Source organism: Rahnella sp. PD12R (assembly GCF_019200965.1).
Classification (GTDB): domain Bacteria; phylum Pseudomonadota; class Gammaproteobacteria; order Enterobacterales; family Enterobacteriaceae; genus Rahnella; species Rahnella laticis.
Genome location: NZ_JAHTMS010000004.1, coordinates 230687 through 288155, shown reverse-complemented (window position 1 = coordinate 288155; position 57469 = coordinate 230687). Strand labels below are relative to the sequence as shown.

Genomic DNA, 57469 nt, shown 5'->3' with positions numbered 1-57469 from the left:
GAAGTCTACCACTTCATGGAAAGCAGTAGCAAAATCTGCAAATTCAGGCAGGAGGCTTATCAGCAGGTCGCGTGGCGCATTGCCGCGCTTACCCGGCCAGCAAAGCTCCACCGGCGCACCAAATCTCGGGCCTTCGCCCGCCAGATTGTGTGGCACAAAGTGGTTTGGATCGCGCTTCCACAGCGCTTCATCCAGACGCTCGGCCTGTTTTTGATCTTCACAGGCCAGCAGAACACGTTTGCCCATCCGGTAACGTTCAGCGGCGACCTGACAGGCCAGCGCTTCGTGTGAGCTGAGCTCGCCACTTGCATCCGGCGCATCGAGAAGAAAGAAGGTTGCCTGTTTCATGATGAGTTCACTGTGCTGCTGAGAAAAAACAGGGGCGCAACTGGGTGCGCCCGCCTGTGAAGGGTCTGAGGATGTGTCCAGACCCTGATTGGGGAATTATACCTTATTTAGCGAATGAATCATTCATCGCCATCAAGGCCAGCGCGGTTCAGCAGGAACTGCGCCAGAAGTGCGACCGGACGACCGGTTGCGCCTTTGTTTTTACCTGAACGCCATGCGGTACCGGCGATGTCCAGATGCGCCCAGCTGTATTTACGGGTGAAGCGCGACAGGAAGCAACCCGCAGTGATTGCGCCACCCGGACGGCCACCGATGTTCGCCATATCCGCAAAATTGGAATCCAGCTGTTCCTGGTATTCATCCGCCAGTGGCAGACGCCACGCGCGGTCACCGGCCTGTTCAGACGCGCCGATCAGTTCGTGTGCCAGCGGATTGTGGTTCGACAGCAGACCGGTGATGTGATGGCCAAGGGCAATCACGCAGGCGCCGGTCAGCGTGGCGACGTCAATCACCAGCTCAGGATCAAAACGTTCAACGTAAGTCAGTGCATCGCACAGCACCAGACGGCCTTCGGCGTCGGTATTGAGCACTTCAACGGTCTGGCCGGACATGGTCGTCAGAATATCGCCCGGGCGGAACGCCTGTCCGCCTGGCATGTTTTCACAGCCTGCGAGCACGCCAATCACGTTGAGCGGCAGATTCAGTTCAGCCACCACACGCATCGCGCCGTAAACCGCTGCGGCACCGCACATGTCGTACTTCATTTCATCCATATCAGCGGCGGGTTTAATGGAAATACCGCCTGAATCGAAGGTCAGACCTTTACCGACGAGCACAATAGGCTTAGCGTCCGGATTAGGATTGCCCTTATATTCCATCACTGACATCAATGATTCGTTCTTCGAACCCTGACCGACGGCCAGATACGCATTCATCCCCAGCTCTTTCATCTGCTGCTCACCGATAACGCGCGTGGTGATATTGGTGCTGAATGCATCGGCCAGCTGGCGTGCCTGCGACGCCAGATACGCGGCGTTACAGATGTTCGGTGGCATATTGCCGAGATCTTTTGCGGCTTTGATACCGGCAGAAACCGCCAGACCATGGGAAATTGCGCGCTCACCGCTGGTCAGTTCACGGCGGGTGGGCACGTTGAAGACCATTTTACGCAGCGGGCGGCGGGGTTCTGTTTTATTGCTTTTCAGCTGATCGAAGGTGTAAAGCGATTCTTTGGAGGTCTCGACCGCCTGACGCACTTTCCAGTAAGTATTGCGCCCTTTAACGTGCAGCTCGGTGAGGAAGCAAACGGCTTCCATAGAACCGGTGTCGTTCAGGGTGTTGATCGTTTTCTGGATCACCTGTTTGTACTGGCGCTCATCCAGCTCACGCTCTTTGCCGCAACCAATCAGCAAGATACGTTCGGAAAGGATATTCGGTACATGATGCAGCAACAGGGTCTGGCCCACTTTGCCTTCAAGTTCGCCACGGCGGAGCAGGGCGCTGATGTAGCCATCACTGATTTTATCGAGTTGTTCGGCAATCGGTGACAGGCGGCGAGGTTCGAAAACGCCGACTACAATACAGGCACTGCGTTGTTTTTCCGGGCTACCGCTTTTTACGCTGAACTCCATGCACTCTCCTGAATCTTAAAGACAAGGGCGGGAGGTACGGCTAGAATGAGTCGCCGGAGACACTCTCCCGTCATTGTGTTAACGACCTGTGTTAACCTTAAACGGCGTTAGTTTTTATTTTGGCGGCTATAAGCAAGTTCCTATAGGACACCCCAAATCTCGGTGTTGTAATACTATTTTAGCTGCGAAGGTTGCCATATGATGAGAATAAATGACGGATTAGCGATGAAACTAGCGATTTTCCTTCAAAAAGACAAGTTTTCACAGGCGTATTAAGCGTGATCATCATTAGATATCTGGTTAGGGAAACCTTCAAGAGCCAATTTGCCATTCTGTTCATTTTACTTCTTATCTTCTTCTGTCAGAAGCTGGTCAGAGTGCTTGGAGCAGCGGTCGATGGCGATATCCCAACAAATTTAGTTCTGTCACTTCTGGGGTTAGGTATTCCGGAAATGGCGCAGCTTATTCTTCCACTCAGCCTGTTCCTCGGTCTGCTGATGACGTTCGGCCGGTTATATACCGACAGCGAAATTACCGTCATGCATGCGTGCGGCCTTGGAAAACGCTCACTGGTTATCGCAGCGCTGGTTTTGGCGCTGTTTACGTCATTTTTCGCCGGGATCAACGCCATCTGGCTGAGCCCCTGGTCGTCAAAACATCAGGACGCGGTTCTGGCGGAAGCGAAAGCTAACCCGAGCATGGCGGCGATGGTTGAAGGCCAGTTCCAGCAGGCACAGAACGGCAATGCGGTTCTGTTTGTCGGCAGTGTGAAAGGCAAAGAATTCCATAACGTTTTCCTCGCGCAGTTGCGCCCGAACGGCAACCAGCGACCTTCCGTCGTGGTGGCAGATAAAGGCCATATGTTGCAACGTGCGGACGGTTCTCAGCAGGTGATGCTCGACAAAGGCACGCGCTATGAAGGCACCGCGCTGCTGCGTGACTTCCGCGTTACAGACTTCACCGATTATCTGGCCGTTATCGGGCATCAGGCGGTTCAGCTTGATCCGAATGAGTCTGATCAGATGACGATGACCCAGCTCTGGCAATCTTCAGAACCCGATGCCCGCGCAGAGCTGAACTGGCGTTTAACGTTAATTGTTTCGGTCTTCATCATGGCATTGCTGGTGGTGCCGCTCAGCGTGGTGAACCCGCGTCAGGGCCGCGTTCTCAGTATGCTGCCGGCCATTTTGCTGTACCTGATTTTCTTCCTGCTGCAAACCTCGCTGCGCTCTAACGGTGCGAAAGGTAAGCTGGATCCGATGATCTGGATGTGGGGGACGAACCTGCTCTACTTCGGGCTGGCATTGATTCTGAATGCATGGGATACCTTGCCGGTTCGTAAGGTCCGCGCGCGTCTGAGAGGAGCTGCCTGATGTTTGGCGTATTAGACCGGTATATTGGTCGCACTATCTTTAACACCATCATGATGACGCTCTTCATGCTGGTGTCGCTCTCGGGCATCATCAAATTTGTCGATCAGTTGCGTAAAGTCGGGCAGGGCGGATATTCCGCTGCGGGCGCCGGGTTGTACACCCTGCTGAGCGTGCCGAAGGATGTCGAAATCTTCTTCCCGATGGCCGCATTGCTCGGTGCATTGCTGGGTCTTGGCACGCTGGCCACGCGCAGTGAACTGGTGGTTATGCAGGCTTCCGGTTTTACCCGTATGCAGATTGCAGCGTCGGTGATGAAAACCGCGATCCCGCTGGTGTTGCTTACCATGGCGATCGGCGAATGGGTTGCGCCGCAGGGCGAACAGATGGCGCGTAACTACCGTGCGCAGCAGATGTACGGCGGTTCGCTGCTTTCCACCCAGAACGGTCTCTGGGCGAAAGATGGACACGATTTTATCTATATCGAACGTGTTGCGGGTGAAAATGAGCTCACCGGCGTCAACATCTATCACTTCGATAAAGAGAATAAGCTTCAGTCGGTGCGTTATGCGTCTTCAGCCACCTTCGATAAAGGCGTGTGGAATCTTTCTCAGGTGGATGAATCAGACCTGACGGATAATCTGCAAATCACCGGTTCCCAGACGCTGACCGGCGTGTGGAAAACGAACCTGACGCCGGACAAACTGGGCGTTGTGGCACTCGATCCGGACGCGTTATCGATAAGCGGCCTGCATAATTACGTGAAGTATCTGAAGCAAAGCGGGCAGGAAGCTAAACGGTATCAGCTGAACATGTGGAGCAAGATTTTCTCGCCACTGTCGGTTGCCGTGATGATGCTGATGGCGCTCTCGTTCATCTTTGGGCCGCTGCGCAGTGTACCGATGGGTGTACGTGTGGTGACCGGTATTTGCTTCGGTTTCCTGTTCTACGTGCTCGACCAGATTTTCGGGCCGTTAAGTCTGGTTTATAACATTCCGCCAATCCTTGGCGCATTGTTACCGAGCGGATTGTTCTTCGTCATCAGCATGTTCTTACTGCTGAAAAAGCGCTAAATCTGACAATCCGGATAAACAAAAAGCAGGCAATGCCTGCTTTTTTTACGTCTGCAATCCGGGCTAATCTCGCCATCAGATCTCGTTATTACGCACCAGATCGGCCACCAGATCGTTCACGCCATCGCTCATATTTTTGAACTTGGTCAGCTCGCTGCGGGTAACCACCACGAACACGCCGACGCCACGCTGCGGAACCATCGCGACATACGTGATAAAGCCACCACCGCCACCGGTTTTCTGGATAATGCGCGGCAGCAACGGCGTTGGCGCCATCGTTACCCAGCCCATTCCCAGTGAATCCGCCATGCCCGGCACATCCATCCCTTTCAGCGACACCAGATCGGTACGCTTGTAATACATCTTCTGCGCCATTTCAGCTGTGGCAGTGCGCTGCCCGAGGAACTGACGCATCCAGCGGCCCATATCGGCAGGCGTGGAGTAAATGCCACCGCTGCCCGCGGCTGCAATGGTGTTAATGCAAGGGCTTGGGCGCAGACCTTCCATCAGGCGCGAACACTGGCTGGCGTTCGGCGTCAGGGTCGTATCCACCATACCTAACGGCTGCGTTATCTGATCGCGCAACAGTTGCGTATACGGCTGATTGGCGGCTTTGGATAACGCATCGGAAAGCAGGTCAAAGGCCAGATTAGAGTAAGACGCGCGCGCGCCAGGCGGAGTGGTCATTTTGGCCACGCTCAGCCAGCTCCAGCGATCGCTTTTTGTCGGCCAGGTAAAGACCGCGCGATTCGCCGCACCGCCTGGCTGCTCACGCGGCAGGCCACTGGTGTGCGTCGCCAGGTTCAGCAGGGTAATCGGATTTGTGCCGCTGTAAGAAGGCACCCGCGCACCGGCTGGCGCGTATTTACGCAACGGATCGTTAATGCTGACTTTGCCCTGCTGCGCCATTTTGACCAGCACTTCGCTGGTAATCAGCTTGGTCAGGGAAGCAATGCGAACGACTGAGTCTTCACGCGGACGCAGGTCAGAGCCGGGACGCGTCTCCCCGAAACTGCGGAAAACCTGCTGATTGTTATCCACCACCACCAGCGCCATTCCCATCGCGCCGCTGCCGTAAAAGATGTGTTCTGCATGGTCATCCACGACCTGCGACGCCAGACGCGCATTTTGCTGCGCGTGGCTCCATAAAGGCGTACTGGCAAACGCCAGCGCGAGGAGCGAAAGGGAGAGTTTTTTCAACAAGCGGGTATCCATCAACAGGCCATAAACTATTCGTGATTTGTATACTAATGCGAAGTTTAAAAATCGGCATTGGAAAAACGAGCACAAACGGAAGATTTTTGTCAGCAAAATCCCGCCGCCCTGCGGCTGATGTCTGTTTTTTCAACACTTAAACCGAACAACGCCGGATAACTATTGCGTGACCGGCTGGGCTGGGTATAATGCCCACGTTTTCCGCATACTACTTTCAGTGCCGAAGTGGCGAAATCGGTAGACGCAGTTGATTCAAAATCAACCATCGAAAGATGTGCCGGTTCGATTCCGGCCTTCGGCACCAATAGTATGAAAATCAAGTCACCCACGGGTGGCTTTTTTTATGCCAAAACTTCCTTTTCCCCGCTTTCACCTCTCCTTTCCTCTTTCCGATAACCGGATTACACTCCTAAATTCCCCCACACTCAGGATGATCCCCCATGCCTCTGGAACCCGAAATCGCCTCCCTGGTTAATGATTTTATCGGCGCAGGTCGTCCGTCATCTCGCAGTCAGACTTATGAGGCACGTCGTGCCGGGTATGTTGCCAGCACGGTTTTAGCAGGGGATATCGAGCAGCGTGTAAATGTTGAAGATGTGGTTATCGATGGCATTTCTTTGCGCGTGATGTCGCCTTTAAATGCGGCTCAAATACTGCCTGCAGTGATCTATTTTCATGGCGGCTGTTTTGTGAGTGGGGGTTTTACGACGCATGATAATCAGCTGCGTCAGTTGGCCTTTTTCAGCGGTTGTCGGGTGATTGCGGTGCAATACCGTCTGGCACCTGAGCATGCTTATCCGGCAGCGCACGATGATGCGGAACGTGCTGCAAATCTGATCAGGGAACATGCCGGGAGGTTGGGTGTTGATCGCCGCCGCATTGCTTTTGCGGGGGACAGCGCGGGCGCACATATTGCCCTGATAACAGCGCTTCGTCTGCGCGATGCGGGGCAGTGGTTGCCTCAGCAATTGGTTCTGATTTACCCGATGATTGACGCCACTGCGTCATCTGCCAGCCATCAGCGTAATGGTTTTGATTACGTCCTCACCAGCGACACGTTGCTCAGCGGTTTTGAAGCTTATTATCCTGACACAGATTTTATGCATCCCGAAGTCAGCCCGTTATGGCGTGATGATTTCTCAGGGTTGCCGCCGGTGCATATTATTACAGCCGAATACGATCCGTTATGCGATGAAGGTGAAATGTTGTTTACCCGCCTGACGGAGCAGGGCGTTAGCTGCACAGCGCAGCGTTATCCGGGCGTTATCCACGGTTTTTTCCAGCTTGGCGGAATCAGCCAGATGGCGCGAAATGCCATGCGCGATATCGCAACCCGCCTCAGCACCCTGTAAGCCATGAATTTTCAGACAAAAAAAAGCGGCCTATCAGGCCGCTGAAGACACAGGGAAATCAAACCCTCCTTCATACTTCGAATTGCAGATGCGTTGGCTGCACTCGCTCACCCGAATCACTGACTTATTGTCAGCTCATCGGGATTCACTCACTTGCCGCCTTTCTGCACCTCGAATTATTTTGGAGGTAAGCGCATTAGATTTTAAAACAGTTAACCTTTCACACCGCCTGCCGTGAGGCCGCCGACCAGCCAGCGTTGGGCTATCAGGAACACTGCCGTAATCGGGATTGCCGACAGAATTGCGGCAGCCGCGAAGTCGCCCCACAGGTAGTTTTGCGGGTTGAGATATTGCTGCATACCCACCGCCAGGGTGTAGCTGTTCACGTCACGCAGTAACAGCGATGCCACCGGCACTTCGGTAATCGCGGCGATGAACGACAGAATAAAGACTACTGCCAGAATCGGGACGGACAGCGGCAAAAGCACCAGCCGGAAGGCCTGCCACGGGCTTGCACCGTCGAGCGCGGCGGCTTCTTCCAGCGAGCCGTCGATGGTTTCGAAATACCCTTTGATGGTCCAGACGTGCAACGCGATGCCGCCCATGTACGCAAAGATCACGCCGCCGTGGGTGTTCAGCCCGAGGAACGGCACGTAAATGCCGAGGCGGTCGAAGAGGGCGTATAACGCCACCAGCGACAGCACCGCCGGGAACATCTGGAAGATCAGCATCCCTTTGAGCAGCGAACTTTTGCCACGGAATTTCATGCGGGCAAAGGCGTAGGCGCACGTAGTTGAAAGCGCCACGATCCCGACGGCGGTGATCCCGGCTATCTTGATCGAGTTCCACAACCACAGCATCACCGGGAACGGTGGCGGCGTAATGCTGCCGTCGCTGTTGGTCACTGCAATCCCCAGAGCCAGTTTCCAGTGATCCCACGAGACCTGATCGGGGATCAGGCTGCCCGTCGCGAAATTACCCGGCCGCAGCGAGATGGCGAATACCATTAGCAGCGGGAACAGGATCAGCGCAAGAAAGCACAGCAGCAAAAGGTGCGTCACCAGTAATCTGACTTTTTGCGACTTAGGTTTAACCATTGGCATTTTGTGTTTCTCCTCAGTCGAATTTCATGCGTGAAGCTTTCAGGTTCACGATAGCCAGCGCGCCAACCAGCAGGAAGATCAGCGTGGCAATCGCCGCCGCCAGCCCGAAGTCCTGCCCGCCGCCGCCTTCGAAGGCGATGCGGTAGGTATAGCTGACCAGTAAATCGGTGTGTCCGGCCGGTGTGGTGGTGCCGAGCATGTCCGGGCCGCCGTTGGTCAGCAGCTGGATCAGCACGAAGTTATTAAAGTTAAACGCGAAGCTGGCGATCATCAGCGGCGTCAGCGGTTTGATCAGCAGCGGCAGCGTGATGCGGAAGAAGTTCTGCATCGGCGTCGCGCCGTCCATTGCGGAAGCTTCGTAGAGATCGTCGGGGATGGCTTTCAGCAGGCCCATGCACAGGATCATCATGTACGGATAACCCAGCCAGGTGTTGACGATAATGATCATGCTTTTGGCGGTCATCGGATCGCTGAACCACGCCGGTTTGATGCCAAACAGGGCGCTCAGCATCAGGTTGATTTCCCCGAAGCTCTGGTTGAATAACCCTTTGAAAATCAGTATCGAGATAAACGCCGGCACCGCATACGGCAGGATCAGCAGGATGCGGTACGCCGCTTTGCCTTTCAGCTCTTCCCACTGCACGACGCAGGCCAGCACCATGCCGACGGCCACGGTCAGCACTACGGTCAGCAGCGCAAAAACAATCGTCCAGACGAAAATGGACAGGAAGGGTTTTTGAATGCCTTCGTCGTGCAGAACGCGCAGGAAGTTACCCCAGCCGATCCCCACGGTAAATCCGGGGCTGAGTTTTTCAGCCTGCCATTCGCCCTGAGCGTTCACGGCCTGATAGAAACCGGTGTCCATGTTCGGGCGGTAAATCGTGCCGGTCTGTACGTTAGTCAGCTGTTTATGATCTTCGCCCAGCTTGTACAGCGGCTGCGTGCCGGAGAACTGGCGCAGGGAACTCATGCGCAGGATCTCGCCGTCAGGCAATTTTGCAGATAACTGGCCGAGCGCCAGACGATTTTGCGTCACCACGCGCAGCCCGGCTTTATCAGCAGACGGCGGGGTTTGCGGGAGCATTTCCAGCGTTTTGGGTGCGGAAGCATCGAACGCAAAAGGCGGAGAAACCAGCGTCTCGCTGTCATCGGCCGACGTCAGCGCCAGCTGCCATTTGTCACCGGCTGGCTCTTTACCAGCAGGGAATAGGGCAAAGTTGAGCGCTTTTCCGCCCTGAAACTCACGTCCCATCAGAACGGATTGCGCACGTTCGAACGTCAGCTGGTTGGTGCTGCTGTAGTTGGTGAAGGCAATAGCGATGGTACAAATCAGCGGAAACAGGACGAAAAGCCCCATTCCGGCAAGACCGGGGTAAACGTAGCGCCATGAATACGCGTGACGGTTACCGTAAATGTATAAACCGAGGCTGGACAAAATCAGCGTCAGAACGGCAAAAAGGTATTCACCCTGCGCATACATCAGCACGATCAGATAACCGGTAAAGCAGGCGAGCAGGCTGATCACCAGCCATTTTAACGCAGTGCTGAACGGCCGTTTTTTTCGAGCATTCATAGGGAAATCCTTTTATTCACGGCGCGGAACCCGAGAGTTCCGCGCCGGTGTTTGCCTTGAAAAGTGCTTACTTGGTAATGCGGGTTTCGACGTCTTTCAGCGCCTGTGGAACGGTCTGACGGCCATTCACTGCGTTGATGATCGCGCTACGTTCTGCGTACCAGAAGGCGCTCATCTGCGGAATGTTTGGCATGATTTCGCCATTTTTGGAGTTCGCCATGGTGGCCGCAATGCGCGGGTCTTTTTCCAGCTGTTCCTGATAGGTTTTCAGCGCCACGGCGCCCAGTGGTTTGTCTTTGTTGACCAGAGCCAGACCGTCGTTGGTGATCAGATAGTTTTCCAAGAACTCTTTCGCCAGTTCTTTGTTCGGGCTGGCGGCGTTGATCCCGGCTGTCAGCACGCCGACGAACGGTTTAGACGGTTTGCCATGGAAGGTTGGCAGCAGCGTCACGCCGTAATTGATTTTGCTCTTGTCGAGGTTTGACCACGCCCACGGGCCGTCGATGGTCATCGCGGTCTGGCCTTTGTTGAAGGCGGCTTCGGCAATGGAATAGTCGGTGTCGGCGTTGATGTGTTTGTTTTTCACCAGATCGATGATGAATTGCAGACCGGCCTGAGAACCTGCGTTATTTACGCCGGTGTCTTTGATGTTGTATTTGCCGTTTTCATACTTGAACGCGTAACCGCCGTCAGCGGCAATGATTGGCCAGGTGAAGTACGGTTCCTGCAAGTTCCACATGATGGCGCTCTTGCCTTTGGCGCGCAGTTCTTTGTCCAGCGCCGGGATTTCTTCCCAGGTTTTTGGCGCTTCTTTGATGATGTCTTTGTTGTAAATCAGCGACAGCGCTTCGACTGCAACCGGGTAGCCGATCAGCTTGCCGTTAAAGGTCACGGCGTCCCAGGTGAACGGGAACAGCTTGTCTTTGAAGGTCTGGTCCGGGCTGATTTCAGCCAGCAGGCCCGATTGTGCATAGCCGCCAAAACGGTCGTGCGCCCAGAAGATGATGTCAGGGCCACCGCCGGTCGCCGCGACTTGCGGGTATTTCTCTTCCAGTTTGTCCGGATGTTCGACCGTGACTTTAATACCGGTGTCTTTTTCAAACTTCTTACCGACTTCCGCCAGGCCGTTATAGCCTTTGTCACCGTTGATCCAGATGACCAGCTTTCCTTCTTCTATTTTGGCAAAAGCGGAAGATGACAGCACCAGGGTAGCCAGCGCCGAAAGTGCCAGTGTATGTTTCACGATCTTCTTAATGCTGAGGGTCATAATCCAGTCCTTTTATTCCTGTTAGGAGTCGGTTTGCTTCCCGTCTTAGACGGAAAAGGCAGGGTACGACGCCAGTGTGGATTTAACCCGTCAGGGCTTCATCATCCCCCCCTCTACGCCCCCGTCCCTCAGAATGTGATCCCGCCGACACTCTCAGGCGTTATGTGGCTTATCACTCAAAAAAATGGTTCGTTTTTTGCCATTCAGATCACGAATTTGATTTTTGACGTGAACTTTCATCCGGTTGCATGAATTCGTCATCCTCCCTGCTCCTCCCCCATGAAAAACTTTGTTACGGATGATTACGCTTAACCGCTAATCCTTCACTCTTCGTTGCATTGAGTTTTCCCGCTGGCAGCAAGTACAGGAGTTCAGGATGGCGAGCGTTTCCCTTAACAGCGTGTACAAAGCCTTTGGCGAAACCGTGATTTCCAGCGACATCAATCTGGAAATCGAAGAGGGCGAATTTGTAGTGTTTGTCGGGCCATCCGGCTGCGGTAAATCGACGCTGCTGCGCATGATTGCCGGCCTGGAAGATATCACCTCAGGCGAGCTGAAAATTGGCGATAAACGTATGAATGAAGTGCCGCCTGCGGAACGCGGGATCGGCATGGTGTTCCAGTCGTATGCGCTGTATCCGCATTTGTCCGTCGCTGAAAACATGTCTTTTGGCCTGAAACTGGCGGGCGCGAAAAAAGCTGAAATCAACCAGCGGGTGAATCAGGTCTCCGAAGTGTTGCAGCTGGCGCATCTGCTCGACCGTCGCCCGAAAGCGCTTTCCGGCGGACAACGTCAGCGCGTGGCGATTGGCCGTACGCTGGTCGCCGAACCGACCGTTTTCCTGCTCGATGAACCGCTTTCCAACTTAGACGCCGCGCTGCGTGTGCAGATGCGTATCGAGATTTCCCGTCTTCATAAGCGCCTGAAACGCACCATGATTTACGTGACGCACGATCAGGTCGAAGCGATGACGCTGGCCGACAAAATCGTGGTGCTCGACGCCGGGCATATCGCGCAGGTCGGTAAGCCGCTTGAGCTTTATCACTATCCCGCTAACCGCTTTGTCGCCGGATTTATCGGCTCTCCGAAAATGAATTTCCTGCCGGTGAAAGTCACCGGTGCTGAGCCTGCGCGCGTGCAGGTCGAATTGCCCAACCGCCAGCAAGTCTGGCTGCCGGTGGAAGGCACCGACGTCAAAGTCGGCAGCAACCTTTCACTGGGGATCCGCCCTGAACATCTTCTGCCAAGCGACGTCGCCGAAGTGACGCTTTCCGGCGAAGTGCAGGTGGTTGAGCAACTGGGTAACGAAACACAGATCCACATCCAAATTCCGGCAATTCGTCAGAACCTGGTGTACCGCCAGAACGACGTGGTGCTGGTAGAAGAAGGTGCAACATTCGCCATCGGTTTGCCGCCACACCGCTGCCATCTGTTCCGCGAGGACGGAACTGCATGTCGCCGGTTACACCCCGAACCTGGTGTTTGAAAGCACGCGATCCCCTACAGGAGAAAATGATGATTACAATGCGTAGTTCTTCCCTGGCGCTGGCAGTGGCTGCTGGCATCCTTTCTACACAAGCAATGGCGGTTGATTTTACAGGTTATGCCCGTTCGGGTATTGGCTGGACCGGCAGCGGTGGTGAGCAACAGTGTTTCAAAGCGACAGGCGCAGACAGCAAATACCGTCTCGGTAACGAATGTGAGACGTACGCAGAGTTAAAACTGGGTCAGGAAGTGTGGAAAGAAGGGGATAAAAGCTTCTACTTCGACACCAACGTGGCGTATTCCGTATCCCAACAGAACGACTGGGAGTCAACCGATCCGGCTTTCCGCGAAGCAAACGTGAAGGGTAAGAACCTGATCGAATGGCTGCCGGGCTCCACCATCTGGGCCGGTAAGCGTTTCTACCAACGTCATGACGTTCACATGATCGACTTCTACTACTGGGATATTTCCGGCCCGGGTGCAGGTCTGGAAGATATCGATGTGGGCTTCGGTAAATTGTCTCTGGCCGCGACCCGTAACACCGAAAGCGGTGGCTCTTACGGTTACATCGCCGACCAGCGTAATGAAGTACCGACTTCCAACGACGTGTTCGACGTTCGTCTGGCCGGTCTGAACCTGAACCCGGGCGGCGTGCTGGAACTGGGTGTGGATTACGGTCGTGCCAATGCGCGTGACGGTTATTCTCTGGATAAAGATTCTGCAAAAGACGGCGTATTGCTGACCGCAGAACACACGCAAAGCATCTATAACGGCTACAACAAATTTGTCCTGCAATACGCGACAGATTCCATGACTGACCCGAACACAGGCGCAGCCACCGGTCACTCCAACGGCGGTAACATCAACAGCAACGGCCACATGGTTCGCGTGCTTGACCACGGTGCGATTGACTTCAACGACACCTGGAGCCTGATGTACGTGGCGATGTATCAGGACGTTGACCGCGACAACAACAACGGCGCGACCTGGTACACCGTGGGTGTCCGTCCGATGTACAAATGGACCCCAATCATGAGCACCTTGCTGGAAGTCGGTTACGACAACGTGAAATCTCAGCGTACCAGCGAGAAAAACGGTCAGTACAAAGTCACCCTGGCGCAACAGTGGCAGGCAGGTGACAGCATCTGGTCGCGTCCGGCCATCCGTGTCTTCGCCACCTACGCGAACTGGGATGAAAAATGGGGTTATGACACCGACAGCGGCGCAAACAATGGCTTAGCGATGAATGACACCAGCACAAGAACCTTCAGCCGCGGTAACGACGATGAAGTAACGTTCGGTGCACAGATGGAAATCTGGTGGTAAACCTCGTCATCCTTCATGCCACTGGTGCGTTGGCTGCGCATCCTCGCCCCGGTCACGTAGTTGGCTACGCTCCCGGGGACTTGGAGGCTTGCCGCCTTCCTGTGACGCGAATGATTTAGAGGTTCGGCTCCTCATTGCATAAACGAAAGCTTTAAAAAAATCGCAGTAAAGAAGATGTGCTGGCTGGCGGATTATCGGTGATGACCGCCAGCCTTCATGGTGATTTCAAAGGAAACAATAATGAAAAAAAATCTGCTGTCACTGTGTCTGTCGCTGAGCCTGATGGCTGCTGCCCCTGCGGTCGGGCACGCTGCGCAAAATGATGCCAATACGGCACCGGCGATTTCCAGCCAGACCTTACGCAACCTTTCATGGACGCCGCTGGTTCCGCCAGTGACGCAGGATGTGACGCTCGGAACCTCCAGCGTTCAGATTAATCAGGGTGAAATTCAGGGCGCTGTGGGCGCGTTTGCGCTGCCTGCCGATCGCGGTTCGCTTGAAATCACGCTGACCAGCATTGCCACCGGCAAAACACTTTATGCGCCGAACGTCTTAGTGCTCGATGAGCAGATGCGTCCGGCAGCGTTTTATCCTTCCAGCTATTTCCCGTACCAGAAGCCGGGCATTGTCTCCAGCGATCGTCTGGAAGGCACGCTGAAACTGACGCCTGCACTGGGTCAGAAACAAATTTACCTGCTGGTTTACACCACACGTCAGGATCTGGCAGGCACCACGCAGATGACCAACCCGGCGAAAGCCTTTGCGGCAGGCGTGGGTAACGCTGTGCCGGATATCCCGGATCCGATTGCGCGTCATACGCCAACCGGCACGCTGAGCCTGAAAGTCAGCGCCGAGCAGAAAACCGGTAACGTGATGATTGGTCAGATCTTCCCGTCTTCCGCACCGGCTGCGGCAACGCCGGTTGTTGTCGGCAATACCCAGCCTGCCGCTGCGCCCGCTACCACGCCTGCGAAACCAGCCGAACCAATGCTCAGCGATTCTGAAAGCTATTTCAACGACGCGATTAAGAAAGCCGTGAAAGCCGGTGACGTTGATAAAGCCCTGAAACTGCTGGATGAAGCCGAACGTCTGGGCTCGAAAACCGCCCGCAAAACCTTTATCGAAAGCGTTAAACGGTAAGTTTTCTTAGCTCCCCCTGCAAGTGCAGGAGATAAAGCAGACAGTTTTTAACTCCTCCCCCTGCGAAGGGGGAGGTTGGGAGGGGGTTTAGCAGAAGAAATTTTTGCTTAAGCGCATTTCAACTTTAGTTTTTGACCTTTATACCCCACCCCAACCCTCCCCTTCGCAGGGGAGGGAGCCGATCGAGTTTTCTTCATATCTCCTATTTGTTACTCTGCTGTGAATACGTTCAGTGAGGTATTTATGGCGTCTGCAAACTGGGTTGATTTGTCGAAAGATAAAGACAGCGGGATCGAAACGATCCACGCCCATTTCGAAGGCCATGCTTACGATCCGCACTGGCACGACAGCTATTTAGTCGGCGTTACGCAGCAGGGGTTGCAGCAGTTCAGCTGCCGTCGTCAGAAACACCAGAGCCTGCCGGGCAAAGTTTTTATGCTCGAACCGGGCGAAATTCATGACGGTGACGCCGTGCAGCCCGGCGGTTTCACCTATCACATGTTGTATCTTGACCCGCAATGGCTCAGCCGTGAACTGACGGCGCGACGCGACTCCCTTTCTTCTGCCGGTGATCCGAGTTTCGAAAAAACCTTAGCGCACGATCCGCGTCTGGCGCAGGCCACATCGCTGGCGTTTCAGGCGCTGCATGGCAAAGAGCTGCGCATTGTCCGCCAGACGGCGCTCGACGGTTTGCTGAGCGCGCTGAGCGGGCATCTCACCTGGCAGCCGCCGCAGCCGCAACAATTCTCGCCGTGGTCACGCATCGCGCACCGGGCGCGGGAATATCTGCATGCGCATCTGCACGAAGATATGGGGCTGGAACAGCTGGCCGCCGCCACCGGCGAAAGCCGTTTTGTGGTCAGCCGCGCGTTTAAAGCTGAATTCGGATTGCCGCCGCATGCGTATTTTATTCAGCTAAAACTCACCTGTGCCCGCGACGGACTGGCGTCAGGCCGGACTCCGGCGGCGGTTGCCGCAGATTTAGGTTTTGCCGATCAGAGCCATCTCGGGCGCTGGTTCCGCCGCGCTTATCAGCTCACGCCCGCGAATTACCGGCGCTTGTGCACAAATCTTCCAGATTGAAAAAAACCGGCAGGCTAAGCTCGGGGTTCAACCAGACCGGAGCCTAATAATGAATACGCCTGCAACACTTCTTTCTTCTTCGCCTGAACGCTGCGTGATCGTCATCAATCAGCAACTGACCGCCGGACACGCCGCCAATGCCGCCGCCGTGCTGGCGCTGACGCTCGGCCAGCGCCATCCGTCGCTGGTCGGTGCGCCGCTGATTGATGCCGATCACCGCGAGCATCCGGGGCTGATCCCGATTGGTATCAGTGTGCTGGTTGCCGACAGCAAACAGCTCACACAGCTTCATCAGCATGTGCTGAATGATGATGAAATGGACGGCATTATTTTTCCGGCAGAAGGGCAGCAAACCACGGATTACGCGGCCTTTCGTGAAGCGGTTGCCATCGTGCCAACGGGTAACTTAGCACTGCTGGGCATCGCGCTGGCGGGGAAAAAGAAAGTCGTCAGAAAGCTGACCGGAAAACTCGGCCTGCTGGGCTGAATTTGTCATTTAACCGTCATATTCCTTCTCTATTCTCCTGATATTCAAAAAATATCAGGAGATTCACCGTGCGTAAGTCACTTGTCGCTTTACTGCTTTTCACTCTGGGTTCGACGTTTGTTGTTCAGGCCGCTGACGAAGCGAAGCCGTTCATCACTTCTGAACAGCTTGATCTGACCAAATATTTGCCTGCGCCACCGGCTGATGATTCCGCTCAGACCAAAGCCGAGCTGAAAGAATTACTGGAAATCCAGGCGACACGTACGCCGGAACAGGAAAAAGCGGCGATTGCCGATGCCGAAGAAAACGTCTGGCGTTATGCCGATGTGATGGGCCCGGATTTTACAGCTGAAAAATTGCCGAAAACTGCCGCGCTGTTTGACCGCGTGGTCGCGACGGAAGACGTGGTGGACGATCACGCCAAGAAAGCATTTAACCGCCCGCGCCCGTACATGCTGGATGAGCAGATTCATCCGCTGCTGAAAAAATCCAAATCCGGTTCATGGCCTTCCGGGCACTCCACCATCGGTTACCTGATGGCGACCGTGCTGGGCGAAATGGTGCCGGAAAAACGTAATGCGCTGTTCACCCGCGCCGCCGGTTATGCCGAAAATCGCCTGGTGGCCGGTTTCCATTACCGTTCTGATACCGTGATGAGCCGTACCGGTGCCGCGCTGATTGCGCAGAGAATTTCTGAAGAGCCTGAATTCAAAGCAGAATTTGACGCCGCAAAAGCCGAGCTGCGCGCACAGATGGGCCTGAAATAACCGCTTTTCTCCCCTGCAATATACCTACCCCTGAAGCGTTACATTCAACAATGTAACGCTTTCATTTTTCGAAGATTCTCTGGAAGACATCCCGCAAATCCCTGTTTTGCCTCTTGGTCTGTTTCGCGCCTTTCCGGTAAAGTGGTCAGCGCATAACAGGCTGAGGAAAGCACAAATGGAATACAGATTTAAGCGGGTAGAATCACCGGTCGGATTACTCACACTGGCGGCAAAAGGCGACAAGCTGACGGCTATTTTGTGGGAATGCGAAATTGATGGCCGGGTGAAACTGGGCGAAATGATGGAAGACCCGACGTTTCCCATTTTGCTGAAAACCGAACAACAGTTGAATGAATATTTTGCGGGCAAGCGCACGCGCTTTGAGCTGGATCTTGATTTCACCGGCACCGAGTTTCAGAAAGAAGTCTGGGCGGCGCTGCTGGAAATTCCGTTTGGTGAAACGCGTAGCTACGGCGATATCGCCCGACGAATTGGTCGCCCGAAAGCCGTCCGCGCCGTGGGGGCCGCCAATGGCCGCAACCCGATTTCCATTGTCGCGCCGTGCCATCGCGTGATTGGTGCGTCCGGAAAACTCACCGGTTTTGCTGGCGGGCTGGACAATAAAGCGCTGCTGCTCAAACTGGAAGGCCGTAAATCCTGAGGGGATTTTTGCTGTTTTTCACTGAGCATAAAGGGCGAGAAATTGCTTGATGTCCGTTCGTAAGTCGATGCATAGTCAAAAAATAAGCAGCAAATAACAAAGACAACATCACTTACGAAACGGAGTTTTACCCTCATGGATCAAATTCAATCCCTCGAACAGTTCTTATCCTCAGTCCAGCAACGCGACCCGCATCAGGTCGAATTTTCTCAGGCCGTTCGTGAAGTCATGACCACGCTCTGGCCGTTCCTCGAACAAAACCCGCAATACCGTCGTTCTTCTTTATTAGAACGTCTGGTGGAGCCGGAGCGCGTGATTCAGTTCCGCATTGCGTGGGTGGATGACAAAAATCAGGTACAGGTAAACCGCGGCTGGCGCGTGCAGTTCAGCTCGGCCATCGGCCCGTATAAAGGCGGCATGCGTTTCCACCCGTCGGTCAATTTATCAATTCTGAAATTCCTCGGTTTTGAACAGACGTTTAAAAACGCGCTGACCACGCTGCCAATGGGCGGCGGGAAGGGCGGGAGTGATTTCAATCCAAAAGGCAAAAGCGAAGGCGAGATCATGCGCTTCTGTCAGGCGCTGATGCTGGAACTTTACCGCCATCTGGGCCCGGACACGGACGTACCGGCGGGCGATATCGGCGTCGGCGGGCGTGAAGTCGGTTATATGGCGGGGATGATGAAAAAACTCTCCAACAACACCGCGAGCGTGTTCACCGGTAAAGGCCTGTCGTTTGGCGGCAGCCTGATCCGTCCGGAAGCCACCGGTTATGGCCTGATTTACTTCACGCAGTCCATGCTGCGCCGTCACGGGCTGGATTTCGAAGGCATGCGCGTGGCGGTGTCTGGCTCGGGTAACGTGGCGCAATACGCCATCGAAAAAGCCATGTCGCTGGGCGCACGCGTGATTACAGCGTCGGATTCAAACGGCACCGTGGTTGATGAAGTCGGTTTCACGCCGGAAAAACTGGCATTGCTGACAGAAATCAAAGCCAGCCGCGACGGCCGCGTATCTGATTACGCGCAAAAACTGGGGCTGACGTATCTCGAAGGCCAGCAGCCGTGGAACGTGCCTGCAGACATCGCGCTGCCGTGCGCTACCCAAAATGAGCTGGGCGTGGAAGCGGCACGGGTGCTGATCGCCAACGGCGTAAAAGCCGTGGCGGAAGGCGCAAATATGCCGACGACCATTGAAGCCACCGACCTGTTTGTTGAAGCGGGCGTGCTGTTCGCGCCGGGTAAAGCGGCCAATGCCGGTGGTGTAGCGACGTCCGGGCTGGAGATGGCGCAGAACGCTGCGCGTCTGAGCTGGAAAGCCGAAGAAGTGGACGCACGCTTACGCCACATCATGCTCGATATTCATCATTCATGCGTGGAGTACGGCGGTGAAGGCAAACAAACGCAGTATGTGCGCGGTGCCAATATCGCTGGTTTCGTGAAAGTCGCGGATGCCATGCAGGCGCAGGGCGTGCTGTAACCTGAATGTCCGTTGGAGAAACAAAAAAGCCACCTTTGCAGGTGGCTTTTTTACAGGTCAGAGGCTGAGCTTAGAAGTGCGTGTTCAGGCTCATGTAGAAAGTCCGGCCCGGTTCGTTGTAGGTTGCTGCACCCGCGCCGTACATATAGGCGTTAGTGGTTGCGTTACCCACGGTCTGGGCATTGCCCGCGCGGAACTGACGCTTGTCGAACACGTTATCAATACCGGCGGTTACGCTGACATTTTTAGTCGCCACGTACGTGCCACTCAGGCCAACCACTGAATACGGGCTGACTTCGTTCTTCTCACTTCCGGTTACGGCTTCACCCTTGTAGTTGTATTTTTTCGGCTTCTGACGGCCATACCAGGTCAGGGTGGACTGCACGGAGAAATCTTCCGTTGCCTGCCAGCTCAGCGTGGAGTTGATCGTAAATTCAGGGATGATCGACAGATAATCGCCGGTCTCTTTGTTTTTACTTTCAATCATGTAAGTCCCGTTGTTATTCCAGGAAATGGTGCTGGTGACCGGAATATTCAACGTACCTTCCAGCCCCTGAACGACGGCTTTAGGAACGTTTTGCCATTTATAAACGTCAGTGGTGCCCGTCGTTGATGTGCCGGTTGGCAGATAGCCCGCTTCAATTTTGTTGCGGTAGTCATTACGGAAATAGGTTACGCCCGCCTGATAGCCGTTGCGGTGGAACTCAAGTCCGATCTCTTTGTTGATGCTGGTTTCTGCGTCGAGATCTTTATTCCCCACCAGATAACAGCCACCGCCGCTGGCTGCACAACCCTGGCCTTTACTGTAAAGCACGTAGTTTGGATTGGTCTGATACAGGCTTGGCGCTTTGTAGGCACGCGCGATCCCCATTTTCAGCGTGAAATCATCGCCCAGTTCCTGAGACAGGTTCAGGGAAGGACTCCAGTTATTGCCGACAATAGAATGATGATCGAAACGCAGGCCCGGAACCAGCATCGTGCTGTCGGTCAGTTCGATGTTGTCTTCCGCAAACAGCGAGAAGATTTCCGCCTGCGAATACGGGCTGCGACCGGTGCTGTCGATACCGTCAATGGCACCGCCGAGCATAGACTGAATGTTGGAAGACGGGTCTTTCATCTTCTGCTGGTTCCATTCAGTGCCAAATGTTGCTGTTTGCGGAACGCCTAAATCAAACGGAATGCTGACTTCGCTGTGCGCAAGAATGTCGCCCAGCGCGATGGTATTGAAGCTGTCGTCAGAGAAAATCCCCTCGGTGCCGCCCGCCAGACCTTCATCCATGCGTGAGTTACGGGTTTTTTCGTACTGCACATAGTTGGTGGTGGAAACACCGTTGTCCCATGCGCCTTTGTACGTCAGGGCGTAGGACTGGCGGTAAATACGGTTGGTCTCTTTGCCGTACATACTTTTAACCAGCGCGCTGGTATTGGTGTTTTGTGTGTCACCGGCGTACAGGTTGCCCTGACGGCTGTTGGACACCTCAAACTCCAGTGACTGCATGCGGGCGAAATCCCAGTGCAGCATGGCGTCGATATTTTTATTGATGACGCCTTCGCGACCGGCCGGAACGGTGTCGGTATAGGTGCCGGTGCGTTCGGACTGATGGCCGTCGTTGATATACTGCGAATCAGCCTGCGTTTTGCTGTAGCCGCCAAACAGACGGAAACTGAACTGGTCGCTGAGCGGGCCGGACAGGCTGAAATCGGTGCGTTTCGTTGAGCCTTCTTCTTTGTGCTGCGGCGCGTTCATGTAGGTATTCCACGAGCCGTGCCATTCGCTGGTGTCTTTTTTGGTGATGATATTCACCACGCCGCCTGCCGCGCCATTACCATAACGCGCCGCCGCCGGGCCGCGGATCACTTCGATGCGGTCAATCATATCTGGCGGAACCCAGCTGGTATCGCCGCGGGTATCACGCTCGCCGCGCCAGCCCTGACGCACGGAGTTGCGGCTGTTCACCGGTAAACCGTCGATCAGGATCAGGGTGTTTTCCGGGCCCATGCCACGGATATCAATCTGGCGGTTGTTGCCGCGCTGGCCGCTGGTGGAGTTGCCGGTCAGGTTTACGCCGGGCATGGTGCGGATCAGTTCGTTGATGTCGCGTGCCGGTGGGCGTTTTTGGATTTCATCAGACGTAATGGTGGAAACACCCGGAGCCTGAAGGTTTTGCTGTGCAGCGGTGACGACCAGAGTGTCTTCGGTTTTTTTCGGCGTTTCAGTGGCCGTAGTCCCGGTTTCTGTTGCGGTTGTTGCGGAGGTTTCTGCTGCGCTGACGGGGAAAGTAAGCGCTGATCCCAGCCCGATTAAGGTTGCCAGCGAATAGTGTGGTAGCCTGCTTTTCATGTCGGATTCTGCCCTGAAATTCCATCCTTTCCTGAAAAATAGCGAGATTGAACAGGAGGATGGCCTGTTGTGTGTGTAGTTTTTATTGACCCGCGTTACGGGCGGTAACACACTATTGCAAATAAAAACAATTATCAATTAGATTCCCATTCCTAATTTGTAGGGAAAGTGTAAAGCGCCATACCGGGAATGTTTTTTCTTGTCTGCCAGAAGGCTGTAAAGCGTAAAAAATGATGAAATATCAGCATCCGCAAAAAACTGCGGCTCAGGCCATGTTGTTGGAACCTCTGGCCGGAAGTGCCGCGTGGTGGAATGAAATTGCTGCGCGGGGAACGCCGTGGACAGAACCTTCGCGCGAGGGTTTTTGTCGTGTGACGTTCTTCTGGCGGGATCCGCAGGGCGACGAAACGACGTCGGAGACCCGGCGTGTCTGGATCAACATCAACGGCATCACCGATCACCATCAGTCGTCGCCGCCGCAGAGTTTGCAGCGGCTGGCAGGAACGGATGTCTGGCACTGGCAGACCGAATTGCGTGCAGACTGGCGCGGAAGCTACAGCCTGATCCCACGTACCGAATCCGGCGCTGAATTTCCGCAAAATAACGATGATTATCAGAGCATGCTTGCCGCGCGTGAATGGTGGAAAAACCTCTTCCGCCACGCGACGCACGATCCGCTGAATCCGCATCGGCCGTGGCCCGGTGCAAAATCCCATGCGTTGTCCGGCCTGCATATGCCGGAAGCGTTGCCACAGCCCGCCTGGGAAAAGTTTGATCTTGATGGCCCGAAAGCGCCGCAAGCTCCGGCTGCGTTACAAACATTCCGCTGGAAAAGTGCGCGTCTGGGGAATATGCGAAACGTCTGGGTGTTTACCCCCGGCGAAAGCCAGGAGCCTGCCTCGCGCCCGCTGGCGATCCTGCTCGACGGCCAGTTTTGGGCGAAACAGATGCCCGTCTGGCAGCCACTGACGCAGCTCACGCGCGAAGGGGCGCTGCCCGACGCGGTCTATGTGCTGATCGATGTTATTGATATACAAACCCGCAGCCGCGAGCTGACCTGCAATCCGGAGTTCTGGCTGGCGGTGCAGGACGAGTTATTGCCTCAGGTAAGAAAACTGGCCGCGCACAGCGATAACGCGCAAAAAACGGTAGTCGCGGGGCAGAGTTTTGGTGGCCTTTCTTCGCTTTACGCCGGTTTGCACTGGCCCGAACGTTTCGGCTGCGTGCTGAGTCAGTCAGGGTCTTTCTGGTGGCCGCGCCGCCATCGTCAGCAAGCCAGTGATGATCAGCAAGAAGCGGAAAGCATCCTGTCGCAGGTTGAAAAAGGGCTGGGGGAACGCAGCCATTTGAAAATCTTTATGGAAGCCGGCAGAAACGAAAAGCTGATTTATGACGTGAATAATCAGATGGAGGCACTGCTGAAACCGACCCCCAATCAGGTGCATTACCGTGTGCTGGAAGGCGGGCACGACGCGCTGTGGTGGCGCGGCGGTTTGCTCGACGGCCTGTGCAGTCTGTGGGATGAGACGCAGTGGGCCGCCGGAGATCCTCCGTCAGACGGCTAAATTGCCGAGCGGAATAATTAATGGCGTATGTGACACCGGGCAGTCGATGATTGAGCAACGCAATCCGAAAACCTGCTCAATCAGTTCCGGCGTCACGATATCGGCAGGCGCGCCTTCTGCGAGGATTTTTCCGTCGCGCATGGCGATAAGATGCCCGGCGTAGCGGCAGGCCTGATTCAGATCGTGCAGCACGACGACCAGCGTCCGGCCATTTTCCTGATTCAGGCGACACATCAGCTCCATCAAATCAATCTGATGCGCGATATCCAGCCAGGTCGTCGGCTCGTCCAGAAGCAGCAGCGGCGTTTGCTGCGCCAACACCATGGCAATCCACACCCGCTGCCGCTGCCCGCCGGACAGTGAATTCACTGTGCTTTCCGCCAGTTCATAAACACCGGTTGCCCGCATCGCGTCATCGACAGCCTGCGTGTCCTGCGCATTCCAGCGGCTGAACAGATTCTGGTGCGGATAGCGCCCGCGACCGACCAGATCGGCCACCGTGATATCACCCGGCGCGGTCGAACTTTGCGGCAATAAGCCCAGCTTTTTTGCCACGTCTTTCGTTCCGTAATCGCCAATCAGTTTTCCGTCGAGAAAAACCGTGCCGGACTGCGGCTGCATCAGGCGGCTCAGCGTACGTAACAACGTCGATTTTCCGCAGGCGTTAGGCCCGATAATCACCGTCAGTTTTCCTTCCGGAATCGACACTGATAAATCCCGTGCGATGACTTTTTTGTCGTAACCGAGCGTCAGGTTCTGGGCATATAGCGGTGAAAAATGTTCAGTCTTCATGAGCGGCGGGACTCCCGGATGAGCAAACCAATCAGATAAATACCGCCGAGACTGACGGTGAGCACGCCGACGGGCAGTTGATAAGGCAGGAAGAGACGCTGCGCCGCGACGTCTGCGGCGAGCAGCAGCAGTGCGCCGGTCAGTGCGGCAAAAAATAACGCGTGCTGCTGGCTGGCGCACAGGCGGCGGGAAATCTGCGGTGCCACCAGCGCGATAAAGGAAATGGGCCCGGCCAGCGCCGTCGCAGCGGCGGTTAATGCCACGCCCGCCAGCATCAGCAGCAGACGCGAACGTTCCACCGGCACACCCAGCGCGCACGCGGTATCGTCACCCATTTCCAGCAAACGCATTCGCGAGGACAGCAGCCGGGCGAGGAACAGCGCCGTGACAATCAGGGCGATCACCGGCAGGCTTTTCTCCCACGTAATCCCGTTGAGCGAACCCGCATGCCATAACCCGGCGGTGAGCGCAGATTCCAGCGACGCGTTGATAATCAGCCAGGTATTGCCCGCAATCAGCAGCGCCCGCACGCCGATACCGACAATAATCAGGCGGAAGGTTTCGACGCCCTGACGCCACGCCAGCGCATAAACCAGCAGCACACTGACGATGCCTCCGGCCATGGCACCGATCATGGTTTCACCCGCGCTGGCGTTGAATAACACGATGGCCAGTAAAACGCCGCTGTAGGCGCCGGTGTTAAAACCGATGACGTCCGGGCTGCCCAGCGGATTGCGCAGCAGTGACTGGAAAATCGCACCGCTGACGCCCAGCGCCGCGCCGATGATCAGCGCCATCACCACACGCGGCAGACGCCACTGCGTCACAATGATGTGCAGATTTTTCGGGCCATCGCCGAGCAGGGCGCTGACGACCTGAGCCGGTTTCAGCGCCAGCGCGCCGCTGCCCAGCGCAAATATCGCCAGTAAGAGTGCGCATAAAGCTAACGCCACCGCCGTCAGAAATGGCCGAGAAATTAGCGTGTTTCTTTTCAGCGTGCGGGATTCAGATTCTCTCTGGCTCATGGCTAACCTCTGCGCAATCCGCCGGGGCGGCGAACCAGAAAAATAAGCACCGGCGCGCCGATAAAGGCGACGACGACTGAAACCCGCAACTCACCGCTGACCAGAAGCCGCCCGGCGATATCCGCCGCAAGCAACAGCGTCGGCGTGAGAACCAGCGTCCACGGCAACAGCCAGCGGGGATCCGCACGACAAATCCAGCGTGCCATATGCGGCACCATCAGACCCACAAATGCGACGGGGCCGACGGCCGCTGTCGCGCTGCCGCATAACAGCGTGATGGCCAGTAATCCCAGCAGCTGGGTCGTGATGATTTTAGTGCCCAGCGCGGTCGCCAGTTCACTGCCCATCGTCAGATTATTCAGGGAACGGGTCATCAGCAAACTGAGGAAAATGGCGAAAAGGATCGGCGGTGTGACGGTACGGAACACCACCATATTGCGGATATCCAGCGAACCGGCTTGCCAGAAGCGCAGCTGATCGTAAACCTGCGGATTCAGCAGGGAAATTCCCGATGAGAACCCTTCCAGAACGGCCGCCAGCGCAACGCCCGCCAGCGTGAGACGAACGGGATCCAGCCTTCCGCGCCCGAGTGCGCCAATCATGGCGACCAGCATCGTCGCTGATAAGGCTCCGGCAAACGAGAACCACAGATAACCGCTGACATCTGTGGCACCAAAGAAGGCAATCCCGAGAACGACCGCAAACCCGGCACCGGCGTTAACGCCAAGAATACCGGGGTCGGCCAGCGGATTACGGGTCAGGATTTGCATCAGCGCGCCCGATAATCCGAGCGCCATTCCTGCCAGTAAACCTGCCAGCGTTCTCGGCAGACGGGCGTCGGTGACGATCACGCAGTCAGCGCTGGCACAGTGCCCGTTGAGTGCTGAAATCACGGTGCTGAATGGAAGAGATTTCGCGCCCAGCAACAGACTCAGCGCCATCATCAGAACAAGCAGCAGCACGGCAAACAGTATTCCGGTGGCCTGTCGCGAAAACTGCCCCGGCGATGAAACGCGGGGCGCAGGAATTGCACGCATAAGACGAGGCATCAGCGGGCGGCGAACAGGGTTTCAAGCTGCGTCAGCATGTTGCTGGCGCTGTAATAATCCAGCCTGAAAGTGTCATCACCCATCGCATAAACGTGCCTGCCTTCTACGGCAGGTAATTTCGCGAGGAACGGATTGCTCAGCAGGCGCTCCGAGTCGCTTTGACTGGCGGAGAATAGCAGCAGGGTCTGGCCGTTCAGTGCGTCAGGCATTTTCTCGCCGGAAAGCTGAATGATGTCATGACGTTTGCCCTGGCTCAGGCTGGCGGCAATATTCAAAGGCACCAGGGCCAGTTTAAACCCCAACTCTTGCAGCAACTGTCCCTGCGGTGAGGCGGGGGTCCAGAGATTTGCTGTTTTGCCATCGGCACTGTAAACCAGTGCAGAAACAGGCTGTGGCGGCAGTTTCATGGCTTTTTTTAATGCGGTTTCACGTGCCTCGAACCGGGCAATAACGGCAGCAGCATCGGCGTCCTTGCCGGTTGCCTGACCTAATTCCTTCGCCAGATCCTGCCAGTTTTTGTCGTCATAATTAACCACCATGACCGGCGCAATCGCGGAGAGCTGATCATAAAGTTTCAGGGCGGAATCACCGCCGGTGGCAGCAATAATAATTAAGTCGGGAGCATGACCGGCAATGGCTTCGGCATTCGGTTCGCCGACGTACAGACGTTCAACTCCGCGCTGTTTCGCGACATCTCCCCACTGGCGGAAGAAGCCCTGCTGATCGGCAAATCGGCTGTCTGCCCCGGAAGCCCCGCTGGCAATTACGGGCGCGTTGATGGCCAGCAATGTTCCTGTGACCGTCACGCTGGTGGACACAATTCGCTGCGGAGGTTGCTGCAATGTGAGGATGCCATGAGAAGTTTTTATCTCGCGAGGCCAGCCTTCCGCAAAGGCGTGAGTGGTGAAAAACAGTGATAAAAAAAGCCCGGCGATCCCTGCAAAAATGCGAAAACCAGCGCTAATCATTGGATCCATTCCCTAATCTTTAATGTTAATGGTTCTCATTATTATATTTGAGCGAGGCGGGGTCAATCGCGGGTAGGGGAGAATAAGGGTAAAGGTCTGGTTAAGAAGGGGGTTATGGAAACAAAAAAGCCACTTCTTGCGAAGTAGCTTAATCGTCTGAATCTGAAACTAAAATTTGGTGGCCCTTGCTGGACTTGAACCAGCGACCAAGCGATTATGAGTCGCGTGCTCTAACCAACTGAGCTAAAGGGCCGAGGTGCGGGATTATACGGTAAACCTTGCTTACAGGTCTATATGTGTTCGGTTTGTATGCGCGTTTTGTGCACAGTTCTAGTATGTTGTGTTCGCAGACTTTTTTACCCATAACTCGAGCAAATACGTCTCAGGAAAACATTATGCTTACAGATATCCTCGTGGAGGATCTTCAGGTTGTGTTCTGCGGCATTAATCCCGGTCTTTCTTCTGCTCACAAAGGTTATCCTTTTGCTAATGGCAGTAACCGTTTCTGGAAAGTCATTCATCAGGCGGGATTTACCGGGCGTCAGTTAGCGCCGGAAGAGTGGCAGCAGTTGCAGGATTTCGGCTGCGGGATCACGGCGCTTGTAGCGCGCCCGACGGTTGAAGCCAGCGAGTTAAACCGTGATGAATTGCGCGATGGCGGTGAGATGCTCAAAGAGAAAATCTTGCGTTATCAGCCGCGTGCGTTAGCCATTCTGGGTAAGCAGGCCTTCAGCAAGGCGTTTGGCATCAGCAAGGTTAACTGGGGGCATCAGGCGCTGAAAATTGGCCGGACTGATGTCTGGGTTTTGCCGAATCCCAGCGGGCTGAACCGCGCGACGCTCGATGAGCTGGTTGCTTCATATCGTGAGCTGTATACGTCGCTGAATCCCTGAATTTCTGGCGAACCCTGATAAAAAAAGCCCCGCCATTTCCAGAGAAAGGCGGGGCTTTTTAATGGCTGACAGCCTGAGGACGATTAATCGTCCAGGAAGCTGCGCAGCACTTCGGAGCGGCTTGGGTGGCGCAGTTTACGCAACGCTTTCGCTTCAATCTGACGGATACGTTCACGGGTAACGTCGAACTGTTTGCCCACTTCTTCCAGAGTGTGGTCAGTGTTCATGTCGATACCGAAACGCATACGCAGAACTTTCGCTTCACGTGCGGTCAGGCCAGCCAGAACGTCGTGCGTTGCAGAACGCAGGCTTTCAGACGTTGCAGAATCCAGTGGCAGCTCGAGGGTTGTATCCTCGATGAAATCACCCAGATGCGAATCTTCATCGTCGCCGATTGGCGTTTCCATGGAGATTGGCTCTTTCGCGATTTTCAGCACTTTACGGATTTTGTCTTCCGGCATCAGCATACGCTCAGCCAGCTCTTCCGGCGTAGGTTCGCGGCCCATCTCTTGCAGCATCTGACGGGAAATACGGTTGAGTTTGTTAATCGTCTCAATCATATGTACCGGGATACGGATGGTACGCGCCTGGTCGGCGATGGAGCGGGTGATAGCCTGACGGATCCACCAGGTCGCATAAGTTGAGAACTTATAACCACGGCGATATTCAAACTTATCAACGGCTTTCATCAGGCCGATGTTACCTTCCTGGATCAGGTCGAGGAACTGCAGACCACGGTTGGTGTATTTCTTCGCGATAGAAATAACCAGACGTAAGTTTGCTTCAACCATCTCTTTCTTCGCGCGACGGGCTTTCGCTTCGCCGATCGACATGCGACGGTTGATATCTTTAACCTGCTCGATAGTCAGGCCAGTTTCTTCTTCGATCTGACGCAGTTTCATCAGGCCGCGCTGTACGTCTTCAGTGACTTCTTTCAGCTTCTCAGACCACGGTTTACCCATGGCAAGAGCGGCATCAAACCAGGTATCGCTGGTTTCGTTACCGGCGAACAGGTTGACGAAGTTTTTCTTCGGCATTTTGCACTGTTCAACGCACACTTTCATGATCAGACGTTCCTGAGCACGAACGCGATCCATCATGGAACGCATGCTGTTAACCAGGAAATCGAACTGTTTTGGCACCAGACGGAACTGTTTGAACACGTCAGACAGTTTCAGGATTTCTTCTGCTGCGCTCTTGTGACTACGGCCGTTTTTCTTGATGACCAGACGCGTCGCTTCATGCTGTTCACGCAGTTCGGTGAACTTCTGGCGAGCCAGTTCCGGGTCGATGCTGTTGTCGTCTTCAGCGTCGTCGTCTTCATCTTCGTCTTCGTCGTCATCATTCTGCTCTTCAGTGGTCAGTTCAGAACCCACGTGAGTTGCAGTTGGCGCGATTTCTTCTTCGGCGTTAGGGTCAACAAAACCAGTGATCAGGTCAGACAGACGAACTTCGCCTGCTTCAACACGGTCATATTGCTCTAACAAATAAGTGATAGCTTCAGGATATTCAGCAACGGAGCACTGGACCTGATTGATACCGTCTTCGATACGTTTGGCGATGTCGATTTCGCCTTCACGGGTCAGAAGTTCAACGGTACCCATCTCGCGCATATACATACGCACAGGATCGGTGGTACGGCCAATTTCAGATTCAACGCTGGAAAGTACCTGCGCCGCCGCTTCTGCAGCGTCTTCGTCGGTATCAGGGCGGTTTTCGGCCAGCATCAAATCATCGGCGTCAGGTGCTTCTTCAAGAACCTGAATGCCCATGTCGTTAATCATCTGGATGATGTCTTCGATCTGGTCGGAATCGACGATATCTTCCGGCAGATGGTCATTGACCTCAGCATAGGTCAGATAGCCTTGCTCCTTACCACGGGTGACAAGTAGCTTAAGCTGTGACTGCGGGTTTTGCTCCATAAGACGGTATCCACACTTCAGAGTATTTGGGTTGGTGTCGGTCGGGTAACATCGCCAACAATAACGTTAGGGGCGTTTATTGTGCCGCGGCCCACCAGGGCGGCTCTGCGCAGGGCCATGCCCCGCTATATATCGGCACTTAAGCCGTGTTTTCTGTGATAACGCTTCACGCGCTATCATTAATGTTCTTATTTTTTAAGACTTCCTCGCGAGTACCTGGTTCAGGGAACTGACTTCTGTGCGTTCCTCTGGGCTCAGGCCATGCGTCCTGGCTTTTGCTATCAGGGTTTCAAGCCGCTGCTCTAAAATAGAGTCATACAGGCTGGCCAGCGTGGCACGAAATTCCTCTTCGACCATCTCCTCAACGATCATGTGGTTCCATGTCGCCAGAGTTTCAAGTTGCTGGTAGAACTTATTGTCACGATACAGTTCCAGTAATTGGCCTGTTGTCAGCCCCGGCTGGGCTAAGCAAGTGGTAACTAACTCGCTGAACAGATCCAATCCTGGTTGCTTCGCTTGCTCCAAACCTTGCAGCGAGGGTATAAGTGTAGCCAGTTGTGGGTTTTGTACCAGTAACCCTATAAGTATACGCATGGTTGTGCGTTTTAGCTGGGGCGCCTGGTAGACATTGCTCCCTTCTGCCTGTTTAGGCATCAGCTTTTCTAACTGGCTGTCATCTAAAATGCCGAGCTTATTCCCTAACTGCTGACGCAAATACATCCGTAACGTTTCACCGGGAACCTGGCGGATCAGCGGCAATGCCAGCATGCTCAATTTGGTCCGCCCGTCAGGGCTGCTCAAATCAACCTGCGGCATCAGCGAATCAAACAGGAAAGTGGAAAGCGGCATCGCCTGTTCCATCCTTTGTTCGAACGCTTCTTTGCCTTCTTTACGCACCAGCGTGTCCGGATCTTCGCCGTCGGGTAAAAACATAAAACGCAGCTGACGGCCATCGTTGAGATACGGCAATGCCGTTTCCAGTGCGCGCCACGCGGCTTCACGCCCCGCGCGGTCACCGTCATAACAACAAACGATGTTATCCGTGCTGCGGAACATCAGCTGAATGTGGTCCGCCGTCGTTGAGGTTCCCAGCGACGCAACGGCATAATCGATGCCGAACTGCGCCAGTGCGACGACGTCCATATACCCTTCAACGACCAGCAAACGCGCCGGGGAAGGGGCTTTCAGCTGTGCTTCATACAGGCCATACAACTGGCGGCCTTTATGGAAAATCTCGGTTTCCGGTGAGTTCAGGTATTTCGGCGTATCGTTGCCCAAAACTCTGCCACCAAATGCAATCACACGGCCACGTTTGTCGCGTATCGGGAACATCACCCGTTCACGAAAACGATCATAGCTGCGTCCGTTGTCATTGGTGACCAACATACCGGCGTCGATCAGAGACGCTTTATCATCGGCATTCTTACCGAAACGCTTTAAAACGTTGTCCCAGCCCGGTGGGGCGAAACCAATGGCAAAATGATTGATGACGTCTTCACTTAAACCGCGCCGGGCAAGATAGTCTCTGGCCGGTGCACCTGCGGGTTGTTTAAGTGATTGCTGATAGAACTCGCTAAGCGGTGCCATCAGCTGGTAGAGGCTTTGACGCTGATGACGCTCCATCTGAGTCGGGCCAGTGCCTGCTTCGTACGGCACTTCCAGACCCTGCATTGTCGCCAGTTCCTCAATGCTTTCGACAAACTCAAGTCTGTCATAGTTCATCAGGAAATCGACGGCATTGCCGTGGGCACCACAGCCGAAACAGTGATAAAACTGCTTATCGCCATTTACGGTAAATGAGGGTGTTTTCTCATGGTGGAAAGGGCAGCACGCGTGATAATTTTTACCCTGTTTCTTGAGCTTTACACGAGCGTCGATCAAATCGACGATATCGATACGAGCCAGCAAGTCATTGATAAATACGCGCGGAATTCTCCCAGCCATAAGCCCCTTACTCACTAGCCTATAAACGAGAACAAGCCGCGCATTCCTTTCGGAAAGCACGGCCTTCGTATGCTACTACGCAGTCTGCGCGTTCTTAATATTGCAAATCACGCGATTTGGGGTTGCCCCCGAAGATTAATACAGACGAGTGCGGCGTGCGTTTTCGCGAGCCAGTTTCTTGGCGTGGCGTTTTACTGCAGATGCTTTAGCGCGTTTACGTTCGGTAGTCGGTTTTTCATAGAATTCACGACGACGAACTTCTGCCAGAACACCTGCTTTTTCGCAGGAACGCTTGAAGCGACGCAGAGCTACGTCGAACGGCTCGTTTTCACGTACTTTAATTACAGGCATGTGCCTCTCACCTCGATAAAATCGGTTTGTTTGCTGATGTTGTACCAGCACATTTCAAAATGGTGCGGAATTTTACTCCAATTCGCGTCGTCTTGTAAAGCACAACGGCAAATTGAAGCGGGCGCCTTTTGCAACCCTTCTGCAACATAGTGCGCTCGCTTTTGCGTCGGGCGGCGATTATATACCAATCAATCCAAATTGCTCGACATTAATTGCCGGCCGCGTGAGGAATTCCTTCACCAGTGCAGCACTGGTCGGGGCTTGTGTGCTAAACTTCGCGCCGCGAGTTAGCGCGAAACTATGACGGAAAGAGTGATGCGAGTACTGGGTATAGAAACGTCCTGCGATGAAACCGGAATTGCAGTTTATGACAGCGAAGCCGGTCTGTTAGCCAACCAACTGTATAGTCAGGTAAAACTGCATGCAGATTACGGCGGTGTTGTGCCTGAACTGGCCTCGCGTGACCATGTACGTAAAACAGTACCGCTTATTCAGGCTGCGCTGAAAGAGGCCGGGCTGACCGCTCAGGATATCGATGGCGTGGCGTATACCGCCGGTCCGGGCCTTGTCGGTGCGTTGCTGGTCGGCGCAACCATCGGGCGTTCTCTGGCGTTTGCCTGGAATGTGCCGGCGGTGCCTGTTCATCATATGGAAGGCCATTTGCTGGCCCCGATGCTGGAAGATAATCCGCCTGATTTCCCGTTTGTCGCCTTGCTGGTTTCCGGCGGTCACACGCAGTTAATCAGCGTGACCGGCATCGGTAAATATACCCTGCTCGGTGAGTCCATCGACGACGCCGCAGGCGAAGCGTTTGATAAAACAGCCAAATTATTAGGGCTGGATTATCCGGGTGGCCCGTTGCTGTCAAAAATGGCGGCGCAGGGTGTTGCCGGGCGCTTTACGTTCCCGCGCCCGATGACCGATCGTCCTGGGCTGGATTTCAGTTTTTCCGGCCTGAAAACATTCGCTGCCAACACGATCCGTGGCAATGACAGCGATGCACAAACCCATGCCGATATCGCCCGCGCATTCGAAGATGCCGTGGTGGATACGCTGGCAATCAAGTGCAAACGCGCGCTGGATCAGACTGGTTTTAAACGTCTGGTTATGGCTGGTGGTGTCAGTGCAAACCGTACGTTGCGCGCGAAGTTAGCAGAAATGATGACCAAACGTGGGGGCGAAGTATTCTACGCGCGTCCTGAGTTTTGTACCGATAACGGTGCGATGATCGCTTATGCGGGTATGGTGCGCCTGAAAACGGGTGCAACGCCGGACTTAGGCGTGACCGTGCGTCCGCGCTGGCCGTTGGCAGAGTTGCCGCCAGTCTGATCGGGGCTGCGTTGTTAATTAAGTGCGAAAAAAACGACCTTCAATGAGGTCGTTTTTTTATGTCTGAAATCTGACGTTATTCTGCTTTTTCGTCTTTCGCTGCTTTACGTTTTTTCTTCAGCTTATCCCAGATTTTCCCTTCCTGACCGCGCCACAGGCGCTGAATATTGTCGTGGTGACGTAATAAAATCAGGCAGGAAAGCATGGCGACCGGGAATGTGAATTCAGGTTTGAACCACCAGACGTAGAAAGGCGCGATGAGCGCACTGACAATCGCGCCCAGTGAAGAGTATCCGCTGAGCAGCACGGTCAGAAGCCACGTGCCGGTCATCAGGCCGGTTAAGTCCCAGCCGATAGGTGCAATGGCACCGAAAGCGGTGGCCACGCCTTTGCCGCCTTTAAAGCGGAAGAAAACCGGGTAGATATGGCCGACGCATGCCGCAATGGCGGTCAGACCGAGATACATCGGAGGAATGTTCAGACGGTACGCCAGCCAGACGGGCAGCATGCCTTTAAGGACATCGAAAATCAGAACGGCCGCTGCGGCGACACGTCCACCCAGGCGCAAAACGTTCGTAGCACCGGGGTTGCCAGAACCTGCCGTGCGCGGATCCGGTAAGCGGGCGACCCGGCAGACCAGAATCGCACTCGAAATCGAGCCGCAAAGGTAGGCGAAAATAATCATTCCAAGCGCGGTAGCACTCATAAAGCCGTTCCGTCTAATAAGGGTCGTTTTAATCGCAACATCCATGGATAATACGCATTTTCTGCTGGAAGTGGTATCCGGCTGGGCCAAAAACAGAGAATCGCGTGATGGATATCGTATTTATTGAGCAACTAAATGTAATCACCACTATTGGCGCTTACGACTGGGAACAGACCATTAAACAGAAACTGGTGTTCGATATCGAAATGGCGTGGGACAACCGAAAATCGGCCGCCAGTGACGATGTTAATGACTGTTTAAGCTACGCCGATGTCAGTGACGCGGTCATAGAACATGTCTCCTCACAGAATTTTGCGCTGGTTGAACGCGTTGCCGAAGAAGTGGCGGCGCTGCTGCTGGCGCGGTTTAACTCACCGTGGGTTCGCATTAAGCTCAGCAAACCCGGCGCGGTCGCGCAGGCGCTGAACGTTGGCGTGGTGATTGAGCGCGGAAAACGCGGTTAAACCCTGTCCTTAACAAAATTCAGAACCCGGCCATATTTTAATTGTCATAAAAAAGCGTTAAAAGAGCACTCGGGGTAACGGGTCACCCTTTGCAGAAGCGGCGTAGTTGATGCCGCTTTTTTATTGTTTGTTGTTTTAGCTGTTTTTTCCGATAAGCGGATAATTAATAGGGTTGGGTCGATAATGATTGCTGAAAGCCATTCATTGCTTGTAGCGGCTATTTTAGGTGTTGTTGAAGGGCTGACGGAATTCCTGCCTGTCTCCTCGACCGGTCACCTGATTATTGTGGGTAATCTCCTTGGCTTTACCGGAGATACGTCGAAGTCCTTTGAGGTGGTTATCCAGCTGGGGTCGATTCTGGCTGTGGTTGTGATGTTCTGGCGTCGTTTGTTTGGCATGATTGGCCTGCATTTTGGCAAGCCACCGGCTCATGAAGGCACGGGGACGCGCCGTCTGAACCTCGGGCATATTATTCTGGGGATGATCCCGGCGACTGTATTGGGCCTGCTTCTGCATGCACAGATTAAATCCCTTTTTGAGCCGAAATACGTCATGTACTCGCTGGTTGTCGGCGGTGTTTTACTGATTGCTGCTGAATTGCTAAAACCCAAAAAACCGCGCGCGGAAGGGCTGGATGACATTACCTACGTGCAGGCGTTTATGATTGGTGTCTTCCAGTGTCTGGCGCTTTGGCCGGGATTTTCCCGCTCCGGGGCGACCATCAGCGGGGGGATGTTAATGGGGATCAGCCGTTTTGCAGCGTCCGAATTCTCGTTCCTGCTGGCAGTTCCGATGATGATGGGCGCGACGGCTCTGGATTTGTACAAGAGTTACAGCTTCCTGACCCTGGCCGATTTACCGATGTTTGCGACCGGTTTCATTGCCGCTTTCGTTGTGGCGCTGATTGCGATTAAAACCTTCCTGGCTGTGATTAAACGCATTTCGTTTATCCCGTTTGCGATTTATCGCTTCTTCGTCGCTCTTGCGGTGTACTTCGTCTTCATTGCCTGATTCTGCATTCAATCATGCAAGAAAAAGCCCCGCCGTTTTTGGCGTGCGGGGCTTTATTTTTTGTGTTTTTCAACGCTCTCAGGCGCAGAAGATTAAACTGCGGTTTCCTGCGTTTGCTTCCAGTCAGCCAGCGCCAGCGTGCGCCGCTTTTTCAGTTCATCGCGAATCGCCATCCCCTGAAAACCGGCATCCAGCACTTCTTTATTGGAAATGCTGTTCGCCACCCTGAAGGCCTCACGCAAGTAATCGCCCTGCGGATAAGGGTTATTTTCGAACGTTGTACGCCCGCGCGCGTCAGCTTCGCTGGTCATGATCATCTGTTCCAGGCGCTGCGGTTTACGCCAGACGTCGATGGTATCGAACAGTTTCAGCAAGGTTTCCGGGCGCAGCTTGTTCACGGTGTGGATGAGGTCATGGAACTCGGCCACCAGTTTTGCCAGATCGCGGATATGTGTCGGCACTTTCAGGCGCTGGCAAATATTCTCCACCAGTTTTACACCCGCCGGGCCGTGACCGTGATGATGTGGCCAGTATTGCGGTGGCGTCAGGCCTTTCCCCAAATCGTGGCACAGTGCAGAAAAACGCACGTCGACGTCAGGCGTCAGTGTGCTGGCAATTTTCAGTGTCATCAGCGTATGAATGCCGGTATCAATTTCCGGATGCCATTTCTCCGGCGCGGGCACGCCAAACAACGCATCGATTTCAGGGAATAACACTTTCAGCGCGCCGCAATCCCGAAGCACCTGGAAATACACCTGGGGATCCTGCGTTTGCAGCGCCTTTTCGGTTTCTTTCCACACGCGTTCTGCCGTCAGGGCTTCCAGCTCACCGCTTTCGGCCATCTGCTGCATCAGCGCCTGTGTTTCAGGGGCAACGCTAAAACCTAAATGGGCAAACCGCGCCGCGAAACGGGCTACGCGCAGAACGCGTAACGGATCTTCCCCGAACGCATCAGAAACGTGGCGCAACAGGCGCAATTCGATATCACGCTGGCCGTGATAAGGGTCGAAAAGTTCGCCGCTGTCATTTTTGGCGATGGCGTTAATAGTCAGGTCACGCCGCATCAGATCCTGTTCGAGCGTGACATCCGGCGCGGCATAACAGGTAAAACCGTTATAGCCTGAACCCGATTTTCTTTCCGTCCGCGCCAGCGCGTATTCATCATGAGTTTTGGGATGCAGGAACACGGGGAAATCTTTGCCGACCTGCTGATAACCGTTTTCCAGCATATATTCAGGCGTTGCACCGACCACCACCCAATCGTGTTCAGACACAGGCAGGTTTAATAAACTGTCTCGGACTGCGCCGCCGACCAGGTAAATCTCCACGCGATAACTCCTGAAATAAGTCAATTCCAACGCATTATGCTGCAGAAAGCCGAGCAGGGCGCTCTGCTTTTATCATAGCAAAGTTGTGTGGTTGATTTGCGGATTGATGCAAACACGAAAAGGCACCGGAGTGCCTTCACGTTGAACGAAAAGTTGGAGCGGGTTAAGCGATCAGCTCATCCAGCGATCTTTTTTCCGGCGACGCGGAACCAGGTGCGGCAATACCAGGCCCAGCACCAGACCGACACCGGCAACCCCACCGCCGTACATAAACCATTGTAAAATAATGGTACGTTGCTTGTCGTCGAGCTGAACATTCACCGCGTCCACTTTCTTCTGCGCAACGATCAGCTGATTTTTCAGATCCTGATTTTCTTTCTTCAGGTTGTTGATGATGCTGTCGCTGGAGCCGACTTTCGTCTGCATTTCCGCGGTACGCTGGTTCCAGCTGGAATCAATATTCGTCAGCTTGTCGGTCAGCGTTTTAACCTGTTGTTCCAGATCCGGTACGCGGGTACGCAGGCTTGGGACATTACTTAACTGGTCGAGAGGGATCCACGCAGTTTTCCCTTTCGAGTCAACGATTTCGCCGTATTTAGTGCTGTCGTTGACGCTGCGCAGGGTGACTTCATCACCGGCATTCAGGGTTCCAACGATACGATACTGGTTGCCCGGACCACTGTGGATATAGGTGATCAGGTCATCTGAGATATAGCGCTTCTCGTCGGCGTGGGCAGTCCATGTGATGCTTAAACCAAGCAAAGCGAAACCAATTAGGCGTAATTTCTGCATTATTTCATCGTTTCTTTGTGAATTTAGGGAACGTGAAGTGCGGATCCGTTTTATCGGGATACGTCTTCTGGCAACCGCCATTTTCAGGCCATTGCGGCAAATTATCCGGTCAGTGCAATAAAAGTTTGGTTATTGCGAAACTTTGGAAACCGATATTAAGGGCAACAGTGTGACGACGCAATGTATAAACCGGAATGAGAACTATCTTACAATCCCGCAACATGCGGCTTGCGCGCTGTGCTTATGGTAGAATTGGAGCGACGCGTTAATCCCTTATTGGCAGCAAAGAATCGGTGTGAAGACTCCTATGACCGTAGAAATAGAATTAAAATTTATCGCCACCCCGGCCGCAATCGCCGAACTTCCTTCGCAGCTCGCGGTTTTCAACGCTGAGCACACCGCGCCATCGAAACTGACCAACATCTATTTTGAGACCGCGGATAACTATTTACGTTCGCATGATATTGGTCTGCGTATCCGTGGCTTTGACGATCAGTATGAAATGACCATCAAAACCGGCGGCAAAGTGGTGGGCGGGCTGCATCAGCGCCCGGAATATAATGTTGAACTGAAAAAGCCGGTGCTGAAACTCAGCGCGTTCCCGAAAGATATCTGGCCGGACGGGTGTAAACCTGCCGCGTTGCAAAAAGAACTGGCACCGCTGTTCCGCACAGATTTCACCCGTGAGAAGTGGGTGATCACTTACGGCGAAAGCGAGATAGAGCTGGGTCTGGATCAGGGCGAAGTGATCGCCGGTGAGTTGTCTGAGGCGCTGGCCGAAATTGAGCTTGAGCTGAAAAAAGGCAATACCGCGGATTTACTGAAACTGGCGGCAGAAATTGGTGCGCACGGCGGTTTACGCCAGGGCGGTTTCAGCAAAGCGGCTCGCGGTTATCATCTGGCGAAAGGCAATCCTGCGCGCGAAATTAAACCGCTGCCGGTCTTCAAAGCTAAACCTAAAGCCACCGTTGAACAGGCAATGTCGGCGATGTTCGAACTGGCGCTGGATCACTGGCAGTATCATGAAGAACTCTGGGTGCGCGGTGATAAAACGGCGCGCCTGACCGTATTGCAGGCGGTGGAAACCGTGCGCCAGATTCTGGTTCTGTTCGGCGGGCTGGTGCCGCGTAAAGCGTCTTCCGAACTGCGCACGCTGCTCACCGATCTGGTACCAGTGCTGGAACAGAAATCTGCCGATGCGCAGGACATTTGCTACAGCGCGAACTACCTGAAATGTAAGTTAGTGCTCACCTCATGGCTGGCAACCTCCGGCTGGACGCCGTTTATCGATGATAAATCGGCTAAAAAGCTGGAAGGTTCCTTTAAACGTTTCGCAGATATTATGCTGGGCCGTACCGCAGCAGATCTGAAAGAGGCGTTCGCGCAGCCGCTGACCGAAGAAGGGTATCGCGACCAGCTCGCTCGCCTGAAGCGCCAGATTATTACTTTCCATCTGCTGGCCGGCGCGTACCCGGACAAAGACGTTGCCGCGTATATTGCTGGTTGGGTGGAGTTGCAGCAGGCCATCGTTCAGCAACAACATGCGTGGGAGGATTCAGCCCGTTCTCACGCGGTGATGATGGATGCCTTCTGGTTAAATGGACAACCTCGTTAATTGACTGATAAGCCTGGGCAAAAAACCCGGGCTTTTTTTTTGCAAGGAACCCGATTTCATGCTGCCACTCTCTTCTGCTTTACACGACCACGCCCGGAATGTCCTTGAGCGCTGGCGTGAACATCCCGAAAAGCCTTCTCTTCCCGATGACGCCTCGCTTGCGGTACTGACGAGCAGTGAATTCGTGACGGACAGTTTGCTGGCGTTTCCGCAGTGGTGGCATGAAATCGAGCAAAACCCGCCTCAGGCACAGGAGTGGCAGTTTTACCGGCATTGGCTCGATGAATCGCTGGCGCAGGTGACTGACGAAAACGGGTTAATGAAGGCGCTGCGTCTGTTCCGCCGCCGCATTCTGACCCGCATTGCCTGGTCACAGTCGGCGCAAACCAGCGAAGCTAAAGATACCCTGCAACAGCTGAGTGAACTGGCGGAATTGCTGATTGTCAGCGCCCGCGACTGGCTGTATGACGCCTGCTGCCGCGAATTTGGTACACCGGTGAATGCGGCGGGCGAAGCGCAAAGAATGCTGATCCTAGGGATGGGGAAACTGGGCGGCGGCGAGCTGAATTTCTCTTCCGATATCGACCTGATTTTTGCCTATCCGGAAAATGGCCAGACGCAGGGAGGCCGCCGTCAGTTGGATAACGCGCAGTTCTTCACCCGCCTCGGGCAGCGGCTGATTAAAGCGCTGGATCAGCCGACGATCGACGGATTTGTCTATCGCGTGGATATGCGTTTGCGTCCGTTTGGCGACAGCGGTCCGCTGGTCATGAGCTTCCCGGCGCTGGAGGATTATTATCAGGAACAGGGCCGCGACTGGGAGCGTTACGCGATGGTCAAAGCCCGGCTGATGGGCGGTGCGGATGACACCAGCAGTCAGGAACTGCGCAAGATGCTGCTGCCGTTTGTATTTCGCCGGTATATCGATTTCAGCGTGATTCAGTCCTTGCGCAATATGAAAGGGATGATTGCCCGCGAAGTGCGGCGCCGGGGCCTGAAAGACAACATCAAACTCGGCGCGGGCGGTATCCGCGAAATTGAATTTATCGTGCAGGTTTTCCAGCTGATCCGCGGCGGCCGCGAACCGGCATTGCAGCAACGGGCACTGTTACCGACCTTGCAGGCGCTGGAAAATCTGGGCTTATTGCCGGTTGAACAGGTTCTGCAATTGCGCACCAGCTATCTGTTCCTGCGCCGTCTGGAAAATCTTCTGCAAGCCATCGCCGACGAACAGACGCAGACGCTGCCTTCCGATGAACTCAATCAGGCGCGTCTGGCGTGGGGCATGAATTTTGACGGCTGGCCGTCGCTTCTTGATACGCTGAACGCCCACATGCAGGCCGTGCGTTCGGTCTTTAACGATCTGATAGGCGACGAAACGCCGGACGCCGAAGACGATCAGCAGCATTCGCAGTTCAGCAGTTTGTGGATTGATGCGCTTGAGCCTTCCGAACTCGCGCCGCTGGTGCCTCAGCTTGAGGAAAATGCCCAGCGCCATATCCTGCAACAGATTGCGGAATTCCGCCGTGATGTGGATAAACGCACCATCGGGCCGCGCGGTCGCGATCAGCTGGATTTGCTGATGCCGCGTTTACTGGCGCAGGTTTGCACCTATAAAAATGCCGACGTCACCCTGCAACGCCTGATGCAGTTGCTGCTCAACATCGTCACCCGCACGACCTACATCGAGTTGCTGGTGGAATACCCCGGTGCGCTCAAGCAACTGATTCGCCTGTGCGCGGCCTCGCCGATGGTCGCGAATCAGCTGGCACGCCATCCTTTATTGCTCGACGAACTGCTCGACCCGCGCACCCTTTATCAGCCGGTTGAGCTGGGCGCTTACCGTGATGAGTTGCGCCAGTATCTGATGCGCGTGCCGACGGAAGACGAAGAACAGCAGCTGGAAGCCGTGCGCCAGTTCAAGCAGGCGCAGCATTTGCGCATTGCCGCCGGAGATATTTCCGGTGCGCTGCCGGTCATGAAAGTCAGCGACCATTTAACCTATCTGGCCGAAGCGATTCTTGAAGTCGTCGTGCAGCAGGCGTGGGATCAGATGGTCGTAAAATACGGTCAGCCAGCGCATCTTCAGCACCGTGAAGGGCGTGGCTTTGCGGTTATCGGTTATGGAAAATTAGGCGGGTGGGAGCTGGGTTACAGTTCAGATCTGGATCTGGTTTTCCTGCTTGATTGTGCGCCGGAGGTGATGACTGACGGCGAACGCGTGATCGACGGGCGTCAGTTCTATCTGCGTCTGGCGCAGCGAATTATGCACCTCTTCAGCACGCGCACGTCGTCGGGCATTTTGTATGAGGTGGATCCGCGTCTGCGGCCTTCCGGCGCTTCCGGCATGCTGGTCAGCACCATCGAAGCATTTGCTGATTATCAGGCCAACGAAGCCTGGACGTGGGAACATCAGGCGCTGGTGCGCGCGCGCGTCGTCTACGGCGACCCGATTCTCACGCAACAGTTTGATGCCACGCGGCGCGACATACTCTGCCGTCAGCGTGACGATGCGGAGCTGCGCAAAGAAGTCCGCGAAATGCGTGAGAAAATGTACCAGCATCTCGGCAGTAAAAAAGCCGGTGAGTTTGATCTGAAAGCTGATCCCGGCGGCATCACGGATATTGAATTCATTGCACAATATCTGGTCTTACGTTTCGCCCACGATCAGCCAAAGCTGACGCGCTGGTCTGATAACGTCAGGATTTTTGAGCTGATGGCGCAATACGACATCATGCCGGAAGACGAGGCCCGTAATCTGACCCATGCTTACGTGACGCTGCGCGATGAAATTCATCATCTGGCGTTACAGGAGCACAGCGGAAAAGTTGCCGCTGACAGTTTTGCCAGCGAACGTGCGCAAATCCGTGCCAGCTGGGAAAAATGGCTGAGCTGAGGGTTTTTATTCGGGGGACAGGCGCTTGTGATATTATCCGGCGCACTATTTCTATGTTGAGTTTTGCCTGTTTTGGAGTCTTGGGATGAAAGTGACTTTGCCTGATTTTCACCGCGCGGGTGTGCTGGTGGTCGGTGACGTAATGTTAGACCGCTACTGGTATGGCCCGACCAACCGTATTTCACCGGAAGCTCCGGTACCGGTCGTGAAGGTGAATACCATCGAAGAACGCCCTGGCGGCGCGGCTAACGTGGCGATGAACATTTCGTCCCTCGGTGCCTCTTCCCGTCTTATCGGCCTGACCGGTGTGGACGATGCGGCGCGCGCGCTGAGCGAGCGTCTGGCGGAAGTGAAGGTAAACTGCGATTTTGTGGCGCTGCCTTCTCACCCGACCATCACTAAATTGCGTATTCTTTCCCGCAACCAGCAGCTGATCCGCCTCGACTTCGAAGAGGGTTTTGAAGGCGTTGATCTGCAACCGATGCTGACCAAAATTGAACAGGCGTTACCGCAAAGCGGAGCGCTGGTGCTGTCTGATTACGCCAAAGGCGCGCTGACAGAAGTGCAGAAAATGATCCAGCTGGCGAGAAAAGCCGGTGTGCCGGTGCTGGTGGATCCTAAAGGTTCTGACTTTGAACGCTACCGTGGCGCGACGTTGCTGACACCGAATCTTTCCGAGTTTGAAGCGGTGGTGGGCCGTTGTAAAAACGAAGACGAAATCGTGGTTCGCGGCATGCAGCTGATTGAAAACTTCGAGCTTTCTGCGCTGCTGGTGACCCGTTCAGAAAACGGTATGACCTTGTTGCAGCCGGGCAAAGCCCCTTTCCATATGCCAACGCAGGCGCAGGAAGTGTATGACGTGACCGGTGCTGGTGACACGGTGATCGGTACACTGGCCGCGGCGCTGGCTGCCGGGAATACGCTGGAAGAATCCTGTTTCCTGGCAAACGCAGCGGCGGGTGTTGTGGTCGGGAAACTCGGGACATCGACCGTTTCTCCGGTCGAGCTGGAAAATGCCATCGGCGGGCGTTCAGACGTGGGCTTTGGCGTGATGACCGAAGAACAGCTGAAAGCCGCGGTCGCAATGGCGCGTCAGCGCGGCGAGAAAGTCGTCATGACCAATGGCATTTTTGACATCCTGCATGCAGGCCATGTGTCTTATCTGGCGAATGCCCGTAAGCTCGGCGATCGTCTGATTGTCGCGGTGAACAGCGATGCTTCTACCAAACGTCTGAAAGGCGAAACCCGCCCGGTGAATGCGTTGCAAAATCGCATGATCGTGCTGGGTGCGCTCGGCGCGGTGGACTGGGTAGTGTCGTTTGAAGAAGATACGCCACAGCGTCTGATCGCCGGGATCTTGCCAGATCTGCTGGTGAAAGGCGGCGACTACAAACCGGAGCAAATTGCCGGTAGTGTTGAAGTCTGGGCGAACGGCGGCGAAGTGCGCGTGCTGAATTTTGAAGATGGTTTATCTACCACCAAAATCATCAATCAGATCAAAGCGCAGGACTAATCTTCTGCGGTTGAATTTCTGATGTTCGCACCGAAGGGCTTATCTGATAAGCCCTTTTCTTTTTGATTTTTCACTCAAAAAAACCAAACGGAAGTGACTCTGTTGTGAGCGGATTAAAACAGGAATTAAGTCTGGCGCAGGGCGTCGGGCTGCTCTCCACTTCGTTATTGGGAACCGGCGTTTTCGCGGTGCCTGCGCTTGCCGCACAGCTGGCGCAAAACGACAGTCTGTGGGCATGGCCGGTGCTGATCCTGCTGGTGTTCCCGATTGCGATTGGCTTTGCCGCGCTGGGCCGTCATTTCCCGAGTGCAGGCGGTGCCGCGCATTTCGTGGGAAAAGCGTTCGGGCCGCACATGGCGCGCGTGACCGGCTGGCTGTTTTTGTCGGTTATTCCGGTCGGATTGCCAGCAGCGCTGCATATTGCTGCCGGTTTCTGGCAGGCGGCTTTTGGCTGGAGCAGCGAAAATCTGCTGCTGGTTCAGCTGGGAACGCTGTTCGTTATCTGGTTTCTGGGCACGCGCAGCGCGGGATCCAGTGCGAATATCCAGACGTTGATCGCGCTTTTGGTCGTCGCTCTGGTCGTGGCAATCTGGTGGAAAGGAGATATCACGTTGCCGGAAATCCCGCTACCTGCGGTGCGTGATGTTTCGCCCTCCGGTCTGTTTGATGCGCTGGCCGTGATGTTCTGGTGCTTTGTCGGGCTGGAGGCGTTTGCGCATCTGGCGACAGAATTTCGTAATCCGGAACGTGATTTTCCGCGCGCGCTGCTGATCGGTATGCTGGTGGCGGGCGCGGTGTACTGGGGCTGTACGGTCGCGGTATTGAAATTCCATGCGTGGGGCGAAGGGCGGGAAGCGGGCGCGTCATTACCGGGAATTGTGGTGCAGTTGTTCGGACAAAAAGCGCTGTGGGTTGCCTGCATTATTGGATATCTGGCCTGCTTTGCCAGCGTGAATATTTACACGCAAAGCTTCGCCCGGCTGGTGTGGTCGCAGGCGCAGCTGAAACCCGAAAGTAAACTGGCACAACTTTCTGTCCAGCAGGTGCCGGTCGCGGCGCTTAATCTGGTGGTCGGCTGCTGTATGTTATTCACGTTACTGATTTACTGGCTGCATTTGCCGCTCGGCGCGCTGATTACCTACGCCAACGGGATTTTCATTCTGATCTATCTGTTGTGCATGATTTCCGGAGCAAAAATCCTGACGGGCAGGTCAAAATGGATGGCAACGCTTGGGGCAATTTTGTGTTGCGGGCTGCTGGCAATGGTTGGCTGGAAATCGCTGTATGCGCTGGTGGTGTTTGCGGCGCTATGGGGGTTGCTGCCACGGGTAAAAACGGTGCTTCGCTCGCAATAAAACCTGAGAAAAACACATGAAAAAGGCCTGCTTAGCAGGCCTTTTCTGTTTCCGGCGGACTCATGTCTACGGAAAATCAGGCAGGATCTTGCGGTTTTTCCGCTTCGTTCAGTTTGCCTTCCAGCGCGGCCAGACGTTGTTCCAGCACGGCCAGTTTTTCGCGGGTACGCAGCAAAACCTGGGTCTGCACGTCAAACTCTTCGCGATTGACTAAATCCATACGGCTGAACTGCGCCTGCAATACCTGACGGATTTTCTTCTCGGCATCTTCACCAAACTCGCGGATCCCTTTCGGCATCGATTCGTGAACCTGGCGGGCAATTTGTTCAATTTTTTTCGGGTCAATCATGTTATTTCCTTTTCTCGAAGGAGGTGCTTTTCCTTAGTGTAATCGCTGACGCTGTTTCTATAAACCTTCAGAGGCACTAAATGGCCAAACCACAGGATTGCTCTGCTCATTTATTGGCGTTATAGTTGCTTTGCTTATTCTCAGGGCGGGGTGAAAGTCCCCACCGGCGGTAAACCACAGAATACCGGAAGGTGATCATAATCCCTTCCACGTGGAAGCCCGCGAGCGCTCAATCCTTCGGGGTTAGAGGTCAGCAGATCCGGTGTAATTCCGGGGCCGACGGTTAAAGTCCGGATGGGAGAGAGTAACGATTCAAGCCGGGCAAATTTTGTCCGCTGCGTTATTTTTTATAACTGTAGCACGCCTTCCGGCTGCCGCAGCTAGCCTCCTCAAGACGCCCTGATTCTGGTAATCCACATACAGAACATGAGGTTATTTTTACCATGAATCAGACCCTACTTTCCGAATTCGGTACATCCACTGAACGTGTTGAGCGTGCTCTCGACGCGATGCGTAATGGCGTGGGTGTGTTGGTACTGGATGACGAAGATCGTGAAAACGAAGGCGATTTAATCTTTGCCGCCGAAAACATGACCGTTGAACAAATGGCGCTGACGATTCGCCACGGCAGCGGCATCGTCTGCCTGACCATGAACGAAGACAGCCGTAAAAAGCTCGATTTGCCGATGATGGTTGAGAACAACTCCAGCCCGTTCCAGACACCTTTCACCGTGACAATTGAAGCGGTTGAAGGCGTGACGACCGGTGTTTCTGCGGCTGACCGCATTACTACCATTCGTGCAGCCATCAAAGATGGCGCGAAACCTTCTGACCTGAACCGCCCGGGGCATATCTTCCCGCTGCGTGCACAGGCAGGCGGCGTGCTGACCCGCGGTGGTCATACCGAAGCGTCAGTGGATCTGGCCACGCTTGCCGGGCTTAAGCCGTTCGGCGTGTTGTGCGAACTGACCAACGACGACGGCAGCATGGCACATGCGCCGGAAGTCATCGTCTTTGCCCGCGCGCACAATATGCCCGTGGTGACGATTGCCGATCTGGTGGCTTACCGCCAGGCGCAAACCCGTCAGGCAAGCTGACTGGCCGGTTGTGCGCATTAAGAAAGGCCGCTTATGCGGCCTTTTTGCTATCTATTCCTGAATTTTGTCTGGGCCGAAAATTCCCGCCTATTGCCTTTGATTTGCCTCTTCAAATTTATTGAACATCTCCTTCATGGTTATCCGGCTGTAACCGCCACTGAAAAAGAGTACCGTATTTTCATCACGCGGAAGGCGCTTCGCCGCTCCGCTCTTTTTCAGTCTGCGGTAAGGAATTAATGATGACGACTCAACGTATGCCCGCACTCTTCTTAGGCCACGGCAGCCCGATGAATGTGCTGGAAGATAACGTTTATACCCGTGCCTGGCATGCGCTGGGCGAATCTTTGCCACGTCCAAAAGCGATTCTGGCCGTATCTGCCCACTGGTTTACCCGCGGCACGGCGGTGACGGCGATGGAAAACCCGCGCACCATCCATGATTTTGGTGGTTTCCCGCAGGCGCTGTTTGATAAACGCTATCCGGCACCGGGTTCACCGGCACTGGCAAAACGCGTGCAGGAATTACTTAGCCCGGTCAACGTGATTTCCGATACCAGCGAGTGGGGTTTTGACCATGGTACGTGGGGCGTATTGATCAAGATGTATCCGGACGCCGGTATTCCGGTGATCCAGCTGAGCATCGACGGCACGCAACCACCGGAATATCACTATGAACTGGGCAAAAAGCTGGCCACGCTGCGTGACGAAGGCGTGATGATTGTCGCCAGCGGTAACGTGGTGCATAACCTGCGGATGGTGAAGTGGGACGGTAAAGGGGAGCCATATCCGTGGGCGACCTCTTTCGAAACGTTCGTGAAAGATAATCTGGCGTGGAAGGGAGAAGCGAAAGATCACCCGCTGGTCAATTTCATGGAACATGAAGGCGGCGCGTTATCGAATCCGTCTCCGGATCATTACCTGCCATTGCTGTATGTGTTGGGCGCGTGGGATGGTGCGGAACCGATCACTGAACCGACCGACGGGATCGTCATGGGATCGCTTTCAATGCTGTCCGTTCAGGTCGGGTGATCAGAAAGATAAAAGGATAATGAATGTCTTCATTATCCTTTTTTATGCATTTTAGCCGACGATGGTATGCGGATAGAAACGCGACAGATCCTGCGTGATCAGCGCTTTGTCTTCGCGGATGCCAATCCCGCAAGGCTGATCGTTGACCAGCCAGCTGCCGATCAGCGTGTAGCTGCCTTCGAATACCGGCAACGGATGGAACTGTTGCACGATCATGCCTTCTGCACCATACGGGCCGTCAACACGGGCCACTTCCTGGCCTTTTTCGATGACTTTGATGTTTGCGCCTTCGCGGGAGAACAGCGGTTTCACCACGTAATGTTCCAGTTCCGGATGTGCATCTTCAGCGAAATACGCCGGCAAGAGATTCGGGTGATCCGGGAACATTTCCCACAGCAACGGCAGCAGGGCTTTGTTCGACAAAATAGCTTTCCAGGCAGGTTCCAGCCAGCGAACACCGGCGTCTTCCAGCTTGGTGGCGAACACTTCGCGGAACATAAATTCCCACGGATACAGCTTGAACAGGTTGGAAATCACCTGATCCTGCGTATCGGTAAACTGCCCGCGTTCGCCCAGACCGATTTCTTCGATAAACAGGAATTCGCTGGCCAGTTCAGCTTCCAGCGCGCAGTCCTGTAAATACTGAACAGTGCCGCGATCTTCTTCGGTGTCCTGACAACAGGCGATGTGCAGCAACGAAAAACCGTGTTCGTTTTTCAGCTCGCTGAAACGCTCGATCAGCTTTTCCTGCAGACTGTTGTACTGATCGGCATCCGGCGGCAAGTTCCCCGCAGCGATTTGATCTTCGAGCCAGAGCCACTGGAAGAAAGCCGCTTCGTAAAGCGAGGTCGGCGTATCCGCGTTATTTTCCAGAAGCTTAGGCGGGTTAATTCCGTCATAGGCCAGATCCAAACGGGAATACAGCGACGGTTGCTTCGTGCGCCATGAGCTGCGGACAAATTCCCAGACATGTTTCGGGATCTGGAATTTCGCCATCAGTTTGTCGTCATTCACCACGCGCTCAACCACTTTTAAGCAAATCTGATGGATGTCGGCAGTGGCGTCTTCAATCTCTTCAATCTGCGCCAGCGTGAACTGATAATAAGCATCTTCACACCAGTAGGGTTCGCCATACATGGTGTGAAAATTGAAGCCAAACTCCGTGGCTTTCTCGCGCCAGTCCGGGCGCTCATTAATCGCTAAACGTTTCATTTTATCTCTTAGCCACCCATGCTGCGGCCAGGGCTGCGAGGTGCCGCAGAGGAGCTGCGCTGCATTGAGGTTTGTTTGGCTACGCTGTCGCCGAAGCCACCGCGTGTAATGGTGTTTGTGACTGCCGGTTTCGGTGCCATGGCGGTTTTCGGCACGTTCATGGTGCGGCCGCCTGCGGTTGCCGGGCCGTAGTTTTTGCCGGTGGCATCAACGAATTTGCCGTTTGCCGGGCTGGCCGGGTTTTTAGAGCTGAAGAGAGGTTGCTGCGCGTAAGCGCCGCCGCTCATCATCCGGCCCATCATGTAGCCTGCCATCAAAGGCATCCACATGCTGCCACTGCTCTGGCCTTCGGCTGAAGCGACACCAGCCTGCGCGGGAGCCTGAGTACACTGGCCTTCGCCGAACTCAGCAATACAGTCTTCACGGCTGGCGTATTTAGGTGCCGTTTTTGCCGCTTCTGTTTTGGCGGCGTTGTAGGCATCGACGCACTGCGTGCTGCCGGACGGATTGGCTTTCGTACAGTCGTCAGCATTCTGATACAAGGAAACCGTTTCGTCGGTTTTCTCACAGGCAGACAACATAAAGACGGCGCTGACCGCCAGTGCGACAGGTGTGATCCGAGAGCTACGCCATGATTTACGGAAGGTAGCCAGGTTAACGTGTTGTGTCCGTTTCATCGTTCTTATCCCATGTGTAGGGCTTTTTTGCCCTTTCCCAGTAGGGCCTAAGAATAGGGGAAAGTGGGTGATTGTTAAAGCAGCGAAGGCAATTGTTACGAGACTTTACAGAGGGGCGTGACGGAGGCAAAAAAAAGCAGCCTTTTCAGGCTGCCTGGTCTTTACGATGAAATAAGAAACCTGCCAGATTTAGTTCTGGAAAGGGTTGCCGCTTTTCTTCGTTGTGCGCGCTTGGGTGGTTGCGCTGGCTTTTTCAGTACGCGGTGCAGCCGCCGTGCTGTTGCCATAACCGTCCGCCGTGGCGTCCTGCTGCGGGGTTTCAGGTGCAACCTGATCCGGTGCCGTTGGCACAGGTTTACCCAGAGCACCGTTCAGTGCCAGCAGATCGCTTTCGTTCAGTGTACCCAGTGCTGACTTGATGTTCAGCTGGTTGATCAGGTACGTGTAACGGGCGCTGGAAAGCTGTTGTTTGGCGTTATACAGCGTGGTGGTCGCATCCAGAACATCAACGATTGTACGGGTACCGACCTGGTAACCGGCTTCCATCGCATCCAGAGAACTCTGTGCAGAAACAACGGCTTGTTTATACGCGTTGATGCTGCTGATAGAGGCAGAGATGTTGTTGAAGGAAGAACGTACGGTCTGAACAACGCTGCGGTGCGCGCTTTCAAGCTGCTCGCTGGCGCCAACAAAGTTGTACTGAGCCTGTTTCACCTGAGATGTCACGGAACCGCCGCTGTAGAGTGGCAGGGAGAAGCTCAGACCGACTTTGTTCTGGCCCGCATCGGCGTCCTGATAGCTGGACGAACCGCCGGTTTTATCGCCGTGGTATTTGGTGTTGCTGATACCGGTAGACGCGGTCAGATCAAGCGTTGGCATGTGGCCGGTTTCCGCATAACGGATTTGCTCACGTGCCAGATCTTGTGACAGACGTGCAGACAGCAAGCTCAGGTTGCGGCTTTCTGCTTCTTTCAACAGCGTGGCGACCGGTTGCGGACGCGTGGTGTTGAAGTTATCCACGTTCAGGGACGACAGCTGCGGATAGTAAACGCCGGTAACCTGACGCAATGCTTCGAGCGCGTTATCCAGATTATTACGGGCGGTCACTTCGTTCGCCAATACGGTGTCGTATTGTGAACGGGCGTTTTGTACGTCGGTGATGGCAACCAGGCCGACATTAAAACGCTGCGTGGTTTGATCTAACTGACGGTAAATTGCCTGTTTCTGCGCTTCGGTATAGGAGAGTGAATCAATAGCACTCAATACGTTGAAATAAGCCGTCGCAGAATTCAGGATTAAAGATTGCTGGTCAGTCTGGTAAGACACATCCTGAATACCGGCAGTTTTTTCCTGCAAGGTCAGGGCGCGCCATTTTGACATATCAAAAAGGGTCTGCGTTAATTGCAGGCTGGCGCTGCCGACATCACTATTAACGCCATTCGCATCGCGGTAGCCATTGGTATAACCATAATCCGCACCCAAACCGAGTTGCGGTAATAAAGGACTGCGGCTTTCGTTGATTTTTTCGAATGCAGCATCCCGGTCAGCAGCGGATTTGCGCAGGTCCGGGTTACTCGTCCTGGCTTGCTGATAGACCTGCATCAGGTTTTCGGCCTGGCTTATCGTACTGAAGCCGCCCAGGCTGAGTCCGATGAGAAGGGGGAGCAGTTTCTTCATTTGCATTCCTTGTTGTGCAGCAATGTTGTTATGTATGGTGGCGCAGTCAAATAAACCAATAGACGCGGATTCTAGCAGAGTCAGGCTAGCGGGGAGGTTGGCTTAACGTGCCTTCCCCGCTGGATGTGCCTAAATCTATCACAAACAACCTTGATTATTATTAACGCATTTTCATCAAACTGACCTCAAAGGACGATAAATTGCCTTAATGAGGGAAGAGGAAAACAATCCATGTGTGCATTCAAAAGTTCACCGGTTAGTTTCGGTAAAGATGATGTAGAAATTATTGCACGTGAGACGCGATATAAAGGTTTTTTTTCTATTATTGCATATCGGTTTCGTCATCGGCTGTTTAATGGGGAAATGAGCGGCGAAGTTGTGCGTGAAGTTTTCGAAAGGGGCCATGCGGCGGTGCTGCTGCCTTATGATCCGCAACGCGATGAAGTCGTGCTGATTGAACAGATCCGCATCCCATGTATTGATTCCAGTGATACCCCATGGCTTCTGGAGATGGTCGCCGGTATCATTGAAGAGGGCGAGACAGTCGAAGATGTCGCCCGCCGTGAAGCACTCGAAGAAGCGAACATTGTGGTAAAACGCTGTAAACCGGCTCTGAATTACCTGGCCAGCCCGGGCGGAACCAGCGAGCGTCTTTCTATTATGGTCGGCGAAGTCGATGCGACAACGGCAGAAGGAATTCACGGTCTGAAAGCAGAAAATGAAGACATCCGGGTGCATGTGGTCAGCCGCGAACAGGCTTACCGCTGGGTGGAAGAGGGAGCGATAGATAATGCGGCGTCAGTGATTGCCCTGCAATGGCTGCAGCTACACCATGAATCCCTGAGAAAAGAGTGGGCCAACGAATGATTAAGCGCTATACCCCTGATTTCCCTGAAATGATGAGATTGTGCGAAACCAATTTCGCACAATTGCGCCGTTTGATGCCGCGCACCGATGAGCCCGGTGAAACAGTGACATATCAGGTGAGTAGCGCCACATATTGCCTGACGATCCTCGAATCGACGCGCTATACGTCGCTGGTGGAAATCAAACAGACCGCACCGGCCGTCAGTTACTGGAGCCTGCCTTCGCTGACGGTTCGCCTGTATCACGATGCCATGGTGGCCGAAGTGTGTGCGAGTCAGCAGATCTTTCGCTTCAAAGCACGCTATGATTACCCTAATAAAAAGTTGCATCAGCGTGATGAAAAGCATCAAATTAACCAGTTCCTGGCGGACTGGCTGCGTTATTGCCTTGCGCACGGAGCGATGGCAATTCCGGTGTGTTAGACAGACTTCAACAACAAAGGAAACGATTTGGAAAGCCTGTTTAAACTGCCTTTGGTGAATGGGGCCAAAGTCAGAATTCTACAGATTACAGATACCCATCTTTTTGCCGGTGAAGATGAGACACTGCTGGGCGTGAATACGTTTAACAGCTATCGCGCGGTGCTGGACGCTATAAAAGCACAGCAGCGCGAAGTCGATATCATCGCGGCAACAGGTGACCTGGCTCAGGATCAGTCGGTGGAAGCCTACCATCAGTTTGCCCGTGGCATCAGCGAACTGGCGGCACCCTGTGTCTGGTTGCCCGGTAACCACGATTTCCAGCCTGCAATGGTGAATGCTTTGCAGGATGCCGGGATCAGCCCCTCCAAACATGTCCTCCTCGGTGAAGACTGGCAGATAATCCTGCTCGATACGCAGGTTTTCGGCGTGCCGCACGGAGAGCTGAGCGAGTATCAGCTGGAATGGATGGAGCGTTGCCTGAACGCGTATCCCGATCGCTTTACCCTGCTGATGCTTCACCACCACCCGCTGCCTTCTGGCTGTACCTGGCTCGATCAGCACAGCCTGCGTAACGCGCACATGCTGGCGAATGTTCTGGTGAATTACCCGAAAGTGAACACGCTTTTGTGCGGCCACATTCATCAGGAGCTGGATCTCGACTGGTACGGACGTCGCCTGTACGCCACGCCGTCTACCTGTGTTCAGTTCAAACCGCATTGCACCAATTTCACGATTGATACCGTCGCACCAGGCTGGCGTTATCTCGATTTGTATCCTGATGGCCGTGTCGAAACCCAGGTCTTCCGTCTGGAAACCAGCGAGTTTCATCCTGACACCGAGTCGGACGGGTACGAATGAACACCTTACTTTACCTGCACGGTTTCAACAGTTCACCGAACTCGGCTAAAGCCACGTCGCTCAAAAACTGGCTGGCGCAGAACCATCCTGAAATCGACATGGTGGTTCCGCAATTACCGCCGTATCCGGTGGATGCAGCTGAGCAGCTGGAAAACTTAGTGATCCGTCATGCAGGTAAAAAGCTGGGCATTGTCGGTTCCTCGCTGGGCGGGTATTACGCCACCTGGTTGTCGCAATGTTTCGCCGTACCCGCGGTGGTGGTTAACCCCGCCGTGAAACCGTATGAACTGCTGATCGACTTCCTCGGGCAAAACGAGAACCCCTACACCGGCCAGCAATATGTGTTAGAGTCACGCCACGTTTACGATCTGAAAGTCATGCAGATTGAACCGCTGGAGTCGCCGGATTTACTCTGGTTACTGCAACAAACGGGCGATGAAATCCTCGATTACCGTCAGGCTGTGGCGTATTACACTGCCTGTCGCCAGACGGTCGAACCTGAAGGAAATCATGCATTTGTCGGCTTTGAACGCTATTTTTCGCCGATTGTAGATTTTCTTGAGCTCGCGGCAGACTAACATCGTCAGGGTGACGTTTTCCCCGCATGTTTCGCATCTGCTTGCTGCCAGTGCTTCCGCCCGCCCAAATACTGTATCGTTAGCCCACAAACCTATGAGCCACGAATAATCAACGATGAGCCAATCAACTTATAACGCGGATTCCATAGAGGTCCTCAGCGGACTCGAACCGGTGCGCCGCCGTCCGGGCATGTATACCGATACCACCCGGCCAAATCACCTCGGCCAGGAAGTCATAGATAACAGCGTCGATGAGGCATTAGCCGGTCACGCAAAGCGTATCGAAGTGATCCTCCACGAAGATCAGTCTCTCGAAGTCATTGATGATGGCCGCGGCATGCCGGTGGATATCCACCCGGAAGAAGGCGTGCCTGCCGTTGAGCTGATTTTCTGCCGTCTGCACGCAGGCGGTAAATTCTCCAATAAAAACTACCAGTTCTCCGGCGGCCTGCATGGCGTGGGGATTTCGGTGGTGAATGCCTTATCCAAACGTGTCGAAGTGGCGGTAAAACGCGGCGGCGAAGTGTATGAAATGGCGTTTGAAAACGGCGACAAAGTTGAAGATTTGCACGTCACCGGCACCTGCGGTAAACGCACTACCGGTACCAGCGTACATTTCTGGCCTGACGGCAGTTTCTTCGACAGCCCGCGTTTTTCGGTCAGCCGCCTCAGCCATTTGCTGAAAGCGAAAGCCGTCCTGTGCCCTGGCGCTGAAATTATTTTCAAAGACAAAGTGAATAACACCGAGCAACGCTGGTGTTATGAAGACGGCCTGACCGACTACCTGATGGAAGCGGTGAACGGCCTGATCACGCTGCCTGAAAAAGCATTCGTCGGCACATTTGCCGGTGACACCGAAGCGGTTGACTGGGCGCTGTTGTGGCTGCCGGAAGGCGGTGAACTGCTGACGGAAAGCTACGTCAACCTGATCCCGACTATGCAGGGCGGTACGCACGTCAACGGTCTGCGTCAGGGTCTGCTGGACGCCATGCGTGAATTCTGCGAATTCCGCAATATCCTGCCGCGCGGTGTGAAATTGTCGGCGGAAGATATCTGGGAGCGCTGCGCGTATGTGCTTTCGGTGAAAATGCAGGATCCGCAATTCGCCGGCCAGACCAAAGAACGCCTGTCTTCACGCCAGTGCGCCGCTTTTGTTTCCGGCGTGGTGAAAGATGCGTTCAGCCTGTGGCTGAATCAGAACGTACAGGCCGCAGAACAGCTGGCCGAGCTGTGTATTTCCAGCGCTCAGCGACGTCTGCGTGCCGCGAAAAAAGTGGTGCGTAAGAAACTGACCAGCGGCCCGGCGCTGCCGGGTAAACTGGCGGACTGTACGTCGCAAGATCTGAACATGACCGAACTGTTCCTGGTGGAAGGGGATTCCGCAGGCGGTTCTGCCAAGCAAGCGCGTGACCGTGAATATCAGGCGATCATGCCGCTGAAAGGGAAGATCCTGAACACGTGGGAAGTCTCTTCCGATGAAGTGCTGGCCTCGCAGGAAGTGCACGATATTTCCGTGGCGATCGGTATTGATCCGGACAGCGAAGATCTGAGCCAGCTGCGTTACGGCAAAATCTGCATCCTTGCGGATGCGGACTCCGACGGTTTGCACATCGCCACCTTGCTGTGCGCGCTGTTTGTCCGTCACTTCCGTTCGCTGGTTCGCGGTGGTCACGTGTATGTTGCGATGCCGCCTTTATACCGTATCGATCTGGGCAAAGAAGTGTTCTATGCGCTGGACGAGCAGGAAAAAGAAGGCGTGCTGGATCAGCTGAAACGCAAGAAAGGCAAGCCGAACGTTCAGCGCTTTAAAGGTCTGGGTGAAATGAACCCGCTGCAACTGCGCGAAACCACGCTCGATCCGAATACCCGTCGACTGGTGCAGCTGACCATCGACGAAGACGATATCGATCAGACGCTGCGCATGATGGATATGTTGCTGGCGAAGAAACGCTCTGAAGATCGCCGTAACTGGTTGCAGGAAAAAGGCGACACCGCCGAACTGGACGTCTGATCCTTCAGATTGCCGCATAAAAAATGCCGGACGCTTTGCAGCTCCGGCATTTTTTTTAGTCAAGCCCGTCAGACGATCAGGCTTTCTCAATAATATGGATCACCACATCCTGCACATCGGCTTTGATGTTTTCGCGATGCTTGTCCATATGATCGGCCTGCTGATGCGCTTCGAGGTGCGCCAGGCTTTCCCAGTCTTCCAGCATGAATATGGAATCCGGAGCGGTTTTACGCCACGGAACCTGACCGTTGAAATCAACGTAAGGTTCATAGCGATGGCAGCCTTTCTCGGCGAGAACGCTTGGCAGCAGCGCTGTGATTTTTTCCATAACCGAATCGCGACGGCCTGGTTTTACTTTGATTTCAGCAATAACGGTAATCATAAATACCTCTTTCCCGGGTGACTTTTTACCTTAGGCCTGACCGAACACATTTTCAAGGTGAGCGCGGTAGTTGGCGAAATCACGCTCAACATCAGGTTGTTTGATCACGTCATTGCACATGAAGGTTGGCAGGGTATCCAGGCCGATGAACTGGTTGGCCTTGTGCTGCGCCAGATAAACGCCATCAACGCCAACGCCGTGGAAGAACTGCTCTTTATCTTCGAACGCTTCCAGCGGGGCATTCCAGGTGACAGAAAGCATGTAGCTTTTACCCTGCAACAGGCCACCGGAGCCGTATTTTTTGGAATCATCAGAACGGGTCCGGCCATCGCTGGCGTACAGTTTGCCGTGGCCTTCGGTGAAGACTTCATCGACGTATTTTTTCAGTGTCCACGGCATGCCCATCCACCAGCCTGGCTGCTGATAAATGATGGCGTCGGCCCACAGATAACTTTCGATTTCGGTCGGTACGTCATAACCTTCTTCAAGAACGGTCACGCGCACGTCGTGGCCCGCGTCACGCAGGAAGCTGCTGGCGACGTCGGTCAGGCTGTTGTTCAGGGCGCCTTTTGAATGGGCAAAAGTCTTGCCGGCATTGATAATCAGGATGTTGCTCATGGTCTTTTCCTTAAATTGAATTCTGGCTGTCAGGCTGTTATCACGTAGTGTACCCAACTCTGCAGGGCGGAAAAATGTGATATTGCGCACAAGACTATTGACTCAGATGCAATAATGACAAGGAAAGGCTTCATGTTTCGCCATCTGGCGTTCTGAAAACCGCTTAAAAATCCCGCACAAACACAGCAACTGTGACAGCCATGCGGCAGATGATGTACTATCGCGAACATCATTGCCCTGCGGCAGCCGCCTTTGCGCGCCCGCGGGTGCAAGCTTCCTTAATTTCCAAAACGATAACGCCACGGGTCTGAGGATTAAACATCAATGAGCGAAATGACTCATGACGGAACAGAGCGTTTAGCACTGCACACGTTTACCGAGAACGCCTATCTCAACTATTCCATGTACGTCATCATGGACCGCGCGCTGCCGTTTATCGGCGACGGGCTGAAGCCGGTACAGCGCCGTATTATT

General features: G+C 54.4%; 51 protein-coding genes, 2 tRNA genes and 1 riboswitch (2 of these 54 cut by a window edge). Of the genes, 29 read left to right on the top strand and 24 right to left on the bottom strand.

The window, feature by feature from the left end; all coding sequences use genetic code 11:
* Together KWG64_RS10600 and pepA are read right to left on the bottom strand one after the other, a co-directional pair.
* Positions 1-348 carry the 5' portion of a DNA polymerase III subunit chi gene (locus tag KWG64_RS10600; protein ID WP_101075028.1) on the bottom strand. 138 nt of this gene lie to the left of the window's left edge, so the window shows 348 of its 486 coding nt (coding positions 1-348); it begins with the start codon at positions 346-348; its stop codon lies beyond the left edge, outside the window.
* 119 nt (positions 349-467) lie between these two features.
* Complete coding sequence (pepA, locus tag KWG64_RS10595; RefSeq protein ID WP_101075029.1) at positions 468-1979, bottom strand: leucyl aminopeptidase; 1512 nt, start codon at positions 1977-1979, stop codon at positions 468-470.
* A 278-nt stretch (positions 1980-2257) separates the two neighbouring features.
* Here pepA and lptF point away from each other — a divergent pair, with 278 nt between their 5' ends.
* The gene (gene lptF / locus KWG64_RS10590) at positions 2258-3352 is read left to right on the top strand and encodes an LPS export ABC transporter permease LptF (RefSeq protein WP_195825164.1); all 1095 of its coding nucleotides are present in this window, start codon (positions 2258-2260) and stop codon (positions 3350-3352) included.
* On the top strand, positions 3352-4422 hold the full coding sequence (lptG, locus tag KWG64_RS10585; protein WP_195815609.1) for an LPS export ABC transporter permease LptG: 1071 nt from the start codon (positions 3352-3354) through the stop codon (positions 4420-4422). Before lptF ends, lptG begins: the two co-directional genes overlap by 1 nt.
* 75 nt (positions 4423-4497) lie before the next feature.
* Here the strand turns inward: lptG and ampH are convergent, their stop codons facing one another.
* Positions 4498-5637: a D-alanyl-D-alanine-carboxypeptidase/endopeptidase AmpH gene (ampH, locus tag KWG64_RS10580; protein WP_218521865.1), complete on the bottom strand. Its 1140-nt coding sequence runs from the start codon at positions 5635-5637 to the stop codon at positions 4498-4500.
* A gap of 219 nt (positions 5638-5856) precedes the next feature.
* Here ampH and KWG64_RS10575 point away from each other — a divergent pair.
* Positions 5857-5941: transfer RNA gene (locus KWG64_RS10575), tRNA-Leu, on the top strand.
* A gap of 136 nt (positions 5942-6077) precedes the next feature.
* Positions 6078-6989: an alpha/beta hydrolase gene (locus tag KWG64_RS10570; protein WP_218521864.1), complete on the top strand. Its 912-nt coding sequence runs from the start codon at positions 6078-6080 to the stop codon at positions 6987-6989.
* A 212-nt stretch (positions 6990-7201) separates the two neighbouring features.
* On the opposite strand, the gene malG is transcribed toward KWG64_RS10570, so the two are convergent.
* The 3 genes from malG to malE form a co-directional block, all read right to left on the bottom strand.
* Positions 7202-8092 carry a maltose ABC transporter permease MalG gene (gene malG, locus KWG64_RS10565; RefSeq protein ID WP_195815614.1) on the bottom strand — a complete coding sequence of 297 codons (891 nt, stop codon included), beginning with the start codon at positions 8090-8092 and terminating at the stop codon, positions 7202-7204.
* A gap of 13 nt (positions 8093-8105) precedes the next feature.
* Positions 8106-9665: a maltose ABC transporter permease MalF gene (malF, locus tag KWG64_RS10560; RefSeq protein ID WP_218521863.1), complete on the bottom strand. Its 1560-nt coding sequence runs from the start codon at positions 9663-9665 to the stop codon at positions 8106-8108.
* A 67-nt stretch (positions 9666-9732) separates the two neighbouring features.
* Positions 9733-10932 carry a maltose/maltodextrin ABC transporter substrate-binding protein MalE gene (gene malE / locus KWG64_RS10555; protein ID WP_218521862.1) on the bottom strand — a complete coding sequence of 400 codons (1200 nt, stop codon included), beginning with the start codon at positions 10930-10932 and terminating at the stop codon, positions 9733-9735.
* Between the two features lie 376 nt (positions 10933-11308).
* Between malE and malK the strand changes: the two genes are divergently transcribed.
* The 8 genes from malK (at position 11309) to gdhA (ending at position 19360) form a co-directional block, all read left to right on the top strand.
* Positions 11309-12418, top strand: a complete 1110-nt coding sequence (gene malK, locus KWG64_RS10550; RefSeq protein WP_104924367.1) for a maltose/maltodextrin ABC transporter ATP-binding protein MalK — start codon at positions 11309-11311, stop codon at positions 12416-12418.
* A 26-nt stretch (positions 12419-12444) separates the two neighbouring features.
* A complete protein-coding gene (locus KWG64_RS10545; protein ID WP_218521861.1) occupies positions 12445-13743 on the top strand; it encodes a maltoporin in 1299 nt (432 codons plus the stop codon).
* A 240-nt stretch (positions 13744-13983) separates the two neighbouring features.
* Positions 13984-14883 (top strand): maltose operon protein MalM, encoded by a 900-nt coding sequence (gene malM / locus KWG64_RS10540; protein WP_218521860.1) that lies wholly within the window; start codon positions 13984-13986, stop codon positions 14881-14883.
* 243 nt (positions 14884-15126) lie between these two features.
* Positions 15127-15966, top strand: coding sequence for an AraC family transcriptional regulator (locus tag KWG64_RS10535; protein WP_218521859.1), 840 nt, complete (start codon positions 15127-15129; stop codon positions 15964-15966).
* 49 nt (positions 15967-16015) lie between these two features.
* A complete protein-coding gene (locus tag KWG64_RS10530; protein ID WP_218521858.1) occupies positions 16016-16453 on the top strand; it encodes a DUF2000 domain-containing protein in 438 nt (145 codons plus the stop codon).
* A gap of 68 nt (positions 16454-16521) precedes the next feature.
* Positions 16522-17220: a phosphatase PAP2 family protein gene (locus KWG64_RS10525; protein ID WP_152327267.1), complete on the top strand. Its 699-nt coding sequence runs from the start codon at positions 16522-16524 to the stop codon at positions 17218-17220.
* Between the two features lie 175 nt (positions 17221-17395).
* A complete protein-coding gene (locus KWG64_RS10520) occupies positions 17396-17881 on the top strand; it encodes a methylated-DNA--[protein]-cysteine S-methyltransferase (RefSeq protein ID WP_195815622.1) in 486 nt (161 codons plus the stop codon).
* Positions 17882-18016: 135 nt separating this feature from the next.
* Positions 18017-19360: an NADP-specific glutamate dehydrogenase gene (gene gdhA / locus KWG64_RS10515; RefSeq protein ID WP_218521857.1), complete on the top strand. Its 1344-nt coding sequence runs from the start codon at positions 18017-18019 to the stop codon at positions 19358-19360.
* 70 nt (positions 19361-19430) lie between these two features.
* On the opposite strand, the gene KWG64_RS10510 is transcribed toward gdhA, so the two are convergent.
* Positions 19431-21701 carry a TonB-dependent siderophore receptor gene (locus KWG64_RS10510; RefSeq protein ID WP_218521856.1) on the bottom strand — a complete coding sequence of 757 codons (2271 nt, stop codon included), beginning with the start codon at positions 21699-21701 and terminating at the stop codon, positions 19431-19433.
* Between the two features lie 230 nt (positions 21702-21931).
* On the opposite strand from KWG64_RS10510, the gene fes reads away from it, so the two are divergent.
* Positions 21932-23266, top strand: a complete 1335-nt coding sequence (gene fes / locus KWG64_RS10505) for an enterochelin esterase (RefSeq protein WP_218521855.1) — start codon at positions 21932-21934, stop codon at positions 23264-23266.
* Here fes and KWG64_RS10500 read toward each other — a convergent pair.
* The 5 genes from KWG64_RS10500 to KWG64_RS10480 form a co-directional block, all read right to left on the bottom strand.
* The gene (locus KWG64_RS10500; RefSeq protein WP_218521854.1) at positions 23255-24058 is read right to left on the bottom strand and encodes an ATP-binding cassette domain-containing protein; all 804 of its coding nucleotides are present in this window, start codon (positions 24056-24058) and stop codon (positions 23255-23257) included. The genes fes and KWG64_RS10500 overlap by 12 nt on opposite strands.
* Positions 24055-25083, bottom strand: a complete 1029-nt coding sequence (gene fepG, locus KWG64_RS10495; protein WP_218521853.1) for an iron-enterobactin ABC transporter permease — start codon at positions 25081-25083, stop codon at positions 24055-24057. The genes KWG64_RS10500 and fepG overlap by 4 nt, the downstream gene beginning before the upstream one ends.
* Before the next feature lie 2 nt (positions 25084-25085).
* Entirely contained in the window at positions 25086-26120 is a 1035-nt protein-coding gene (gene fepD / locus KWG64_RS10490) for a Fe(3+)-siderophore ABC transporter permease (RefSeq protein WP_370628643.1), read from the bottom strand.
* A gap of 11 nt (positions 26121-26131) precedes the next feature.
* A complete protein-coding gene (fepB, locus tag KWG64_RS10485; RefSeq protein ID WP_218521919.1) occupies positions 26132-27100 on the bottom strand; it encodes a Fe2+-enterobactin ABC transporter substrate-binding protein in 969 nt (322 codons plus the stop codon).
* Between the two features lie 176 nt (positions 27101-27276).
* Positions 27277-27353, bottom strand: a tRNA-Ile gene (locus KWG64_RS10480).
* Positions 27354-27495: 142 nt separating this feature from the next.
* On the opposite strand from KWG64_RS10480, the gene mug reads away from it, so the two are divergent.
* Entirely contained in the window at positions 27496-27993 is a 498-nt protein-coding gene (gene mug / locus KWG64_RS10475; protein ID WP_218521851.1) for a G/U mismatch-specific DNA glycosylase, read from the top strand.
* Between the two features lie 83 nt (positions 27994-28076).
* On the opposite strand, the gene rpoD is transcribed toward mug, so the two are convergent.
* From rpoD to rpsU, 3 genes are all read right to left on the bottom strand, one after another.
* Entirely contained in the window at positions 28077-29915 is a 1839-nt protein-coding gene (gene rpoD / locus KWG64_RS10470; protein WP_095923569.1) for an RNA polymerase sigma factor RpoD, read from the bottom strand.
* Between the two features lie 195 nt (positions 29916-30110).
* Positions 30111-31859 carry a DNA primase gene (gene dnaG / locus KWG64_RS10465; protein WP_195825693.1) on the bottom strand — a complete coding sequence of 583 codons (1749 nt, stop codon included), beginning with the start codon at positions 31857-31859 and terminating at the stop codon, positions 30111-30113.
* A 135-nt stretch (positions 31860-31994) separates the two neighbouring features.
* Positions 31995-32210, bottom strand: coding sequence for a 30S ribosomal protein S21 (gene rpsU / locus KWG64_RS10460; protein ID WP_001144069.1), 216 nt, complete (start codon positions 32208-32210; stop codon positions 31995-31997).
* Between the two features lie 315 nt (positions 32211-32525).
* Between rpsU and tsaD the strand changes: the two genes are divergently transcribed.
* On the top strand, positions 32526-33539 hold the full coding sequence (tsaD, locus tag KWG64_RS10455) for a tRNA (adenosine(37)-N6)-threonylcarbamoyltransferase complex transferase subunit TsaD (protein WP_195825692.1): 1014 nt from the start codon (positions 32526-32528) through the stop codon (positions 33537-33539).
* Positions 33540-33615: 76 nt separating this feature from the next.
* On the opposite strand, the gene plsY is transcribed toward tsaD, so the two are convergent.
* Positions 33616-34245: a glycerol-3-phosphate 1-O-acyltransferase PlsY gene (gene plsY, locus KWG64_RS10450; RefSeq protein ID WP_165061474.1), complete on the bottom strand. Its 630-nt coding sequence runs from the start codon at positions 34243-34245 to the stop codon at positions 33616-33618.
* 107 nt (positions 34246-34352) lie between these two features.
* On the opposite strand from plsY, the gene folB reads away from it, so the two are divergent.
* Positions 34353-34709, top strand: coding sequence for a bifunctional dihydroneopterin aldolase/7,8-dihydroneopterin epimerase (folB, locus tag KWG64_RS10445; protein WP_195825691.1), 357 nt, complete (start codon positions 34353-34355; stop codon positions 34707-34709).
* A gap of 186 nt (positions 34710-34895) precedes the next feature.
* Positions 34896-35720 carry an undecaprenyl-diphosphate phosphatase gene (gene bacA, locus KWG64_RS10440; RefSeq protein WP_195825699.1) on the top strand — a complete coding sequence of 275 codons (825 nt, stop codon included), beginning with the start codon at positions 34896-34898 and terminating at the stop codon, positions 35718-35720.
* 92 nt (positions 35721-35812) lie between these two features.
* On the opposite strand, the gene KWG64_RS10435 is transcribed toward bacA, so the two are convergent.
* Positions 35813-37048, bottom strand: coding sequence for a multifunctional CCA addition/repair protein (locus KWG64_RS10435; protein ID WP_195825690.1), 1236 nt, complete (start codon positions 37046-37048; stop codon positions 35813-35815).
* A gap of 171 nt (positions 37049-37219) precedes the next feature.
* The gene (locus tag KWG64_RS10430; RefSeq protein ID WP_152324061.1) at positions 37220-37840 is read right to left on the bottom strand and encodes a TIGR04211 family SH3 domain-containing protein; all 621 of its coding nucleotides are present in this window, start codon (positions 37838-37840) and stop codon (positions 37220-37222) included.
* Between the two features lie 307 nt (positions 37841-38147).
* Here KWG64_RS10430 and KWG64_RS10425 point away from each other — a divergent pair, with 307 nt between their 5' ends.
* The 4 genes from KWG64_RS10425 (at position 38148) to yjeH (ending at position 45219) form a co-directional block, all read left to right on the top strand.
* Complete coding sequence (locus tag KWG64_RS10425) at positions 38148-39455, top strand: inorganic triphosphatase (RefSeq protein WP_218521850.1); 1308 nt, start codon at positions 38148-38150, stop codon at positions 39453-39455.
* Positions 39456-39513: 58 nt separating this feature from the next.
* A complete protein-coding gene (gene glnE, locus KWG64_RS10420; protein ID WP_218521849.1) occupies positions 39514-42351 on the top strand; it encodes a bifunctional [glutamate--ammonia ligase]-adenylyl-L-tyrosine phosphorylase/[glutamate--ammonia-ligase] adenylyltransferase in 2838 nt (945 codons plus the stop codon).
* A gap of 85 nt (positions 42352-42436) precedes the next feature.
* Entirely contained in the window at positions 42437-43864 is a 1428-nt protein-coding gene (gene hldE / locus KWG64_RS10415) for a bifunctional D-glycero-beta-D-manno-heptose-7-phosphate kinase/D-glycero-beta-D-manno-heptose 1-phosphate adenylyltransferase HldE (protein WP_195825687.1), read from the top strand.
* A gap of 104 nt (positions 43865-43968) precedes the next feature.
* On the top strand, positions 43969-45219 hold the full coding sequence (gene yjeH, locus KWG64_RS10410; protein WP_218521848.1) for an L-methionine/branched-chain amino acid transporter: 1251 nt from the start codon (positions 43969-43971) through the stop codon (positions 45217-45219).
* Between the two features lie 76 nt (positions 45220-45295).
* Here yjeH and KWG64_RS10405 read toward each other — a convergent pair whose 3' ends face one another.
* A complete protein-coding gene (locus KWG64_RS10405) occupies positions 45296-45568 on the bottom strand; it encodes an accessory factor UbiK family protein (RefSeq protein WP_218521847.1) in 273 nt (90 codons plus the stop codon).
* 132 nt (positions 45569-45700) lie between these two features.
* A riboswitch (FMN riboswitch) is annotated at positions 45701-45878 on the top strand.
* 133 nt (positions 45879-46011) lie between these two features.
* On the opposite strand from KWG64_RS10405, the gene ribB reads away from it, so the two are divergent.
* Both ribB and ygiD read left to right on the top strand, forming a co-directional pair.
* Positions 46012-46665, top strand: a complete 654-nt coding sequence (gene ribB / locus KWG64_RS10400; protein WP_152324055.1) for a 3,4-dihydroxy-2-butanone-4-phosphate synthase — start codon at positions 46012-46014, stop codon at positions 46663-46665.
* Positions 46666-46904: 239 nt separating this feature from the next.
* Positions 46905-47693 carry a 4,5-DOPA dioxygenase extradiol gene (gene ygiD / locus KWG64_RS10395; RefSeq protein WP_218521918.1) on the top strand — a complete coding sequence of 263 codons (789 nt, stop codon included), beginning with the start codon at positions 46905-46907 and terminating at the stop codon, positions 47691-47693.
* A gap of 51 nt (positions 47694-47744) precedes the next feature.
* On the opposite strand, the gene KWG64_RS10390 is transcribed toward ygiD, so the two are convergent.
* From KWG64_RS10390 to tolC, 3 genes are all read right to left on the bottom strand, one after another.
* Complete coding sequence (locus tag KWG64_RS10390; RefSeq protein WP_218521846.1) at positions 47745-48905, bottom strand: glutathionylspermidine synthase family protein; 1161 nt, start codon at positions 48903-48905, stop codon at positions 47745-47747.
* Between the two features lie 8 nt (positions 48906-48913).
* Positions 48914-49582 (bottom strand): DUF1190 family protein, encoded by a 669-nt coding sequence (locus KWG64_RS10385; protein WP_165061489.1) that lies wholly within the window; start codon positions 49580-49582, stop codon positions 48914-48916.
* A 189-nt stretch (positions 49583-49771) separates the two neighbouring features.
* Positions 49772-51259: an outer membrane channel protein TolC gene (gene tolC / locus KWG64_RS10380; protein WP_218521845.1), complete on the bottom strand. Its 1488-nt coding sequence runs from the start codon at positions 51257-51259 to the stop codon at positions 49772-49774.
* Positions 51260-51490: 231 nt separating this feature from the next.
* Between tolC and nudF the strand changes: the two genes are divergently transcribed.
* The 5 genes from nudF (at position 51491) to parE (ending at position 55995) form a co-directional block, all read left to right on the top strand.
* Complete coding sequence (gene nudF / locus KWG64_RS10375; RefSeq protein ID WP_101078422.1) at positions 51491-52126, top strand: ADP-ribose diphosphatase; 636 nt, start codon at positions 51491-51493, stop codon at positions 52124-52126.
* Entirely contained in the window at positions 52123-52548 is a 426-nt protein-coding gene (locus KWG64_RS10370; RefSeq protein ID WP_095923552.1) for a DUF1249 family protein, read from the top strand. The genes nudF and KWG64_RS10370 overlap by 4 nt, the downstream gene beginning before the upstream one ends.
* 27 nt (positions 52549-52575) lie before the next feature.
* Positions 52576-53406: a 3',5'-cyclic-AMP phosphodiesterase gene (gene cpdA, locus KWG64_RS10365; RefSeq protein WP_195815642.1), complete on the top strand. Its 831-nt coding sequence runs from the start codon at positions 52576-52578 to the stop codon at positions 53404-53406.
* The gene (gene yqiA / locus KWG64_RS10360; RefSeq protein WP_195815643.1) at positions 53403-53984 is read left to right on the top strand and encodes an esterase YqiA; all 582 of its coding nucleotides are present in this window, start codon (positions 53403-53405) and stop codon (positions 53982-53984) included. Before cpdA ends, yqiA begins: the two co-directional genes overlap by 4 nt.
* A 115-nt stretch (positions 53985-54099) precedes the next feature.
* Positions 54100-55995, top strand: a complete 1896-nt coding sequence (gene parE, locus KWG64_RS10355; RefSeq protein WP_195815644.1) for a DNA topoisomerase IV subunit B — start codon at positions 54100-54102, stop codon at positions 55993-55995.
* A gap of 76 nt (positions 55996-56071) precedes the next feature.
* Here parE and KWG64_RS10350 read toward each other — a convergent pair whose 3' ends face one another.
* Complete coding sequence (locus KWG64_RS10350) at positions 56072-56377, bottom strand: putative quinol monooxygenase (protein WP_101078426.1); 306 nt, start codon at positions 56375-56377, stop codon at positions 56072-56074.
* Between the two features lie 30 nt (positions 56378-56407).
* Complete coding sequence (locus tag KWG64_RS10345; RefSeq protein WP_218521844.1) at positions 56408-56995, bottom strand: NAD(P)H-dependent oxidoreductase; 588 nt, start codon at positions 56993-56995, stop codon at positions 56408-56410.
* A gap of 324 nt (positions 56996-57319) precedes the next feature.
* On the opposite strand from KWG64_RS10345, the gene parC reads away from it, so the two are divergent.
* Positions 57320-57469, top strand: partial view of a DNA topoisomerase IV subunit A gene (gene parC / locus KWG64_RS10340; protein ID WP_218521843.1) — the 5' end (the start) only. It continues 2124 nt past the right edge of the window; the window shows 150 of its 2274 coding nt (coding positions 1-150); the start codon lies at positions 57320-57322; the stop codon falls past the right edge of the window.

Excerpts from the sequence above, each read along its gene's own strand:
- ribB (WP_152324055.1), top strand. The coding sequence starts at position 46,012 with ATGAATCAGACCCTACTTTCCGAATTCGGTACATCCACTGAACGTGTT.
- fepG (WP_218521853.1), bottom strand. The coding sequence starts at position 25,083 with ATGAGCCAGAGAGAATCTGAATCCCGCACGCTGAAAAGAAACACGCTA.
- mug (WP_218521851.1), top strand. The coding sequence starts at position 27,496 with ATGCTTACAGATATCCTCGTGGAGGATCTTCAGGTTGTGTTCTGCGGC.
- rpsU (WP_001144069.1), bottom strand. The coding sequence starts at position 32,210 with ATGCCTGTAATTAAAGTACGTGAAAACGAGCCGTTCGACGTAGCTCTG.
- KWG64_RS10500 (WP_218521854.1), bottom strand. The coding sequence starts at position 24,058 with ATGAAGACTGAACATTTTTCACCGCTATATGCCCAGAACCTGACGCTC.
- KWG64_RS10390 (WP_218521846.1), bottom strand. The coding sequence starts at position 48,905 with ATGAAACGTTTAGCGATTAATGAGCGCCCGGACTGGCGCGAGAAAGCC.
- tolC (WP_218521845.1), bottom strand. The coding sequence starts at position 51,259 with ATGAAGAAACTGCTCCCCCTTCTCATCGGACTCAGCCTGGGCGGCTTC.
- ygiD (WP_218521918.1), top strand. The coding sequence starts at position 46,905 with ATGACGACTCAACGTATGCCCGCACTCTTCTTAGGCCACGGCAGCCCG.
- gdhA (WP_218521857.1), top strand. The coding sequence starts at position 18,017 with ATGGATCAAATTCAATCCCTCGAACAGTTCTTATCCTCAGTCCAGCAA.
- KWG64_RS10405 (WP_218521847.1), bottom strand. The coding sequence starts at position 45,568 with ATGATTGACCCGAAAAAAATTGAACAAATTGCCCGCCAGGTTCACGAA.
- glnE (WP_218521849.1), top strand. The coding sequence starts at position 39,514 with ATGCTGCCACTCTCTTCTGCTTTACACGACCACGCCCGGAATGTCCTT.
- fes (WP_218521855.1), top strand. The coding sequence starts at position 21,932 with ATGATGAAATATCAGCATCCGCAAAAAACTGCGGCTCAGGCCATGTTG.
- folB (WP_195825691.1), top strand. The coding sequence starts at position 34,353 with ATGGATATCGTATTTATTGAGCAACTAAATGTAATCACCACTATTGGC.
- rpoD (WP_095923569.1), bottom strand. The coding sequence starts at position 29,915 with ATGGAGCAAAACCCGCAGTCACAGCTTAAGCTACTTGTCACCCGTGGT.
- fepD (WP_370628643.1), bottom strand. The coding sequence starts at position 26,120 with ATGCGTGCAATTCCTGCGCCCCGCGTTTCATCGCCGGGGCAGTTTTCG.
- hldE (WP_195825687.1), top strand. The coding sequence starts at position 42,437 with ATGAAAGTGACTTTGCCTGATTTTCACCGCGCGGGTGTGCTGGTGGTC.
- KWG64_RS10510 (WP_218521856.1), bottom strand. The coding sequence starts at position 21,701 with ATGAAAAGCAGGCTACCACACTATTCGCTGGCAACCTTAATCGGGCTG.
- KWG64_RS10350 (WP_101078426.1), bottom strand. The coding sequence starts at position 56,377 with ATGATTACCGTTATTGCTGAAATCAAAGTAAAACCAGGCCGTCGCGAT.
- KWG64_RS10385 (WP_165061489.1), bottom strand. The coding sequence starts at position 49,582 with ATGAAACGGACACAACACGTTAACCTGGCTACCTTCCGTAAATCATGG.
- KWG64_RS10545 (WP_218521861.1), top strand. The coding sequence starts at position 12,445 with ATGATGATTACAATGCGTAGTTCTTCCCTGGCGCTGGCAGTGGCTGCT.
- yqiA (WP_195815643.1), top strand. The coding sequence starts at position 53,403 with ATGAACACCTTACTTTACCTGCACGGTTTCAACAGTTCACCGAACTCG.
- tsaD (WP_195825692.1), top strand. The coding sequence starts at position 32,526 with ATGCGAGTACTGGGTATAGAAACGTCCTGCGATGAAACCGGAATTGCA.
- KWG64_RS10430 (WP_152324061.1), bottom strand. The coding sequence starts at position 37,840 with ATGCAGAAATTACGCCTAATTGGTTTCGCTTTGCTTGGTTTAAGCATC.
- ampH (WP_218521865.1), bottom strand. The coding sequence starts at position 5,637 with ATGGATACCCGCTTGTTGAAAAAACTCTCCCTTTCGCTCCTCGCGCTG.
- KWG64_RS10570 (WP_218521864.1), top strand. The coding sequence starts at position 6,078 with ATGCCTCTGGAACCCGAAATCGCCTCCCTGGTTAATGATTTTATCGGC.
- dnaG (WP_195825693.1), bottom strand. The coding sequence starts at position 31,859 with ATGGCTGGGAGAATTCCGCGCGTATTTATCAATGACTTGCTGGCTCGT.
- KWG64_RS10530 (WP_218521858.1), top strand. The coding sequence starts at position 16,016 with ATGAATACGCCTGCAACACTTCTTTCTTCTTCGCCTGAACGCTGCGTG.
- malE (WP_218521862.1), bottom strand. The coding sequence starts at position 10,932 with ATGACCCTCAGCATTAAGAAGATCGTGAAACATACACTGGCACTTTCG.
- nudF (WP_101078422.1), top strand. The coding sequence starts at position 51,491 with ATGTGTGCATTCAAAAGTTCACCGGTTAGTTTCGGTAAAGATGATGTA.
- KWG64_RS10370 (WP_095923552.1), top strand. The coding sequence starts at position 52,123 with ATGATTAAGCGCTATACCCCTGATTTCCCTGAAATGATGAGATTGTGC.
- plsY (WP_165061474.1), bottom strand. The coding sequence starts at position 34,245 with ATGAGTGCTACCGCGCTTGGAATGATTATTTTCGCCTACCTTTGCGGC.
- malK (WP_104924367.1), top strand. The coding sequence starts at position 11,309 with ATGGCGAGCGTTTCCCTTAACAGCGTGTACAAAGCCTTTGGCGAAACC.
- pepA (WP_101075029.1), bottom strand. The coding sequence starts at position 1,979 with ATGGAGTTCAGCGTAAAAAGCGGTAGCCCGGAAAAACAACGCAGTGCC.
- fepB (WP_218521919.1), bottom strand. The coding sequence starts at position 27,100 with ATGATTAGCGCTGGTTTTCGCATTTTTGCAGGGATCGCCGGGCTTTTT.
- malF (WP_218521863.1), bottom strand. The coding sequence starts at position 9,665 with ATGAATGCTCGAAAAAAACGGCCGTTCAGCACTGCGTTAAAATGGCTG.
- parE (WP_195815644.1), top strand. The coding sequence starts at position 54,100 with ATGAGCCAATCAACTTATAACGCGGATTCCATAGAGGTCCTCAGCGGA.
- malM (WP_218521860.1), top strand. The coding sequence starts at position 13,984 with ATGAAAAAAAATCTGCTGTCACTGTGTCTGTCGCTGAGCCTGATGGCT.
- KWG64_RS10520 (WP_195815622.1), top strand. The coding sequence starts at position 17,396 with ATGGAATACAGATTTAAGCGGGTAGAATCACCGGTCGGATTACTCACA.
- KWG64_RS10425 (WP_218521850.1), top strand. The coding sequence starts at position 38,148 with ATGACCGTAGAAATAGAATTAAAATTTATCGCCACCCCGGCCGCAATC.
- KWG64_RS10345 (WP_218521844.1), bottom strand. The coding sequence starts at position 56,995 with ATGAGCAACATCCTGATTATCAATGCCGGCAAGACTTTTGCCCATTCA.
- KWG64_RS10535 (WP_218521859.1), top strand. The coding sequence starts at position 15,127 with ATGGCGTCTGCAAACTGGGTTGATTTGTCGAAAGATAAAGACAGCGGG.
- lptG (WP_195815609.1), top strand. The coding sequence starts at position 3,352 with ATGTTTGGCGTATTAGACCGGTATATTGGTCGCACTATCTTTAACACC.
- malG (WP_195815614.1), bottom strand. The coding sequence starts at position 8,092 with ATGCCAATGGTTAAACCTAAGTCGCAAAAAGTCAGATTACTGGTGACG.